Source organism: Arthrobacter sp. UYEF21 (assembly GCF_040546085.1).
Taxonomy (GTDB): domain Bacteria; phylum Actinomycetota; class Actinomycetes; order Actinomycetales; family Micrococcaceae; genus Arthrobacter.
Genome location: NZ_JBEPNF010000003.1, coordinates 170,456 through 226,612, shown reverse-complemented (window position 1 = coordinate 226,612; position 56,157 = coordinate 170,456). Strand labels below are relative to the sequence as shown.

At 64.8% G+C, this 56,157-nt stretch carries 54 protein-coding genes, 4 pseudogenes and 1 riboswitch (1 of these 59 running past the window's edge); of the genes and pseudogenes, 30 read left to right on the top strand and 28 right to left on the bottom strand.

Annotated elements, in window-relative coordinates; translation table 11 throughout:
• The 11 genes and pseudogenes from ABIB27_RS05835 to ABIB27_RS05785 form a co-directional block, all read right to left on the bottom strand.
• Positions 1-1,073, bottom strand: the 5' portion of a protein-coding gene (locus tag ABIB27_RS05835) for an adenosine deaminase (protein WP_354215096.1). Its footprint begins 85 nt before the window's first position; 1,073 of the gene's 1,158 nt are visible here — the first part of the coding sequence; its start codon is at positions 1,071-1,073; its stop codon lies beyond the left edge, outside the window.
• Positions 1,074-1,112: 39 nt separating this feature from the next.
• Positions 1,113-1,835 (bottom strand): DedA family protein, encoded by a 723-nt coding sequence (locus ABIB27_RS05830; protein WP_354215095.1) that lies wholly within the window; start codon positions 1,833-1,835, stop codon positions 1,113-1,115.
• 83 nt (positions 1,836-1,918) lie between these two features.
• Positions 1,919-2,569: a DedA family protein gene (locus tag ABIB27_RS05825; RefSeq protein ID WP_354253665.1), complete on the bottom strand. Its 651-nt coding sequence runs from the start codon at positions 2,567-2,569 to the stop codon at positions 1,919-1,921.
• Between the two features lie 5 nt (positions 2,570-2,574).
• Positions 2,575-3,888 carry a thymidine phosphorylase gene (locus ABIB27_RS05820; protein ID WP_354253664.1) on the bottom strand — a complete coding sequence of 438 codons (1,314 nt, stop codon included), beginning with the start codon at positions 3,886-3,888 and terminating at the stop codon, positions 2,575-2,577.
• Entirely contained in the window at positions 3,872-4,288 is a 417-nt protein-coding gene (locus tag ABIB27_RS05815) for a cytidine deaminase (RefSeq protein WP_354215092.1), read from the bottom strand. Before ABIB27_RS05815 ends, ABIB27_RS05820 begins: the two co-directional genes overlap by 17 nt.
• Positions 4,289-4,293: 5 nt before the next feature.
• Positions 4,294-5,460: pseudogene (locus ABIB27_RS05810) on the bottom strand (ABC transporter permease).
• A 237-nt stretch (positions 5,461-5,697) separates the two neighbouring features.
• A complete protein-coding gene (locus tag ABIB27_RS05805) occupies positions 5,698-6,720 on the bottom strand; it encodes an NADP-dependent oxidoreductase (protein ID WP_354253663.1) in 1,023 nt (340 codons plus the stop codon).
• On the bottom strand, positions 6,717-7,148 hold the full coding sequence (locus ABIB27_RS05800; protein WP_354215090.1) for an organic hydroperoxide resistance protein: 432 nt from the start codon (positions 7,146-7,148) through the stop codon (positions 6,717-6,719). Before ABIB27_RS05800 ends, ABIB27_RS05805 begins: the two co-directional genes overlap by 4 nt.
• 45 nt (positions 7,149-7,193) lie before the next feature.
• Positions 7,194-7,628 carry a MarR family winged helix-turn-helix transcriptional regulator gene (locus tag ABIB27_RS05795; protein WP_354215089.1) on the bottom strand — a complete coding sequence of 145 codons (435 nt, stop codon included), beginning with the start codon at positions 7,626-7,628 and terminating at the stop codon, positions 7,194-7,196.
• A 135-nt stretch (positions 7,629-7,763) separates the two neighbouring features.
• Positions 7,764-8,963 carry an amidohydrolase gene (locus ABIB27_RS05790; protein ID WP_354215088.1) on the bottom strand — a complete coding sequence of 400 codons (1,200 nt, stop codon included), beginning with the start codon at positions 8,961-8,963 and terminating at the stop codon, positions 7,764-7,766.
• An 88-nt stretch (positions 8,964-9,051) separates the two neighbouring features.
• Positions 9,052-10,185 carry a mannose-1-phosphate guanylyltransferase gene (locus tag ABIB27_RS05785; RefSeq protein ID WP_354215087.1) on the bottom strand — a complete coding sequence of 378 codons (1,134 nt, stop codon included), beginning with the start codon at positions 10,183-10,185 and terminating at the stop codon, positions 9,052-9,054.
• A gap of 255 nt (positions 10,186-10,440) precedes the next feature.
• Between ABIB27_RS05785 and sdhC the strand changes: the two genes are divergently transcribed.
• The 5 genes from sdhC to ABIB27_RS05760 all read left to right on the top strand — a co-directional run bounded on the left by sdhC (position 10,441) and on the right by ABIB27_RS05760 (position 14,872).
• Positions 10,441-10,821, top strand: coding sequence for a succinate dehydrogenase, cytochrome b556 subunit (gene sdhC, locus ABIB27_RS05780; RefSeq protein ID WP_354215086.1), 381 nt, complete (start codon positions 10,441-10,443; stop codon positions 10,819-10,821).
• 3 nt (positions 10,822-10,824) lie between these two features.
• The gene (locus ABIB27_RS05775; RefSeq protein WP_354215085.1) at positions 10,825-11,301 is read left to right on the top strand and encodes a succinate dehydrogenase hydrophobic membrane anchor subunit; all 477 of its coding nucleotides are present in this window, start codon (positions 10,825-10,827) and stop codon (positions 11,299-11,301) included.
• 106 nt (positions 11,302-11,407) lie between these two features.
• On the top strand, positions 11,408-13,216 hold the full coding sequence (gene sdhA / locus ABIB27_RS05770; protein WP_354215084.1) for a succinate dehydrogenase flavoprotein subunit: 1,809 nt from the start codon (positions 11,408-11,410) through the stop codon (positions 13,214-13,216).
• 1 nt (position 13,217) lies between these two features.
• Positions 13,218-14,000 (top strand): succinate dehydrogenase iron-sulfur subunit, encoded by a 783-nt coding sequence (locus tag ABIB27_RS05765; RefSeq protein ID WP_354215083.1) that lies wholly within the window; start codon positions 13,218-13,220, stop codon positions 13,998-14,000.
• 101 nt (positions 14,001-14,101) lie between these two features.
• Positions 14,102-14,872, top strand: coding sequence for an alpha/beta hydrolase family protein (locus ABIB27_RS05760; RefSeq protein WP_354215082.1), 771 nt, complete (start codon positions 14,102-14,104; stop codon positions 14,870-14,872).
• On the opposite strand, the gene ABIB27_RS05755 is transcribed toward ABIB27_RS05760, so the two are convergent.
• The 7 genes from ABIB27_RS05755 to glyA all read right to left on the bottom strand — a co-directional run bounded on the left by ABIB27_RS05755 (position 14,829) and on the right by glyA (position 21,344).
• Positions 14,829-15,878, bottom strand: coding sequence for a YihY/virulence factor BrkB family protein (locus ABIB27_RS05755; protein ID WP_354215344.1), 1,050 nt, complete (start codon positions 15,876-15,878; stop codon positions 14,829-14,831). The two genes, ABIB27_RS05760 and ABIB27_RS05755, sit on opposite strands and share 44 nt — an antisense overlap.
• 37 nt (positions 15,879-15,915) lie before the next feature.
• A complete protein-coding gene (locus ABIB27_RS05750; protein WP_354215081.1) occupies positions 15,916-16,527 on the bottom strand; it encodes a 2'-5' RNA ligase family protein in 612 nt (203 codons plus the stop codon).
• Positions 16,528-16,531: 4 nt separating this feature from the next.
• On the bottom strand, positions 16,532-17,572 hold the full coding sequence (trpS, locus tag ABIB27_RS05745; protein WP_354215080.1) for a tryptophan--tRNA ligase: 1,041 nt from the start codon (positions 17,570-17,572) through the stop codon (positions 16,532-16,534).
• Positions 17,573-17,590: 18 nt separating this feature from the next.
• Positions 17,591-18,424, bottom strand: coding sequence for an exodeoxyribonuclease III (locus tag ABIB27_RS05740; RefSeq protein WP_354215079.1), 834 nt, complete (start codon positions 18,422-18,424; stop codon positions 17,591-17,593).
• Positions 18,425-18,434: 10 nt separating this feature from the next.
• Complete coding sequence (locus tag ABIB27_RS05735; protein ID WP_354215078.1) at positions 18,435-18,998, bottom strand: hypothetical protein; 564 nt, start codon at positions 18,996-18,998, stop codon at positions 18,435-18,437.
• A 135-nt stretch (positions 18,999-19,133) separates the two neighbouring features.
• Entirely contained in the window at positions 19,134-20,036 is a 903-nt protein-coding gene (locus ABIB27_RS05730; RefSeq protein ID WP_354215077.1) for a bifunctional methylenetetrahydrofolate dehydrogenase/methenyltetrahydrofolate cyclohydrolase, read from the bottom strand.
• 3 nt (positions 20,037-20,039) lie between these two features.
• On the bottom strand, positions 20,040-21,344 hold the full coding sequence (glyA, locus tag ABIB27_RS05725) for a serine hydroxymethyltransferase (protein WP_354215076.1): 1,305 nt from the start codon (positions 21,342-21,344) through the stop codon (positions 20,040-20,042).
• Positions 21,345-21,491: 147 nt separating this feature from the next.
• A riboswitch (ZMP/ZTP riboswitch) is annotated at positions 21,492-21,577 on the bottom strand.
• 42 nt (positions 21,578-21,619) lie between these two features.
• On the opposite strand from glyA, the gene purU reads away from it, so the two are divergent.
• From purU to ABIB27_RS05655, 14 genes and pseudogenes are all read left to right on the top strand, one after another.
• The gene (purU, locus tag ABIB27_RS05720) at positions 21,620-22,480 is read left to right on the top strand and encodes a formyltetrahydrofolate deformylase (protein WP_354215075.1); all 861 of its coding nucleotides are present in this window, start codon (positions 21,620-21,622) and stop codon (positions 22,478-22,480) included.
• A gap of 33 nt (positions 22,481-22,513) precedes the next feature.
• Complete coding sequence (locus ABIB27_RS05715) at positions 22,514-22,939, top strand: class I SAM-dependent methyltransferase (RefSeq protein WP_354215074.1); 426 nt, start codon at positions 22,514-22,516, stop codon at positions 22,937-22,939.
• 42 nt (positions 22,940-22,981) lie between these two features.
• Entirely contained in the window at positions 22,982-23,500 is a 519-nt protein-coding gene (locus ABIB27_RS05710; RefSeq protein ID WP_354215073.1) for a gamma carbonic anhydrase family protein, read from the top strand.
• A 98-nt stretch (positions 23,501-23,598) separates the two neighbouring features.
• The gene (locus ABIB27_RS05705; RefSeq protein ID WP_354215072.1) at positions 23,599-24,789 is read left to right on the top strand and encodes an ROK family transcriptional regulator; all 1,191 of its coding nucleotides are present in this window, start codon (positions 23,599-23,601) and stop codon (positions 24,787-24,789) included.
• Between the two features lie 132 nt (positions 24,790-24,921).
• On the top strand, positions 24,922-26,478 hold the full coding sequence (gene mmsA, locus ABIB27_RS05700; RefSeq protein ID WP_354215071.1) for a multiple monosaccharide ABC transporter ATP-binding protein: 1,557 nt from the start codon (positions 24,922-24,924) through the stop codon (positions 26,476-26,478).
• Between the two features lie 46 nt (positions 26,479-26,524).
• The gene (mmsB, locus tag ABIB27_RS05695) at positions 26,525-27,808 is read left to right on the top strand and encodes a multiple monosaccharide ABC transporter permease (protein ID WP_354215070.1); all 1,284 of its coding nucleotides are present in this window, start codon (positions 26,525-26,527) and stop codon (positions 27,806-27,808) included.
• A gap of 49 nt (positions 27,809-27,857) precedes the next feature.
• A complete protein-coding gene (locus ABIB27_RS05690; protein ID WP_354215069.1) occupies positions 27,858-28,958 on the top strand; it encodes a substrate-binding domain-containing protein in 1,101 nt (366 codons plus the stop codon).
• A gap of 132 nt (positions 28,959-29,090) precedes the next feature.
• A pseudogene (locus tag ABIB27_RS05685) lies at positions 29,091-29,539 on the top strand (ABC transporter permease); the annotation flags it as partial.
• A 15-nt stretch (positions 29,540-29,554) separates the two neighbouring features.
• Positions 29,555-30,031, top strand: a pseudogene (locus ABIB27_RS05680) (ABC transporter ATP-binding protein); the annotation flags it as partial.
• Positions 30,032-30,133: 102 nt separating this feature from the next.
• Positions 30,134-31,204: a Gfo/Idh/MocA family protein gene (locus ABIB27_RS05675; protein ID WP_354215068.1), complete on the top strand. Its 1,071-nt coding sequence runs from the start codon at positions 30,134-30,136 to the stop codon at positions 31,202-31,204.
• A gap of 125 nt (positions 31,205-31,329) precedes the next feature.
• Positions 31,330-32,250, top strand: coding sequence for a hypothetical protein (locus ABIB27_RS05670; RefSeq protein WP_354215067.1), 921 nt, complete (start codon positions 31,330-31,332; stop codon positions 32,248-32,250).
• A gap of 87 nt (positions 32,251-32,337) precedes the next feature.
• Positions 32,338-33,198: a hypothetical protein gene (locus ABIB27_RS05665; protein ID WP_354253662.1), complete on the top strand. Its 861-nt coding sequence runs from the start codon at positions 32,338-32,340 to the stop codon at positions 33,196-33,198.
• A 269-nt stretch (positions 33,199-33,467) separates the two neighbouring features.
• Positions 33,468-34,673, top strand: coding sequence for a serine/threonine-protein kinase (locus ABIB27_RS05660; protein WP_354215065.1), 1,206 nt, complete (start codon positions 33,468-33,470; stop codon positions 34,671-34,673).
• The gene (locus ABIB27_RS05655) at positions 34,670-35,167 is read left to right on the top strand and encodes a hypothetical protein (protein ID WP_354215064.1); all 498 of its coding nucleotides are present in this window, start codon (positions 34,670-34,672) and stop codon (positions 35,165-35,167) included. The genes ABIB27_RS05660 and ABIB27_RS05655 overlap by 4 nt, the downstream gene beginning before the upstream one ends.
• A 65-nt stretch (positions 35,168-35,232) precedes the next feature.
• Here ABIB27_RS05655 and ABIB27_RS05650 read toward each other — a convergent pair.
• The 3 genes and pseudogenes from ABIB27_RS05650 to ABIB27_RS05640 all read right to left on the bottom strand — a co-directional run.
• Positions 35,233-35,680 (bottom strand): annotated as a pseudogene (locus tag ABIB27_RS05650) (catalase HPII); the annotation flags it as partial.
• Positions 35,681-35,849: 169 nt separating this feature from the next.
• Positions 35,850-38,069, bottom strand: coding sequence for an NADP-dependent isocitrate dehydrogenase (locus tag ABIB27_RS05645; protein ID WP_354215063.1), 2,220 nt, complete (start codon positions 38,067-38,069; stop codon positions 35,850-35,852).
• 228 nt (positions 38,070-38,297) lie between these two features.
• Positions 38,298-38,525: a hypothetical protein gene (locus tag ABIB27_RS05640; RefSeq protein ID WP_354215062.1), complete on the bottom strand. Its 228-nt coding sequence runs from the start codon at positions 38,523-38,525 to the stop codon at positions 38,298-38,300.
• Positions 38,526-38,732: 207 nt separating this feature from the next.
• Here ABIB27_RS05640 and ABIB27_RS05635 point away from each other — a divergent pair, with 207 nt between their 5' ends.
• Entirely contained in the window at positions 38,733-39,707 is a 975-nt protein-coding gene (locus tag ABIB27_RS05635) for a trypsin-like serine peptidase (RefSeq protein ID WP_354215061.1), read from the top strand.
• Between the two features lie 13 nt (positions 39,708-39,720).
• The gene (locus ABIB27_RS05630; protein ID WP_354215060.1) at positions 39,721-39,909 is read left to right on the top strand and encodes a hypothetical protein; all 189 of its coding nucleotides are present in this window, start codon (positions 39,721-39,723) and stop codon (positions 39,907-39,909) included.
• Positions 39,910-39,977: 68 nt separating this feature from the next.
• On the opposite strand, the gene purH is transcribed toward ABIB27_RS05630, so the two are convergent.
• Positions 39,978-41,675 (bottom strand): bifunctional phosphoribosylaminoimidazolecarboxamide formyltransferase/IMP cyclohydrolase, encoded by a 1,698-nt coding sequence (purH, locus tag ABIB27_RS05625; RefSeq protein WP_354215059.1) that lies wholly within the window; start codon positions 41,673-41,675, stop codon positions 39,978-39,980.
• A gap of 174 nt (positions 41,676-41,849) precedes the next feature.
• On the opposite strand from purH, the gene ABIB27_RS05620 reads away from it, so the two are divergent.
• Positions 41,850-43,202, top strand: a complete 1,353-nt coding sequence (locus tag ABIB27_RS05620) for an MFS transporter (RefSeq protein WP_354215058.1) — start codon at positions 41,850-41,852, stop codon at positions 43,200-43,202.
• 81 nt (positions 43,203-43,283) lie between these two features.
• Here the strand turns inward: ABIB27_RS05620 and ABIB27_RS05615 are convergent, their stop codons facing one another.
• Together ABIB27_RS05615 and purN are read right to left on the bottom strand one after the other, a co-directional pair.
• Positions 43,284-43,919 (bottom strand): putative endonuclease domain-containing protein, encoded by a 636-nt coding sequence (locus tag ABIB27_RS05615; protein ID WP_354215057.1) that lies wholly within the window; start codon positions 43,917-43,919, stop codon positions 43,284-43,286.
• 419 nt (positions 43,920-44,338) lie between these two features.
• Complete coding sequence (gene purN, locus ABIB27_RS05610) at positions 44,339-44,917, bottom strand: phosphoribosylglycinamide formyltransferase (protein ID WP_354215056.1); 579 nt, start codon at positions 44,915-44,917, stop codon at positions 44,339-44,341.
• 39 nt (positions 44,918-44,956) lie between these two features.
• Here purN and ABIB27_RS05605 point away from each other — a divergent pair, with 39 nt between their 5' ends.
• Positions 44,957-45,400 carry a hypothetical protein gene (locus tag ABIB27_RS05605; RefSeq protein WP_354253661.1) on the top strand — a complete coding sequence of 148 codons (444 nt, stop codon included), beginning with the start codon at positions 44,957-44,959 and terminating at the stop codon, positions 45,398-45,400.
• A gap of 15 nt (positions 45,401-45,415) precedes the next feature.
• Here ABIB27_RS05605 and ABIB27_RS05600 read toward each other — a convergent pair whose 3' ends face one another.
• Together ABIB27_RS05600 and ABIB27_RS05595 are read right to left on the bottom strand one after the other, a co-directional pair.
• The gene (locus ABIB27_RS05600; RefSeq protein WP_354215054.1) at positions 45,416-45,895 is read right to left on the bottom strand and encodes a hypothetical protein; all 480 of its coding nucleotides are present in this window, start codon (positions 45,893-45,895) and stop codon (positions 45,416-45,418) included.
• Positions 45,896-46,050: 155 nt separating this feature from the next.
• Positions 46,051-47,361: a cell division protein PerM gene (locus ABIB27_RS05595; protein ID WP_354215343.1), complete on the bottom strand. Its 1,311-nt coding sequence runs from the start codon at positions 47,359-47,361 to the stop codon at positions 46,051-46,053.
• Between the two features lie 410 nt (positions 47,362-47,771).
• Between ABIB27_RS05595 and ABIB27_RS05590 the strand changes: the two genes are divergently transcribed.
• From ABIB27_RS05590 to ABIB27_RS05565, 6 genes are all read left to right on the top strand, one after another.
• Positions 47,772-48,233, top strand: coding sequence for a DUF4383 domain-containing protein (locus ABIB27_RS05590; RefSeq protein WP_354215053.1), 462 nt, complete (start codon positions 47,772-47,774; stop codon positions 48,231-48,233).
• Positions 48,234-48,402: 169 nt separating this feature from the next.
• Positions 48,403-49,260, top strand: a complete 858-nt coding sequence (locus ABIB27_RS05585; RefSeq protein WP_354253660.1) for an HNH endonuclease — start codon at positions 48,403-48,405, stop codon at positions 49,258-49,260.
• Between the two features lie 89 nt (positions 49,261-49,349).
• Positions 49,350-50,819, top strand: coding sequence for a flotillin family protein (locus tag ABIB27_RS05580; RefSeq protein ID WP_354215051.1), 1,470 nt, complete (start codon positions 49,350-49,352; stop codon positions 50,817-50,819).
• A 27-nt stretch (positions 50,820-50,846) separates the two neighbouring features.
• The gene (locus ABIB27_RS05575; RefSeq protein WP_354215050.1) at positions 50,847-51,095 is read left to right on the top strand and encodes an NfeD C-terminal domain-containing protein; all 249 of its coding nucleotides are present in this window, start codon (positions 50,847-50,849) and stop codon (positions 51,093-51,095) included.
• 89 nt (positions 51,096-51,184) lie between these two features.
• Positions 51,185-52,408 (top strand): glycosyltransferase family 4 protein, encoded by a 1,224-nt coding sequence (locus ABIB27_RS05570; RefSeq protein WP_354215049.1) that lies wholly within the window; start codon positions 51,185-51,187, stop codon positions 52,406-52,408.
• Entirely contained in the window at positions 52,405-53,844 is a 1,440-nt protein-coding gene (locus ABIB27_RS05565) for a UDP-glucose dehydrogenase family protein (protein WP_354215048.1), read from the top strand. The genes ABIB27_RS05570 and ABIB27_RS05565 overlap by 4 nt, the downstream gene beginning before the upstream one ends.
• A 109-nt stretch (positions 53,845-53,953) precedes the next feature.
• Here ABIB27_RS05565 and ABIB27_RS05560 read toward each other — a convergent pair whose 3' ends face one another.
• Positions 53,954-54,424, bottom strand: coding sequence for a hypothetical protein (locus ABIB27_RS05560; RefSeq protein WP_354215047.1), 471 nt, complete (start codon positions 54,422-54,424; stop codon positions 53,954-53,956).
• 222 nt (positions 54,425-54,646) lie between these two features.
• Here ABIB27_RS05560 and ABIB27_RS05555 point away from each other — a divergent pair, with 222 nt between their 5' ends.
• Positions 54,647-55,198, top strand: coding sequence for a dihydrofolate reductase family protein (locus ABIB27_RS05555; protein ID WP_354253659.1), 552 nt, complete (start codon positions 54,647-54,649; stop codon positions 55,196-55,198).
• Positions 55,199-55,254: 56 nt separating this feature from the next.
• Here ABIB27_RS05555 and ABIB27_RS05550 read toward each other — a convergent pair whose 3' ends face one another.
• Positions 55,255-56,073, bottom strand: a complete 819-nt coding sequence (locus tag ABIB27_RS05550) for an SDR family NAD(P)-dependent oxidoreductase (protein WP_354253658.1) — start codon at positions 56,071-56,073, stop codon at positions 55,255-55,257.
• Between the last annotated feature and the right edge of the window lie 84 nt (positions 56,074-56,157).

The window sequence follows — 56,157 nt, the reverse complement described above, 5'->3', positions numbered from 1 at the left end:
TTCAGCGTGAGCTCCAGCAGGTCATCAAGGTCGTAGTCGAACGTTTCGACCAGCAGCTCGAACTCGTCCGTCAGGGTCACACCGCTCATCAGCCGGTTGTCCGTGTTGATGGTGACGTTGAAGCCCAGCTGGTAGAGCATGTCCAGCGGGTGGCTTTGGATGCCCTCGCCGAACCCGGCGATCGCGCCGGTCTGGAGGTTGGACGAGGGGCAGATCTCCAACGCGATGCCGCGGTCGCGGATCCAGCTGGAGAGATCGCCCAGGGTGACCAGGCCGATGCTGTCGTCCCCGTCTTCGGTGCCTTCGCTGTTGTCGTCGTCATCGTCGAACTCCACCAGGATGTCCTCAGCGATCCGGACGCCGTGGCCCAGGCGGAGCGCCCGGCCATCCACCAGGGCGGACTGGATGCTTTCCAGGCCGGCGGCTTCACCGGCATGCACGGTTGCCGGGAAGTTGTGCTGGGCCAGATAGGTGAAGGCGTCCTTGAAGCGGGACGGCAGGAAGCCGTCTTCGGCGCCGGCGATGTCAAAGCCCACAGCGCCCTTGTTGCGGTGGCGGACGGCCAACTCGGCAATCTCCTGGCCGCGGTCGGCGTGGCGCATGGCGGTGATCAGCTGGCCTACCTGAATTTCGCGGCCGCCTTCGGCCACGGCCTCGACGCCGGCGTCGAGGCCTTCCTGCACGGCCTCGACGGCTTCGTCAAGGGAGAGGCCCTTCTGCAGGTGCTGCTCCGGTGCCCAGCGCACTTCGCCGTACACCACGCCGTCGTCCGCGAGGTCCTCCACGAATTCCTTGGCGACCCGGAACAGGCCTTCCTTGGTCTGCATGACGGCAACGGTGTGGTCGAAGGTCTCCAGGTAGCGGACCAGCGACCCGGAGTCGGCCGATTCGCGGAACCATTGGCCCAGGGCCACAGGATCGGTGGAAGGGAGCGTGTGGCCAACGGCCTCGGCCAGTTCGATGATGGTCGACGGGCGGAGACCACCGTCCAGGTGGTCGTGAAGCGAAACCTTCGGCAGGCTCTTCAGGTCGAAATCGATGGCAGGGGCAGCGTCAACAATAGGCTCAGTCACGTTCCAACCTTAGGGTCGGCAGGCAGCTTATGCCAGCCGCTACTTTCCGTGCTCCTCCGCAGGGGCGGGTGCCAGCGGGGGGGAAGCTGCCGTGTGGATGGGCAGCGCGCCCTCCGCGCCGCCGTCGAGCCATTCGTCCACAACCTCGCCGTCCCTGCGGGCCAGGTGCTTGTGCCACCACCGCAGGATGTGGTCGAGCAGGATGCCCAGTACCATTGCGACGACCACGGCGATGCCCGCGCTCAGCAGCGGGTTGTGGTGGAGCCAGGGGAAGGAACTGGCCAGCGCGCCGATGCCAATGGAGTACCCAACCCAGGTGAGGCAGGCGAAAGCGTCCAGCAGGAAGAAACGGCGGTGCGCAAAACCTGTGCTGCCGGCCACGTAGTTGACCGCCACCCGGCCCCATGGGATGTAACGCGCGGTGAAAATCAGGACGGCGCCACGCTTTTCGAGTTCATACCGCGCCCAGCCGAAAGCCTTCTGGACCTTGGGCCGGCGCATCCATTTCCACCGCTCAAGGCCGATCTTCCGGCCCAGCATAAAGGCCATGTTGTCACCGGCGATGGCACCGATGAGGGCCGTCGCAGCCAGGATCCAAAGGTTGGGTTCACCGCTGTGCCGGGAAAACGCTGCGAGCGCGACGATAAGGGTTTCGCTGGGGACCACCATGGCGAAGCCGTCAATGAAGAAAAACAGGAGCAGGACGGGGTAGATCCACCATTGGCCCGCTGCATGGAGCACGGCCTCATTAATAAACTCCACGCGGGTGTTGCTCCTAGACGAAATGCTGCAGCCGGAAGTGACGTTAATCGCCCTTCAGTGTCCCATGGCCGGGAGACCGTCCGCTACGCCCGTGGACCTGAATCCTTAGGCGCCGGGTCCTTCAGCCGCTCGACCACCGGAACCTTCCCCCGGATGCGGTTGATGACCAGGTCCACGAGGATACCCAGGCCCACCGCGCAGACGATGGCAATGACCGCGCCGAGTAGATGGTTGTTTTCAAACCACTGCCCAAAGAACAGGCCGATGCCTACTGAGTACGCGGCCCAGAGGGCTGCGGAGAGCACCGTCATGCCAACGAAGCGGAGGTGCGGATAGTGAGTCACACCAGCGGTGAGGTTCACGGCAACTCTGCCGATGGGGATGAAGCGCGCCACGAGGATCAGCGATGCCGGACGCTTCCTCAGTTCCTGCCCGGCCCAACGGAACGCCCTCTGCATGCGGGGCCCCCGCATCCAGTTCCAGCGGGTGGTCCCCACCCGGCGTCCGATGAGGTACGCAATGTTGTCCCCTGTAAGCGCTCCCAGACCCGCGACGGACATCAGCAACCATGGATTGGGAACGTCCGCAGTGGCGGCCACTGCGGCCAGGCCAACCACCACGGATTCGCTGGGGATCGGCGGGAAAAACCCGTCAATGAGGCAGCAGGCCCATACCAGGAGCAGCACCCACGGCTGCCCGGCGGCAGCGAGGATGAAATCATTGATGGCCTGCATTCTCCCTATGCTATTCGGTCAATGATGAGCTGCTGTGCCGGGCGTGCCCCTTCCGGCGCAATCGTCACCGCGTGCTCCAGTGATTCCTTGGCGCGGGCGAATTTCTCCGGGGTGTCCGTGAGTAATGTCATCAGCGGTTCACCGGCGCGGACCACAGCGCCAGGCTTCGCGTGCAGGCGGATGCCGGCACCCGCCTGCACGGCGTCTTCCTTGCGGGCGCGGCCTGCCCCAAGGCGCCACGCGGCGACGCCGACGGCCAGGGCATCAAGCTCCACCAGGACACCGTCGGCCGGCGCGAGGATGACTGCGGATTCCTTGGCCACCGGAAGCTTGGCCCGCGGATCGCCGCCCTGCGCCTCGATCATCCGGTTCCACACGTCCATGGCCCGGCCATCCTGCAGCGCGGCGTGGGGATCGGCGTCGTGGACGCCGGCGCACGCCAGCATCTCTTCGGCCAGCCGGACCGTCAACTCCACCACATCTTCCGGGCCGCCGCCGGCCAGGACCTCCAGGGACTCCTCCACTTCGATCGCGTTTCCCGCCGTCAGGCCCAGCGGCGTGCTCATGTTGGTCAGCAGCGCCACGGTATTGACTCCCGCGTCCTTGCCCAGCGCCACCATGGTTTCCGCCAGTTCGCGTGCCCGGGCCTCGTCCTTCATGAACGCTCCGCTGCCAACCTTAACGTCGAGAACCAGCGAGCCCGTGCCCTCCGCAATTTTCTTGCTCATGATCGAGGAGGCGATGAGCGGTATTGCCTCCACGGTGCCGGTGACGTCGCGCAGGGCGTAAAGCTTTTTGTCGGCCGGTGCCAGTCCGGCCCCGGCAGCGCAGATCACCGCCCCGACGCCCTGAAGCTGCGCCATCATTTCGTCATTACTCAGGTCCGCACGCCAGCCCGGAATCGACTCCAGCTTGTCCAGGGTGCCGCCGGTGTGGCCAAGTCCGCGGCCCGACAGTTGCGGCACCGCCACGCCGAACACCGCCACCAAGGGCGCTAGCGGAAGGGTGATTTTGTCCCCCACTCCCCCGGTGGAATGCTTGTCGCTGGTAGCCTTCACGCCGCCGTCGGGACGCCGAAGGCCGCTGAAGTCCATCCGCTCCCCCGAAGCGATCATGGCTGCGGTCCAGCGGGAAATCTCCGCCCGGTCCATGCCGTTGAGCAGGATGGCCATGTTCAGCGCGGCCATCTGCTCCTCCGCAATGGCGCCGCGGGTATAAGCGTCTATGGTCCAGTCGATCTGCTCCGGGCTGAGGACTCCACGGTCCCGCTTGGTACGGATGATGTCGACGGCGTCGAACGCTTCAGTTGCCTGTGTCACCGGAGTCCTCCAGATGTTGGGGACCAAATGCGTCGGGCAGCACCTGGTCCATCGTTTTGATCCCTTGGGTGGTCATGAGCTCCATGTCCGGAGCCCGGAACTCGTACAGCAGTTGCCGGCAGCGGCCACAGGGCATCAGGATATTGCCGGCAGAATCCACGCAGTAGAACGCCCGCAGCAGCCCGCCGCCGGTCATGTGCAGGTTCCCCACCAGGGCGCATTCGGCACAGAGGGTCAGCCCGTAGCTGGCATTTTCCACATTGCAGCCGCTGACCAGCCGGCCATCGACGGTGAGGGCAGCAGCCCCCACCGGGAACTTCGAATACGGGACATAGGCCTTCTTCATGGCCTCGACGGCGGCAGCCTCCAGGGCCCGCCAGTTAACACCGTTTTCTACCACCGCCGTCAACCCTTGACGTACGGTATGCCGCTGGCAGCGGGTGGCCGGGACTTGCCCACGAGCCCCGCGACGGCGAGCACCGTCACCAGGTACGGCAGCAGGGCCATGAACTGGCTCGGCACCGGGGTTCCGATGATGGTCACGATGCTCTGGAGGTTGTCCGCGAAGCCGAACAGCAGGGCCGCAAAGAACGCCCCGGTGGGGTTCCACCGGCCGAAGATCAGGGCGGCCAGGGCGATGAAGCCTCGGCCGCCGGAAATCTCCTTGGTGAAGCTGTCAATGGCCACGAGGGTGAAGAACGATCCGCCGATGCCGGCGATGGCGCCGCCCTGGGTGACATTCCAGAAGCGGGTGGCGTTGACCTTGATGCCCATGGTGTCGGCAGCTTGGGGGTGCTCACCCACGGCACGCACGCGCAGGCCCCATTTCGTCTTGAACAGCCCCACCCACACCACGATGACGGCGACATACATCAAATAACCCACCACCGACTGCTTGAACAGGATGGGGCCCAGGATCGGAATTCCGGAGAGGACAGGAATCTCAACGATGCCCAGGCCGGGCGGCGAGTTGAACTTGGCCTTGTTTTCCTGCATGAGGGTGCTGAACAGGAAGCCGGTCACGCCGGATACCAGGACGTTGAGCACCACACCGACGATGATCTGGTTGACCAGGTATTTGATACTGAACACGGCCAGGACCATGGAAACCGCGGCGCCGGCCACCGCTGCCGCGAGCAGGCCGACGAATGGATTCTGGGTGATGCTGGCCACGATGGCGGCGGTGAAGGCGCCCCCATGGAGTTGGCCTTCGATGGCGATGTTGACCACCCCGACGCGTTCGCACAGCACCCCGGACAGCGAGCCGAACACCAGGGGTACGGCCAGCGTGACCGAACCGGCGATGAGGCCGGCCAGCGAAATGCTCGGCGTCCTGGCTCCGCCAACCACCCAAGTCAGGAAGGCGGCCACAAACAGTACGGTGAAGGTGATGGTCAGCCAGGCTGGGGTTGGCCGGTTCCTGGTCTTCAGGTACACGGAATAAGCCGCCATGCCAAGCATCAGGACCGAGAGGACCATGCCGCCGACCATTGCGGGTACCTCCAACGCAGGAAGCTGGAAGAAGTCCTCGCCGGTGGAAATTCAAAACTTGGCCGTCTGGGAGCCGCCCATAAGACCAAAGAAAATGAAGGCAACGATTCCCAGCGCAGGGTGGCGCTACGACTCGAATTCAATGAGTGTCCGTTTCTACGCTGAAATTCTGTTTTCACTGAGGGCTTCGCAGCACTGCGCCGGAGCGCACTGATACACCAACATTAGTGGCATACAGCACATCGGCTACCACATCCCCTTCGGATCCCGATGATTGCTGAGAATTTGTTACCAACGAGTAGGTGATGGGCCGCGCGTCTAGAGGCGCACCAGCATCTTGCCGGTGTTCGCGCCGTCGAGCAGGTCCATGAAGGCCTGGGGTGCATTCTCGAGCCCGTCCACCACCGTCTCGTCATACCGGACCGAACCATCCGCAAGCCAGGCCGACATCTTCTCGAAAAATTCCGCACGGTGCTGGCGCTGTCCTCCCACCAGGAAGCCGCGGAGGGTGAGCTGCTTGCCGATGGCGAGCGCGAGGTTACGCGGAGCCGGCGTGGCATCGGTCGAGTTGTACTGTGCGATGGCCCCGCACATCGCCACGTGGCCGCCAATGTTGAGCTCAGCCAGGGCCGCTTCCAGGTGGTCGCCACCCACGTTGTCGAAGTAAACGTCAATCCCCTTGCCGACGGTCGCCGCCTTGAGCTGGTCACGGACTGGTGCGTCGCGGTAATTAAAGGCGGCGTCAAAGCCCAGCTCGAGGAGCCGCGCCACTTTTCCGGGTGTTCCGGCGCTGCCGATTACGCGTGAAGCGCCCATGGCTTTGGCAATCTGGCCCACCAGGGAACCCACGGCGCCGGCGGCGGCTGAAACGAACACAACATCACCGGGCTTGAATTCGGCGACCTTGAGCAGTCCGGAATAGGCCGTCAGGCCGGTCATGCCCAGCGCGCCCAGGAACGCCGACGCCGGGGCGAGGTCTGTGCGGGCAACAGAGGTTGCGTTGGCATCCAGCATCGCATGTTCCCGCCAGCCCAGCTGATGGACGACGACGTCCCCCACCTTCCGCCCTTCGGCCCTGGACGCGATCACCTCACCAACGGCGCCGCCGTCGAGCGCTGCATCCAGAGCGAAGGGCGCTGAGTAGGACTTGACGTCATTCATGCGTCCGCGCATGTAGGGGTCAACTGAGATATAGAGGTTGCGGACCAGGATCTGACCGTCCCGAAGCTCCGGCAGGGGTGACTCGGCCAGGCGGAAGTTTTCGGGGACAGGACGCCCTGCCGGACGTGAAACCAGCTGGATTTCCCGGGTGAAGGCAGGCAGTGCGGTGGTTGCGCTCATGCGGCAAACTCCATGATCTTGATGTCAACGGTGATGTTCCCGCGGGTGGCGTTGGAGTAGGGGCAGATCTGGTGCGCTTTGGCCACCAGGGACTCGGCCGTGGCGAGATCCAGGGCCGGAACTGCGATCTCCAGCTCAGCGGCGAGGCCATAGCCCACGCCTTCGTCCATGGCGCCAAAGTGGATTTTGGCTGCAACGGCAGAGTCCGTCAGGTCTGCGCGCTCCTTGCGCCCCACAAGGCGGAGCGCCGAATGGAAGCAGGCCGCGTAGCCGGCGGCGAAAAGCTGCTCCGGGTTGGTGCCCTGGCCGTCGCCGCCCAGCTCAACGGGGCTGGCCAGGCTGACAGCCAGCTTCCCGTCGTTGGTGCGTGCGTTGCCGTCGCGGCCTTCGCCGGAAGCCAGTGCCTCGGCAGTATAGAGAGTCTTCATGTGTGGTCCGTCCTGTTGGATGTGATACCGGAAAATCTTGGGGGCTCAGTGCGAGCGGTGAAGGGCTTGGGTGAGCCGTTCCAGGGTGGCACGAAGCTGTTCGAGCTCATCGGGGGACAGCCCGGCAGCGTCCGCGAGGTGCCGGGGAATTCCGCTTGCCTTGGCGCTTAGGGCGCGTCCGCCCGGCGTCAGGTGGACAGCAACACGGCGCTCGTCTTCCCCGGACCGGCGGCGCTCGAGGAATCCCATGGCTTCCAGGCGCTTGAGCAACGGCGACAGCGTGCCGGAGTCCAGGCCCAGCTCCTCGCCAAGCTCCTTGACTCCCTTCGGCTCCGACTCCCACAGGACCAGCATCACCAGGTACTGCGGGTACGTCAGGCCGAGGTCTTCGAGCACGGGGCGGTAGACCGCTGTTGCAGCGCGGGAGGCGGAATACAGGGCAAAACACACCTGGCGGTCAAGACGGGGAGCTTCAGTCACAGCTTTCACAGTAGCGCACAATTCAATTGTGCACAACTTAAGTGGGCCTAGATCGGCGCTGTTAAACCCAATGGACACCCGAGGCTCCAGGAGGAGTCCTCAGGTGTCCATTCAGGCCCTGCAGAATGCAGCTGGTCAGAGGTCCCGGATGGTCCGGAGGGCTGCTGCGGTCAGGACCTGGATACCAAGGCCCAGGGCGCGCTCGTCCAGGATGTAGTCACCACGGTGCAGGTCGTATTCTTCGCCGCCAGGGGTTTTGGTACCAAGCCGCATCATGGCTCCGGGACGTTCCGCCAGGAACCAGGCGAAGTCCTCACCGCCCATGGACTGCGGCGTGAGCGTGACCGCGCTCTCACCGATCTCGGCCCGGGCCGCGGCTTCGATCAGCGCTGTCTCGTGTTCGGAGTTGACCACCGGCGGCACTCCCCTGGTGTGTTCCAGGTGCACGTCCACGCCATACGGCGCGGCCACCTGCTGCACCACCTCATCCAGCAGTTCGCCGGCGTCGTGCCAGGCGTCCCGGTCCAGGCACCGCATGGTGCCGGCCATGTAACCGGTACCGGGGATGGCGTTGGGGGCGGAGCCGGCGCTGATCTGGCCCCACACCACGGACACCCCGCTCCGGACATCCACCCTGCGCGACAGCACGGCCGGAACGTTGACGGCGATCTGCGCCAGGGCGAACACCAGGTCCTCGGTGAGGTGCGGACGGGAGGTGTGGCCGCCACGGCCGCCTAGCTCGATTTTGATCGTGTCCGACGCGGACGTAATGGCGCCTATGCGCGTACCGATGCGTCCGACGTCGATCCTGGGGTCACAGTGCAGCGCAAAAATGCGCGGCACGCCTTCCAGTACGCCCTGTTCGATGCAGGAAAGCGCGCCGCCGGGCATGGTCTCCTCGGCGGGCTGGAAGATGATCCGGACCGTGCCGCCGAGCGGGGCGTCCTGGTGCATGGCCTGCAGGACCAGGGCGATCCCAAGCATGGTGGCGGTGTGGACGTCGTGGCCGCAGGCGTGCGTCACGCCATGGTTCCTCGAGGCAAACGGCAGCCCGGTTTCCTCGATGATCGGCAGGGCGTCAATGTCGCCGCGCAATGCCGTGGCGATCGGTCCTTCGCCAATGTCCACGGTCAGGCCGGTGCCCTCAAGCCGCCGCGGCGCCAGCCCGGCAGCTTCGAGGCGTTCCACGAGCTTGTCCGTCGTGCGGAATTCCTTGAAGGACAGCTCGGGATGTGCGTGAAGATCCCTGCGGAATTCGATCAGTTCCGGAAGGAGCGGCTCCAGCCACGGCCGCACTAATGCGGTGGGCTCGGCTTCAGTAGTGTAATTACGCACTCATTTACTCTAGCGATCGTCCACGGAATAGCGTCATCGGGGCGGGAGAGTTACAGCCCGCGCCGCGCACGTACTCTCCCGACCAGGGTCAAAGAACGTCAGTGTCACCACTGGCCTTGAGCGCATCAACCGCGCCTTTGACCCGCTGGGCGTGTTCCTTGGTGGTCACCAACAGGGCATCGCCCGTATCGACAATCACCACGTCCTTGATGCCGATCAGCGCAATCACGCGCTTTGTATCGGAAACCACCACACCGCTGGCATTTTCGGTGAAAACACGCGCACCCTCACCGATGACCGTGACGTCGTCGACTTCCCGCGCACTGTTGAGCCTGCCCACCGAAGCGAAATCCCCGACGTCGTCCCAACGGAAAGTGCCCGGCACAACGGCAACGTCGCCCGCGGCTGCGGCAGGTTCGGCCACGGCATAATCGATGGCGATCTTGGGCAGCGTTGGCCAGACGCGGGCCGTGACGGCATCACGTTCAGGAGTGTCCCAGGCCTGGGCGATCTCCTGCAGGCCCTTGAACAGCTCCGGCTGGTTGGCCTCAAGGTGCTTGAGCATCAGGGCCACCGGCGCCACGAACATGCCGGCATTCCAGACGTACTCGCCGCTGTCCACATACTGCTGGGCGACTTCCTCGTCCGGTTTCTCCACGAACTCCACCACGGCCTGTGCACTGGGGGCACCTTCAATGTGAAGTTCCTGGCCCGCCCGGATGTAGCCGAAGCCGGTGGACGGGTGGGTCGGCTTGATGCCAATGGTTACGATCTTGCCGGCCGCCGCCGTGTGGATGGCTTCGCGGACCGCTTCCTGGAACATGCTGTCCGGGCTGATCACTTGGTCGGCGGCGAAGGAACCCATGATGGTGTCCGGGTCCCGCTCGTGCAGGATGGCGGCAGCCAGGCCAATCGCGGCGCCGGAATCTTTAGGCTCGCTTTCCAGGACCAGATCGGAGTCCTGGATCTCAGGCAACTGCCGGCACACGGCAGCGCGGTGCGCAGTGCCGGTAACCACCAGCACGCGCCGGCCTGCGAGGGGCTCCAGGCGGTCGTAGGTGGCACGCAGCAAAGTGCTGCCGGACCCCGTGAGGTCGTGAAGGAACTTGGGAGCTGCTGCACGTGACAGGGGCCAGAGGCGGGTCCCCACTCCGCCTGCCGGAATCACCGCGATAAAGCGGTCAAGGGGTGAAGCCGGGCTTGTCACTTTGTCTGTACTCATCAGGGCCTACTTTAGCCGACAGGGCGCGGACTCCCGGTTGGGGGCGGCTCCGGACCCCTCCACGGCCGGCATCTTGTGGTCTTCGTCTCAATTAAAAGCAAAATCGGGGCATTGGGGGGTCACCAAGGAGTTCCTGAATTGAATAAGCTGTGAGCGAAGCCTAGATTTAGGATCGAGCTACGAGTGCTCTCGCAGCAGGCGTTCCCCCCGCGTGGATCTCATGCCAGCGCCGCTGTGTTGCAGGGAGGTTTATCAGTGCCGACAAAACCAGCTGGCACCTTGTACCGCGGCCGTGAAGGCATGTGGTCCTGGGTAGGACACCGAATTACCGGTGTAGTGATCTTTTTCTTCTTGTTGGTCCATGTCCTTGACACCTCATTGGTGCGTGTATCCCCAGAGGCCTACACGGCAGTCATCGGTGCCTACAAGAACCCCCTTATGGCCCTGGGTGAAACGGGCCTGGTTGCCGCGATTGTTTTCCATGCCTTTAACGGCCTGCGGATCATCGCGGTGGACTTCTGGAGGAAGGGCGCCAAGTACCAGCGCCAGATGCTGTGGACTGTCCTGGCCCTGTGGGTAGTTGTGATGGTCGGCTTCTCCATCCGCCACCTTTCCCTCGCTCTTGGAGGTCACTAAGCCATGACTGCAACGATTGAAAACCCACGCAGTGGGAAAAACAGCAGTGGGAAGATTTCACCCCAGTACCGCCGCACCGGCAGCAGCAGGGGCAACTTCGAGATGCTGGCGTGGCTGTTTATGCGCCTGTCCGGCATTGTGCTGGTAATCCTCATCTTCGGCCACCTCTTTGTGAACCTCATGGTGGGTGAGGGCATCCATGCCATCGACTTCGGTTTCGTGGCCGGCAAGTGGGCTGACCCGTTCTGGCAGATTTGGGACCTGGCCATGCTGTGGCTTGCAATGCTGCACGGCACCAACGGCGTCCGCACCATAATCAACGACTACGCCGAGAAGGATTCCGCCCGTCTCTGGCTCAAGATCGTGCTCTACGCGGCCACTACCGTCATCATCGTCCTGGGCACCATGGTGATCTTCACTTTCAACCCGTGCCCCATCGTTGACGGTGTCCAGCTGCCCGGCGGCTTCTGCCCCGCGTAGCCCACCTTTACACCGTTGAACACGGTGAGCCGCGGGCTGAGTTTTGCGGTGCAGGCAACGCCTGTCCTTTGTTTTATTGCGAATTTTGAGAGAAAGAGCGCCAAGTATGCAGGTCCATAAGTACGACGTCGTCATCGTCGGTGCCGGTGGCGCTGGCATGCGCGCCGCGATCGAGTCCGGTCAGCGCGCGCGCACAGCAGTACTGACCAAGCTCTACCCCACCCGCTCGCACACCGGTGCGGCGCAGGGTGGCATGTGTGCGGCCCTTGCCAACGTCGAGGAAGACAACTGGGAATGGCACACCTTCGACACCGTCAAGGGCGGCGACTACCTGGTTGACCAGGACGCAGCGGAGGTCATGGCGAAGGAAGCCATCGACGCCGTGCTGGACCTTGAGAAGATGGGCCTGCCGTTCAACCGCACGCCTGAAGGCCGTATTGACCAGCGCCGCTTCGGTGGCCACACCCGCGACCACGGCAAGGCACCGGTCCGCCGCGCCTGCTACGCCGCCGACCGCACCGGCCACATGATCCTGCAGACGCTCTACCAAAACTGCGTCAAGCACAACGTGGAGTTTTACAACGAGTACTACGTCCTGGACCTGCTGACGGTCGAGGAAGACGCCGTCCGCGAAGACGGTACGCCCTACAAGCAGAAGCGTGTTGCCGGTGTGGTCTCCTACGACCTCGCCTCCGGTGAACTGCACGTCTTCCAGGCCAAGTCCGTGGTGTTCGCTTCCGGCGGCGCAGGGAAGGTCTTCAAGACCACCTCCAACGCCCACACCCTCACCGGCGACGGCATGGGCATCGCGTTCCGCCGCGGCATCCCGCTGGAGGACATGGAGTTCTTCCAGTTCCACCCGACAGGCCTGGCCGGCCTGGGCATCCTGCTCTCCGAGGCAGCACGCGGTGAGGGCGCTATCCTGCGCAACTCCGAGGGGGAGCGCTTCATGGAGCGCTACGCCCCCACCATCAAGGACCTCGCACCCCGCGACATCGTGGCCCGCTCCATGGCCAACGAGGTCCGCGAAGGCCGCGGCTGTGGCCCGAACAAGGATTACGTCCTCCTGGACCTGACCCACCTGGAACCGGCGCACATCGACGCCAAACTGCCGGACATCACCGAATTCGCCCGCACCTACCTTGGCGTGGAGCCCTACACGGAGCCGGTGCCCGTATTCCCGACGGCGCACTATGCCATGGGCGGCATCCCCACCAACATCAGCGCCGAGGTCCTGCAGGACAACGACACCGTGATTCCGGGCCTCTACGCCGCCGGTGAGGTTGCCTGCGTGTCCGTCCACGGCTCCAACCGCCTGGGCACCAACTCGCTGCTGGACATCAACGTGTTCGGCAAGCGCGCCGGCATTGCAGCGGCCGAGTACTCCAAGACCGCCGACTTCGTGGACCTCCCCGAAGACCCGGAGGCCTACACCATCGACCTGCTGAACATTGCCCGCAACGGCAGCGGCAACGAGAAGGTGGCCCTCATCCGCAAGGATCTGCAGGACACCATGGACGCCAACATGCAGGTGTTCCGCACCGCCGACACGCTGAACCAGGTTCTGCGGGACATTGAGTCCTTCGACGCCCGGTACAAGAACATCAGCGTCCAGGACAAGGGCAAGCGCTTCAACCTTGACCTGCTCGAGGCCGTTGAACTCGGCTTCCTGCTGGAACTCGCCAAGGTCATGACCGTGGCGGCCCTGCACCGTGAGGAATCCCGCGGCGGACACTTCCGTGAGGACTTCCCGGACCGCAACGACGAGAAATTCATGAAGCACTCCATGGCGTACAAGGACGACCACGCCCCGGCCGACGGCACCGCGGGGACCGCGGAAACAACAGCCGGCATCCGTCTGGGCACCAAACCGGTTGTCTTTACCCGCTACGAGCCGATGGTGAGGAAGTACTAAGATGACCGCCGAACTTGCTGAGCCAGCCTCCAAGATCGAACTGCCCGCCGGCGTCGGAGGCGGCGGGGACATCCCATCGTTCGATGTCACCCTTCGCGTGCGCCGCTACAACCCCGAGGTGTCCGAGGACGCCACGTGGGATGACTTCAAAGTGACCATGTACGGCACTGACCGCGTGCTGGATGCCCTGCACAAGGTCAAGTGGGAGATCGACGGCAGCGTTTCCTTCCGCCGCTCCTGCGCCCACGGCGTCTGCGGATCCGATGCCATGCGCATCAACGGCCGCAACCGCCTTGCCTGCAAGACCCTGCTGAAGGACCTGGACACCACCAAACCCATCACGGTCGAACCGATCAAGGGCCTGCCGGTGGAGAAGGACCTGATCGTGGACATGGAGCCGTTCTTCCAGTCCTTCCGCGAAGTCATGCCGTTCCTGATCAACAAGGGCCACGAGCCCACCAAGGAGCGCCTGCAGTCCGTCGAGGACCGCGAGCGGTTCGACGACACCACCAAGTGCATCCTCTGCGCCGCGTGCACCTCGTCCTGCCCCGTGTTCTGGACCGACGGCCAGTACTTCGGACCGGCGGCAATCGTCAACGCACACCGCTTCATCTTCGATTCCCGTGATGACGCCGGCGACATGCGCCTGGAGATCCTGAACGACAAGGAAGGTGTGTGGCGCTGCCGCACCACCTTCAACTGCTCCGAGGCATGCCCCCGCGGCATCCAGGTGACCCAGGCAATTGCCGAGGTCAAGCAGGCAATCCTGTCCCGCAAGATCTGATTTCGCTCGCTATGAAGCAATGCGGGGTCACTTCCTGCCCATTCCACTCGTGGAATTGGGCAGGAAGTGACCCCGCATTGCGTTAAACGAAAGCAGCACCAGTGTCCCGTTCCGAAAAGGTCAGTTTTGAAGGCTCCACCGGCGAAGTACTCTCCGGCATCATTGATGTGCCGGAAGGTCCCGTGCGGGGCTGGGGTGTGTTTTCGCACGGCTTCACCCTGGGCAAGGACAGCCCCGCGGCGTCGCGGATGTGCAAGGCCCTGGCCGATACGGGGATCGGCATGCTGCGCTTCGACAACCTCGGGCTGGGCGAGTCGGCGGGCCATTGGTCCGAGGGCTCGTTCAGCCACAAGGTGGCGGACACCGTAAAAGCGGCCGAGTTTATGCGCGCCGAGGGCAAGGCGATTTCATTGCTGGTGGGGCACTCCTTCGGCGGCGCCGCCGTGCTGTCCGCGGCACGGCAGATCCCCGAGCTCGACGCCGTCGCTACCGTAGGTGCACCGTTCTCACCGAAGCACGTGGCGCACGTGTTCGACGCGGCGCTGGACAAGATCCTCAGCGAAGGCAGCGCCGAAGTGGATCTTGGCGGGAAACACGTGGAAATCAGGAAACACTTTGTGGAGGACCTGGAGAACGCGGACCTCACGGACTGCATCCGGCAGCTGCACAAGCCGCTGATGGTGCTGCACTCCCCCACGGACAACACGGTGGGCATCGAGAACGCCAGCTCAATCTTCCAGACGGCACGCCACCCGCGGAACTTCGTGTCCCTTGAAGGCAGCGACCACCTGCTGACCGGCAAGGGCCAGGCAACCCGCGCCGCCCGGATTATTTCTGCCTGGGCCGACCAATACCTCGACGCCGGGCGCTAGCCCCCGCGCCGCCGTCGCGCTCTACGGGCGTCTTGCCGGGCTGGATGTGCCGGGAGCCCGCCAGCGTCTTTTCGTGGCCGGCCGGGGCGCTCTTGAGGTCCTCTTCGCGGATGGCTGACCAGGCGGCTGAGACCAGGTAGACCTGGCTAAGCAGGTTGAACCAGATCAGCAGCCCGATGATGATAGCGAAGGGCGCCAGGATGGGGTTCCTGCCCGCGCCCGCGAGCAGTTCGGTACTAAACACCTGCAGGATCGTGGTGCCGACGGCCGCGAGGATGGTTCCCTCCAACAGGGGCCGCCGCGACAGCTTGAGCCCGCCAGCCAGACGGAACATCACCACGGCGGTCACCCAGCTCAGGACCAAGGGCACGCCGATCTTGATGAGGGTGGTGAGCGGCCCGGCGACGGCAGGGTCCAGCCGCAGGAAATCACTCACCCAGCCGGCCGCGGTGCCGAACACCAGGGACGCTCCAGCGCTGATGACCAGGGCCACGCCCAGAAGCAACAGGGTGCCGGCATCGCGCAGCTTCAGCAGGACGGGGTTACTCTTCAGCGGCGGGAGTACCATGACGCCGCGGAGGCCGTCGCGGAGGCCGGCGATCCAGCCCAGGGACGTAACGATTGTGACCACGGCCGCTATCACCGCCGTCCAGCCCAGGCCGTCCGGGTTCAGCAGGTCCTTGGGATCCACCAGTCCCGCACCGCCGTTCACTTTCAGCAGGCCCGGCGCGCTTTGCGCCACGCTGCTGATGATGGTGTCCAGCAGGGCAGGCTGGCCCCGCAGCGCCAGGCCGGCAATGGAAAACCCCGTAGCCAGCAGACCCGTGATGGAGAAGAACATTCTGAACCCCATGCCGGCACTCATGAGCGGGCCGTGCTGAAGGTTGTAGTGCTGCCACGCGCGCATGGGCCGGAAGGCGTTAAGCCGGGCGAGCAGCCACTGCACCATGGCCAGCAGACTGGCCACCGGGCCGCCGTCGGACCTTCTCGCCTTGCCCCAGTCCATCCGTTTCTGGACGACGGCAAGCTCCAGGCGCGCCCGCTCAGTGGGGAGCGGTGGCTCCGTTTGCGCCGGCATCCGCTGCTGTTTCGGTGCCACCGGTCCCGCCGTCGTCGTCAGTTTCAGTCCCAAAGTCCAACTCTTCCCGTAGCTGCCAAATGCCGTCAGCATCATGCTCGTAGAGTCCCATGCTAACCACAGGGAAGGTGGCTTTGTAGTTTTCGAGCACCGTTTCGGCCTCGTCGAGGCTCTCCGGGGCAACGTCGTGGGCGATGGTGACGTGGGGGTGGTAGGAGAACGGCAGCTCTCGTTCGAGCGGGCCGGCTTGGAGTTTCTCATGCAGGTCCACACACGCGTCGAAGCCCTCTTCGACGTTGATGTAGACCACCGGAGACACGGGCCGGAACGTGCCGGTGCCTGCAATGGTCACCGTAAACGGGGCCTGGCTGCGCGCCACCTCTTGGACGTGGGCGCGTGTGGCTTCCCAGTCATCTGTCGGGGTGGTGGTGACCAGCGTGATGTGGGCAGGTACCACCCCCGCCATCGGGTCCCCGAACGAAGCCCGCCACCGCTGCAGTTCCTCGGCGATGGCAGAAGGGAATCCCAGAATGACGCCGACGCTCACTCCTTCGCTGACAGTGCTGGCGGCAGGCATCGCGCTAGCGGACTCCGGCCAGGCTCAGCGACGGCAGGAAACCCAACCGCTCGTAGACCTGGCTGAGGGTCACCGAGGCAATTTCGCGGGCGCGCTCGGCACCCCGGGCCAGGAGCCGGTCGAGTTCGGCGGGGTCCGCCATTAGCTCGTTGGTGCGGTTCCGCAGCGGGGTGATGAAGTCCACCACTACCTCGGCAAGGTCCACCTTCAGGTGGCCGTACATCCTACCCTGGTATTCGGCCTCAAGGTCCGCCACCGATTTGCCCGTGAGGGAGGAGTAGATGGTCAGCAGGTTGGAGATGCCGGGCTTTTCGTCGCGATCAAAACGGATCTCGGTGCCGGCGTCGGTCATGGCCGACTTGATCCGCTTGGCCGCGAACTTGGGGTCTTCCAGAAGCTGGATGGAGCCGTTGGGGGATTCCCCGGTCTTCGACATTTTGGCGGTGGGGTTCTGCAGGTCGTAGATCTTGGCGCTGGCCTTGAGGATGGTGGCCTCCGGCACGGTGAACGTCTCGCCGAACCGGGTGTTGAACCGCTGCGCGAGGTTCCTGGTCAGTTCCAGGTGCTGGCGCTGGTCCTCCCCCACCGGCACAAGGTCCGTCTGGTAGAGCAGGATGTCGGCGGCCATGAGCGTCGGATAGGCGAAGAGGCCAAGCGTGGCGGCGTCCGCGCCGGCCTTCTGGCTCTTGTCTTTGAACTGCGTCATGCGGGAGGCCTCGCCAAACCCCGTGATGCAGTTCAGGGCCCATGCCAGTTGCGCGTGTTCCGGTACGTGGGACTGGACGAAGAAGATGCTCTTGTCTGGATCAATGCCGGCGGCGATGTACTGGGCGGCTACCACACGGGTGCGGTTGGTGAGCTCTGCCGGATCGAAGTCCACGGTGATGGCGTGCAGATCGGGGATGAAGAACACCGCATCGTAGGCGGACTGCATGTCCACCCAGTTGCGGACTGCCCCGATGTAGTTGCCCAGGTGCAGGGAATCGGCTGTGGGCTTGGCGCCGGACAGGACCCGTTTGCGGCCAAGTGAAGTTGAGCTGGTCATTCGTGGGAACCTTAAGGATTAGAGCCGGTAGTCCACTACCAGCGGGGCATGGTCAGAGAAGCGCGTGTCCCACGAGGGCGCCCGGTCCACCACTGCCGAGAAGGCTGCTGCGGCGAGGTCCGGGGTGGCCAGATGGTAGTCAATACGCCAGCCGGTGTCGTTGTCGAAGGCCTGGCCTCGCTGTGACCACCAGGTGTACGGGCCGTCAATGTCTCCCGCCAGGCCACGGTGGACATCCTTCCAACCAATGTCCTCGCCGAAGAAGCGGTCAAAGTAGGCGCGTTCGTCGGGCAGGAAGCCAGCCTTCTTGACGTTGCCCTTCCAGTTCCTGATGTCGCGCTCGCTATGGCCCACGTTGAGGTCGCCCACCACCAGTGCGTGATCGCTGTGCTTGGTGAGCTCGGGAAGCCGGGTGCTCATGACGTCCAGGAACCGGTATTTGTCCACCTGCTTGGGAGTTCCCACCTCGCCGGAGTGCACATAGGCGCTCGCGACAGTCAGCTGCACCGGGTTGCCCGCGGCGTCGGTCAGCCTGAAATCGGCTTCCACCCAGCGGCCGGCGGTGGCGAAGTAGTCGTCGCCGATACCGTTGCGGGTGTCCAGCGGTTCTTCGCGGGATGCAATGGCGACGCCTGCACGGCCCTTGGCCTCGGCTTCGGCGTGCAGGATGTGCCAGCCGTCGCCGAGGAGCTGGCGGACGATGGCGTCAGGTGCGCGGACCTCCTGGAGGCAGAGGATGTCCACCTCGCGCGGCTCCAGCCATGCCGCCATCCCGTTCTTGAAGGCAGCCCGGAGGCCGTTGACGTTGACTGATGCGATGCGAAGGTGATCCTTCGTAGATGCCGAACTCACCCGCACCACTCTAGTCGATGATGGTTCCGCGGACCGGGTCCCCGGCGCCGCCGGCGGAGCGGATCATATCCCGGGCATTGGTTGCGGTGATCTCGATGGTCTCCAGCGCCCGCCGGATCGTCTCCTGGTCCGCTGCCTCGCCCTTTGCCCGCTCCTGCTCCACCACCCGGATCTGCACCTGCACAATCTTGAAGGAGTGGTCCAGCTTGAGGTCCCGGACTTCGTCCGCTTCGGTCCGCTCGGACACCACCCGGGTGCCGCCATGGTCAGCAGAGGCCGACGACGGGGCACGTCCGGCTGCGCTGTTGAAGGCGTTCTGGGCTTGGGTCAGCTTGGCGCCGGCCTTTTTGGCGGCTTTCTGGATGCTGAACACCACGAAGGAGGCCAGTGCGAGCCAGAACGCGGCGATGACTGCCACGACCCAGCCCACGACGTCGTTCTGGTTGGCGGCGAAAATCACGGCAACCACGAAGGCGATGATAAAGACCATCATCCCCGGCCCGCTGATCCGCAGCATGGAGAAGCCGCCCTTGGACCGACCGGACGGAGATTGAGGGTTACCCAGAGATTGCATGGGTCCATTGTCTCAAACGCCGCCGCGCCCTTTGGCACCTTCCACCCCCGGCGAACAGTCCGCCCTTAACTGACGACGGCGGCGCCGCACCTTTGCAAATAAGGTGCGGCGCCGCCCGTCGTATGCTTTGTGCAGTTAGGCGATTCCCGCCTGGCGTTCCGCGGCTTCAACCACGTTAGTCATCAGCAGTGCCACGGTCATGGGACCCACGCCTCCGGGGTTCGGCGAAATCCAGCCGGCGACCCCTGCCGCGGCGGGATCGATGTCGCCATGGACTCTGCTCTTACCCGTCTCGGGGTCGGTTTCACGGGTGACGCCGACATCGAGCAGGGCAGCGCCAGGCTTCACGTCCGCAGCCTTGACGATGTGTTTGACGCCCGCAGCGCCCACAATGACGTCAGCCTGCCGCAGCAGCTCCGGGAGGTTTTTGGTCCCGGTGTGGGTCAGCGTCACGGTGGCGTTGACGTCCCGCCGCGTTAGCAGCAGGCCAATGGAGCGGCCGATCGTGACGCCACGGCCTACCACCACAACGTGCTTGCCGGCGAGGCTGTAGCCGTTGCGCTCCAGCAGCTCGATGACGCCGCGGGGCGTGCACGGCAACGGGGTGGTGATTTCCTTGTTGACGTTGAGCACCAGCCGGCCGAGGTTGGTCGGGTGCAGGCCGTCGGCATCCTTGGCGGGGTCGATCCGCTCCAGGATGGCGTCGGTGTCCAGGTGCTTTGGCAACGGCAGCTGCACGATGTAGCCGTGGCAGGCCGGATCATCGTTAAGTTCGTCAATGAGATCCTCAACGTCAGCCTGGGAGGCGTCCGCCGGAAGCTCCCGCTGAATCGAGTTCATCCCGATCTGCACAGACTGCTTGTGCTTCATGGAGACGTACAGCTGCGAGGCGGGGTCAGCGCCCACGAGCACAGTGGCGATGCCAGGAGTGACGCCCTTGGCCTTTAGTGCGGCCACGCGTTCGGTCAGCTCGGCCTTGATGGCAGCGGCGGTAGCCTTGCCGTCAAGGATTTGTGCAGTGCCGGTTTCAGTGCTCATGGATCACCACTGCTCGTGCTGCGGGTAAAGCGGGAAATCGGCGGCGAGTTTGTCCACGCGGGACTGCAGTGCCTCGATATCGACGCTGCCGGACGTGCCCTTTACGAGGGCGGTGGCGATGATCTCGGCAACCTCCGTGAACTCGGCGGCGCCGAAGCCGCGGGTGGCCAGGGCGGGCGTGCCGATGCGCAGCCCGGAGGTGACCATCGGCGGGCGGGGGTCGAACGGGACGGCGTTGCGGTTGACCGTGATGCCCACGGAGTGCAGGAGGTCTTCGGCCTGCTGGCCGTCCAGCTGCGAGTTGCGCAGGTCCACCAGGACCAGGTGCACATCGGTGCCGCCGGTGAGGACGGCGACGCCGGCTTCGGCGACGTCGGCCTGGTTCAGGCGGTCGGCGATAATCTTGGCGCCTTCCAGGACGCGCTCCTGGCGCTCCTTGAACTCCTGGGTACCGGCAATCTTGAACGCCACGGCCTTGGCGGCGATGACGTGCATGAGCGGTCCGCCCTGCTGGCCGGGGAACACGTTGGAGTTGATCTTCTTGGCCCACTCCTGCTTGGCCAGGATCACACCGGAGCGGGGGCCAGCGAGGGTCTTGTGCACGGTGGAAGTCACGACGTCGGAGTGCGGCACCGGGCTCGGGTGCAGGCCTGCCGCAACCAGGCCGGCGAAGTGTGCCATGTCAGTCCACAGGAGCGCGCCCACTTCATCGGCGATGGAGCGGAAGGCGGCGAAGTCCAGCTGGCGCGGGTACGCGGACCAGCCGGCGATGATGACCTGGGGCTTCTCGGCGATGGCGTGCTCGCGCAGCTTGTCCATGTCCACGCGGAAGCTGTCCTGCTCCACCTGGTAGGCAGCCACACTGTAGAGCTTGCCGGAGAAGTTGAGCTTCATGCCGTGGGTCAAGTGGCCGCCGTGGGCCAGGGACAGGCCCAGGATCTTGTCGCCCGGGGTGATCATGGCGGATAGTGCGGCGGCGTTCGCCTGCGCACCGGAGTGCGGCTGGACGTTGGCGTACTCGGCGCCGAACAGTGCCTTGACGCGGTCGATGGCGAGCTGCTCCGCGACATCCACGTATTCGCAGCCACCGTAATAGCGGCGGCCCGGGTAGCCTTCGGCGTACTTGTTGGTTAGGACGGAGCCTTGGGCTTCCATAACGGCGCGCGGGGCGAAGTTTTCGGAGGCGATCATTTCCAGAGTGCCGCGCTGGCGGCCAAGTTCCTGGCTGAGGACTGCTGCGATTTCGGGATCAAGCTCGGCCAGCGACTGGTTGCTGACAGCGGCTGTTGTGGTGGCGGTAGTAGTCACGAAAAACTCCTGGCTAGGGATACGGGCAATGCTAAGGTCAGGCTACCGGCTGGCGCGCCCCACTGCCCCTTGATGACAGGGCGTGAAAGTGCGCGGGAATGAGGGCTGTTTCCCGTCAGGGTTGCAGCACTTGTCCGGCAAGACATGACCCTCGGCCCAGGCGTACGATCCGTGGTCTTCGTGATTGCCGCTCCCTGGTGGTTAGCCACCCAACGCCAGTTGCGACTCCCCAAGACTACCAATAACCGCCGTGCCGCGCGGGTAGGCTGGTACGCGTGAGTGATGAGCAGCTGAAGCAAGCGTATGTACTAACACTGTCCTGCCCGGACCGCCCCGGAATCGTCCACGCCGTGGCCGGCGCCCTGTTGGTGGCCGGCTGTAATATTTTGGACTCACAGCAGTACGGCAGCCCTGCTACCGGCAACTTCTTCATGCGCGTGGAAGCCACGACGGCGGCCTCCCGGGCCGAGCTCCAAGCCGCCCTTGAGCCGGTGGCAAAGGCCTTCGGCATGCAGTGGAGCCTGAACGCCGTAGGCCAGAAGGTCCGCACCCTGCTGATGGCCAGCACGTCAGCCCACTGCCTTAACGACATTCTCTTCCAACAGCGTTCCGGCACCCTGCCCATCGAGATTCCCGCCATCGTCTCCAACCACAGGGACCTCGCCGGGCTCGCGGAGTTCTACGGAATCCCGTTCCACCACATCCCTGTCACGCCGGACACCAAGGCCCAGGCCGAGGACAAACTGCGCGCCCTGATAGCCGAGCACGATATTGAACTCACCGTGCTGGCCCGGTACATGCAGATCATTTCCGATGACCTCTGCGCCGAACTCACCGGGAAGGCCATCAACATCCACCACTCGTTCCTGCCGTCCTTCAAAGGCGCCAAGCCGTACCACCAGGCCCACGCCCGCGGCGTGAAGCTGATCGGGGCCACCGCCCACTACGTCACGGGCGCCCTGGATGAGGGCCCCATCATTGAGCAGGAAGTCATCCGGGTGGACCACGCCCGGACCCCGGAACAGTTTGTGCAGATGGGCCGCGACGTCGAGGGCCGAACCTTGGCGCAGGCCGTCCAGTGGCACGCCGAGCACCGTGTCCTGCTGGACGGCAACCGGACCGTGGTCTTCAACTAGCAGCCGCCACCGGACCGGCCTTGGCTTAACGACATGGAGCATCCGGAAGAACCCGGAAGGGCGGCGCAGCGTGAACGGTTCATCAGCCTGCTCAAGGCCGAACACCGCCACTCTGTTCTGGAGGTGGGTGCCGGGCTGGGGCTGGACGGCCTGCAGTTTGTCCGGGCAGGCATCCATTACACGGGTGTGGACCCCTCGGAGGGGCACGTCCACCTGGCGCGGGCGAAGGGCTTGGACGTCTCAGTTGCCAGCGCGGAGCACCTGCCGTTTCCGGACGGCGCGTTCCCCGCTGTGTGGGCCGTGAGTACTCTGCTGTACAGCACTGCCGCCGACATCGACGGCGTCCTGCGCGAACTGGTGCGCGTCACGGCACCCAACGCGCCCATCGCTGTAGGGCTTGTGTCGGATAAGGGCGAGGAGCAGTTCCTGATCCTCCGCGCCCCGCCCTCCCCCAACTAATATGTAGTTGGGCCAGGGAACCGATGTCCTAGGCTAGGGCGTATGGCTCCTCTTCACACTTTTGCCGGCCACGCGCCGGCCGTCCACGACTCCGCCTTCATCGCCCCTACTGCCTCGATCATTGGCAACGCAGCCCTCGCCGAAAACTCGAGCGCCTTCTATGGGGTGTCCGTCCGGGCTGACACCGCGGCCATCATCGTGGGCCCGGGCAGCAACCTCCAGGACAATGTGGTGCTGCACGGGGATCCGGGTTTCCCCTGCACCGTCGGCGCCGGGGTGAGCGTGGGGCACGCGGCCGTCGTCCATGGATGCACAGTGGAGGACGACTGCCTGATCGGCATGGGCGCCACCATCCTGAACGGCGCGGTGATCGGCACCGGCTCGCTTGTGGCGGCCGGCGCCGTAGTTTTGGAGGGCACAGTTGTGCCGCCCCGCTCGCTGGTGGCTGGCGTCCCGGCGAAGGTCCGGCGGAAACTCACTGACGAGGAGTTCGACGGCGTGAAGCAGAATGCCGCACGCTACGTGGAACTGGCCCGTACCCACCGTGAGCTGCCCGGGTAGTTTCAATCCCCGCAGTTTCCTCGAGGCACCCCCGGTGCAGCCATCCAGTTGCGTTAACTTCTTGACTGCAACCATCCACGTAAGGCAATCTTCTTTTCATGTCCGCCACACCGCGCTCGACGAAGAGCAAACCCAAGAATCCGGGATCGCAGTCTGCCCTCAGGCAACTGAACCAGCAGCGGATCATCGAGACGCTCATGAGCGGCCCGTCCACCCAGGCCGAGCTTGCGCGGCAGACCGGGCTGTCAACGGCCACGGTCTCCAATATCGTCAAAATCATGCAGGATGCGGGCCTGGCGTCGACCGAACCCATTACCAGTTCCGGCCGCCGGGCACTCAACGTCCGGCTCAACAGCAACGGTGCGGTGGCCGTCGGAATCGACTTCGGCCGGCGCCATCTCCGCGTGGTCCTGGCATCCCTGAGCTATCACGTGATCGCGGAAGAATCTGTACTCCTGCCTCTCGGCCACCAATCCGAGGAAGGCATCCAGGCCGCGGTACTGCTGCTGGAGAAGCTGCTGCGGGAAAACGGGGTTGACCGCAGCGCCGTAGTAGGTGCCGGCGTCGGAATCCCCGGACCCATCGACCGCCGGACCGGCACCGTTGCACAGGGCGCAATCCTCCCGGAATGGGTGGGCATCAACATCCTCCAGCATATGGAAGACCGCCTGAAAATCCCCGTATTCGTTGACAACGACGCCAACCTCGGCGCCTGGTCCGAGGTCACCTGGGGGCCCCATACCGGCGTCGGCAACCTCATGTTCCTCAAGATCGGATCGGGCATCGGCGCGGGCCTGATTCTTAACGGCGCACCCTACTACGGGGCCGTTGGCATCACTGGCGAAATCGGCCACGCCACCATCCACGAGCATGGCCTGGTGTGCCGGTGCGGGAACCGTGGCTGCCTGGAAACCATCGCCTCCACCACCACCATGATCGAACTGCTCAGCCGCGGGGAGGACCCGCCCCGGTCCCCTGCCGACATCGTACGGAAGGCCCGGGCGCGCGACTCCGCTACGCTGCGGGTGGTGGACGATGCGGGCCAGGCCGTAGGGCGCGCCCTGGGGAATGTGGCCAACCTGATCAACCCCGAGGTGATCGTGGTTGGCGGCCCGCTCGCGGGGCTGGGTGACCTCCTGCTTGATCCCATCAGGCGAGGACTTGTTCGCCATGCCGTGCCAGTTGTCGGGGAGACCACCGCCCTGACGATGTCCTCGCTTGGGGACCGCGCAGAAGCCTTGGGCGCCGCCGCCCTGGTGTTCCAGCACGCAGGCATCCGGCGCATGTAAATCATTTCGTTATCCCGCAATTGCGTTCAAGACTTGACGACAACCGGTGTGATCCAGTTTACTTTTTCATCAGACGACCCTGCGCTTTGCGGGGGCGGACAACGAAGTCATGCATTGGAGGCGTAAGGGCACATGTCGTCCCACACCACGCACACTGACCCCGTCATTCTGGAGATGCGCTCCATTACCAAGGAATTTCCCGGCGTCAAAGCACTGTCCGAAGTAAGCCTCCGGGTCAAGGCAGGCGAGATCCACGCGATCTGCGGCGAAAATGGCGCCGGCAAGTCCACGCTGATGAAAGTGCTCTCGGGTGTCTACCCGTATGGCAGCTATGACGGCGACATTGTGTACCAGAACGAGGTCCAGCAGTTCCGGGACATCCGTGCCAGCGAGCAGGCCGGCATTGTGATCATTCACCAGGAACTGGCACTGGTCCCCGAGCTGTCCATCATGGAGAACATCTTCCTGGGTAACGAACCCACAAAGCGCGGTGTGATCGACTGGGCCGAGGCGCGGCTGCGTTCTTTGGACCTGCTGGCGCGTGTGGGCCTCGGCGATGACCCCGCCACCCCTATCAAGGAAATCGGCGTCGGCAAGCAGCAACTGGTGGAAATCGCCAAGGCCCTGAACAAGTCTGTGAAGATCCTCATTCTGGACGAGCCCACCGCCGCGTTGAACGAATCGGACTCCCAACATCTGCTGGATCTGATGCTGGGCCTGAAGGCGAAGGCCATCACCTCGATCATCATTTCGCACAAGCTGAACGAGATCGAGCAGATCGCGGATTCCATCACCATCATCCGGGATGGCAAGTCGATCGAAACCCTGGACGTCAAGGCCGACGGCGTCGACGAGGACCGCATCATCAAGGGCATGGTGGGCCGCGCGCTGGAATCCCGCTTCCCGGACCACACCCCCAAGATCGGGGAGGTGTTTTTCCAGGTCAAGGACTGGAATGTAGCGCACCCGCAGATCCAGGACCGGATGGTCTGTAAAAACTCGAACTTCTTTGTACGGCGGGGGGAGATTGTGGGCTTCGCCGGGCTGATGGGGGCAGGCCGCACCGAACTGGCCCGCTCCGTCTTCGGCCGGTCTTACGGCCATTTCGTCTCAGGCAACGTCTATGTGGACGGTAAAGAAGTGACCCTCAAGAGCGTTCACCAGGCCATCGACGCTGGACTCGGCTACGTGACGGAGGACCGGAAGTCACTGGGACTGAACCTCCTCGACGACATCAAGACCACCACCGTCTCGGCCAACCTCGAGAAGATCAGCAAACGCAGCGTGGTGGACACCAACAAGGAGTTCGAGGTGGCTGAGCAGTACCGGCAGTCCCTGCGGACGAAGGCGCCGTCGGTGCTGGAGGGGGTAGCCAAGCTCTCCGGCGGGAACCAGCAGAAGGTGGTCCTGGCCAAATGGATGTTCACGGACCCGGAACTGCTGATCCTGGACGAACCCACCCGGGGCATCGACGTCGGAGCCAAGTACGAGATCTACGGCATCATCCAGCAGCTTGCCAACCAGGGTAAGGGCGTCATTGTGATTTCCTCCGAGCTGCCTGAACTGTTGGGTCTCTCGGACCGCATCTACACCATCTTCGAGGGCGCCATCACGGGCGTACTCAACAAGGAGGACGCGAGCCAGGAAAGCCTGATGAAGCTCATGACCTCCGCCCGAAAAGCCGCCTAATCCTCTGGAGCCTTCCAGAACCTTCCAGATACGAGGACCGAAAACAATGAACGCGCTAAAGAAACTCTTCGGTGGCGACACCCGCCAGTTCGGGATGATCTTTGCCCTGGTGGCTCTGATACTCCTCTTCCAGTGGCTCACAGGCGGCATCACCCTCACCCCGGGCAACGTCATCAACCTCTTCAACGGCAACTCCTACATCCTCATCCTCGCCATCGGCATGGTGCTGGTCATCATCGCCGGGCACATCGACCTGTCTGTCGGCTCGGTCGCGGCCTTCGTGGGCATGGTGGTGGCCATCGCCATGCGGGACTGGGACCTCCCGTGGTTCCTGGCAATCCTGCTCGGGCTGGGCCTCGGCGCCCTGATCGGAGCATGGCAGGGCATGTGGACAGCGTACGTGGGAATACCGGCCTTCATCGTGACCCTGGCGGGCATGCTGATCTTCCGCGGTGCGCAGCAGTTCGTTGGCCAGTCCAACTCGATACCAGTCCCGAGGGAATTCCAGTACATCGGTGCCGGCTACCTCCCTGAAATTGGGCCCAACACCGGATTCAACAACCTCACGCTGCTTCTGGGGCTCGCGGGCGTTGCGTTCGTGATCTTCAGCGAAGTCCGACGCCGCCGCACCGCCAAGGCCCTGGGGGCCGAGGTCGCAGAAACCTGGGTGAGCGTACTGAAGCTCGTGCTGATCTGCGGCGCCATCCTCTACGCCACCTACCTGTTCGCCACCGGGCGCCCGGGCACCTCTTTCCCTATTCCAGGCCTCATCCTCGCTGTTCTGGTTCTGATCTACGGCTTCATCTCCTCCAAGACTGTTGTGGGACGCCACATCTACGCAGTGGGCGGCAACCGCCACGCGGCCGAGCTCTCCGGTGTGAAGTCCAAGAAGATCAACTTCCTGGTCATGATGAACATGTCCATCATCGCCGGACTGGCCGGGATGATCTTCGTGGCCCGCTCAACCTCCGCAGGACCGTCGGACGGCACGGGCTGGGAACTGGACGCCATCGCCGCTGTCTTCATCGGTGGTGCGGCTGTGACCGGCGGCGTAGGCACCGTCATCGGATCCATCGTCGGTGGCCTGGTGATGGCCGTCCTCAACAACGGCTTGCAGCTGCTCAGCGTGGGCGCCGACTGGCAGTCCATGATCAAGGGCCTGGTGCTGCTGGTGGCCGTGGCCATCGATGTGTACAACAAATCGCAGGGGCGGGCGTCGATCATCGGACTGATGATGAAGAACTTCAACCGCCCGTCCGGCGGACCCGGCACACCGCTCCAGCCGGATGAGGTCACCTCCACCAGAGAAACCATTTCCAGGGAAGCCTGAGCACTTCAAGCTTCCTGACCCCCTACCCCAAAAGAAAGTGGATAAAGAAATGCGAATGTTTGGAAAAGCAGGAAAGGCAGCAACGGTAGCTGCGATCGCAGCACTGGCGCTGACGGGCTGCGGACGCTCCGAACCCGGCACTTCAGGCGGCTCAAGTGGGGGAACCGGCGGCTTCGCGCAGGACTCCGCCATCGGCGTCGCGCTGCCCAAGAAGACCAGTGAAAACTGGGTCCTGGCGGAGAAGCTGTTCAACGACGGACTCAGCAGCGCCGGTTTCAAGCCGACAGTCCAGTTCGCAAACAACGGTGTGGCAGAACAGCAGAACCAGATCAGCGCCATGATTTCCAAGGGCGCCAAGGTGATCGTTGTGGGCGCCCTTGACGGCTCCCAGCTGGGCACCCAGCTGCAGCAGGCGAAGGATGCCGGCGCCACCATCATCGCCTATGACCGCCTCCTGCTGAACACCGCGAACGTGGACTACTACGTGGCCTACGACAACTTCAAAGTCGGCGAGCTCCAGGGCCAGGCACTGTTGGACGGCATGAAGGCCAAGAAGCCGAACGGTCCGTACAACATTGAACTCCTGGCTGGTTCCCCGGATGATGCCAACGCCAAGGTCTTCTTCGACGGCGCCATGAAGGTCCTCAAGCCCAAGATCGACGACGGCACGCTGAAGGTTCTCTCCGGCCAGACCACGTTCGAGAAAGCTGTCACCCAGGACTGGAAGGCTGAAAACGCTCAGCGGCGCATGGACAACCTGCTGACCGGTTCGTACGGCACCGCGTCGCTGGACGGCGTCCTGTCCCCCAACGACACGCTGGCCCGCGCTGTCATCACGTCCGTCAAGTCCCAAGGCAAGCCGCTTCCCGTCATCACCGGCCAGGACTCCGAAGAAGAATCGGTTAAGTCCATCCTCGCCGGCGAGCAGTACTCCACCATCAACAAGGACACCCGCAAGCTCGTGGAGCACGCGATTGTCATGGTCAAGGACCTCCAGGCAGGCAAGACCCCTGAGATTAATGACGACAAGTCCTACAACAACGGCGTGAAGACAGTGCCCGCCTTCCTCCTGCCGCCGGTCATCGTGACCGCAGCGAACGTGAAGACGGCCTACGTGGATGATCCGGTCCTCGGCCCGATCACCAAGTAACTCGGCACCAAGTAACTCTGCAGCAAGTAACTCTGCACCAAGTAACTCTGCACCAAGTAACTCTGCAGCACCGGGCCCCGGCCCGCCGGCAACGGCGGACCGGGGCCTTCTGCTGTCCCCCGCCCAAACCCTCTCTCAAACCAGGCCGTTGGGGCGAAAGTCCAGGAGCTGAACGCTTCGGTCGAAACCGTCCTGACAGTGAACCCCGCCGGCGGCCAGCGCTTCGAATGCGGCGGCGAGCCGCTGACTGCCGAGCAGGCCGCAACCGCAGCCGCCGTCCCCAACGTCAGCGCCGTCGTCGGGACCAGTTCCCTCCGGCTGCGCCACGACGCCGAAGTGGCGGCGCACGCAGCCGCCCAGGCAGCCGGCACGCAGTTCGGCCCCGGCGGCCAGGGCACTCCCCAAGGCGGCCCCGGCGGTGCATCCGCCGCAAGCCTGACCACCAGCCTCACCTCTGCCCTTGATGCCGGCACGCTGGGTGGCCCGAACCAGACCGCCAACGGCACCACAGGGTCCACCCCGGCGCAGCCCGCCGGCTCGCTCCCATCACCGCCACAGGAACCGGCGGCGAAGTGGACAGTGTACCGGCAAGGCCCAAGCTCTCCCAGTACCGGCGCCGGGACATCGGCTTTGTGTTCCAGCAGTTCAATCTGATCCCGAACCTTTCGGCGGTGGCCAACGTGATGCTACCCATGGAGTTCGCCGGCGTCCGCAAGGCCGAGCGGCTGCAGCGGGCCACCGACCTGCTGGAGCAGGTCCAGCTGGATCGGGAGAAGCAGGTGCAGCGAGTCAACCGGCTATCCGGCGGCGAGCAGCAGCGGGTGGCGATTGCCCGCGCGCTGGCCAACGAACCCAAGCTGATCCTGGCGGACGAGCCCACCGGCAACCTGGACGAGCAGACCGGGGACCACATCATCGAACTGCTCAGCGCGCTCAGCCGTAACCACAACACCACCATCCTCGTGGTCACGCACGACAGGGCGCCGGCCAACAAGACGGACCGCCGTTTTAGACTCCAGCAAGGCAGGCTGACCGAAGAACCGGTCCGGTCCCACGCGGTGGCGTCCGCCTGAGACTCGCAGCAGCGTCCGGGTGCGGCCTTCCCGCCCGGACGCTCTCTCACTTTTTGCAGGTTTACCGGCACGCTCCCGCACCCGGGTGAGAGGATGGGCACCATGAGCGCGCTAATTGCCACTCCGTGGTTGTCCAGCCAGCCCGATCAGGATCCCCGGTCCGCTACCGGGAAACCGTTGCGCTGGGGCGTTATTGCCACCGGCGGGATAGCCCGTTCGGTGTCGCAGGACCTGGCATTGCTTGCCGACGCCGAGCTTCACGCCGTCAGTTCCCGCGGACGGGACACCGCGGAAAGCTTCGCGGTTGCCTACGGTTTCGCACGGGCGTACTGGGACGACGACGCCGGATCCGGCTACGAGCGGTTGCTCGCCGATGACGCGGTGGACGTGGTCTATGTCGCCACGCCGCACGGGCAGCACCACCAGATGGTGCTCGCTGCGCTCAACGCCGGCAAGCACGTCCTGTGCGAAAAGGCGTTCACCATCAATGCCCGCGAGGCCAGCGCGCTGGCAGCAGTCGCCCGGGAACGGAACCTCTTCCTGATGGAGGCAGTCTGGAGCCGATTCCTGCCGGGCATGCAGCGGGCGTTCGAGATTGCAGCCTCCGGCGAGCTCGGTGACCTGCACTGGGTGACCGCTGACCTGGGCTTCCCCGCGCCTTATTCCCCCACGTCCAGGCTCTGGGCGAGGCAGGCCGGCGGGGGCGCTCTTCTGGATATCTCGGTCTACCCGCTGCTGTGGGCTTTGGGGACGCTGGGATTCCCGCAGACGGTCAGTGCTGCTGGCTTCGTCAACGAGGACGGCGTGGATGCCCAGAACGCTTTGACACTGGGCTACAACCATGGTGCCCAAGCCCAGATGACGTCGTCGCTCCTGGCGTTTGGCCCCCGGACCGCCACCGTGGCGGGAAGCCTGGGCTACCTGCAGAGCGTGGGATCAATCAACAATCCGCGGGAGCTGGTAATCCGCGTTGGACTGGACGGGTTCCGCAAGGAGGAGTTCGACGTCGTAGGCATTGGCTACACCTACGAGCTCCGCGAGGTGACACGCTGCATCCAGCAGGGCCTCACCGAAAGCCCGGTGATGCCGTTGGAGGATTCCATCAAAACTATGCGTCTCTTTGACGGGGTCCGCGGGCAGCTGGGGGTCAGCTACCCGAACGATGCCCACTGATGGGCCGGCCCACTAATTAGTAACATTGCTGGCTTTATTTTTCGATTTCCCTAGACGAGCGGCACAGAACGGTCCTAGGCTCTAGACATCGTCGGTCTCAACGGTACGTGCTGGGGGTGGTACGCATGGCAAAGGTTCGTTCGCCATGGCGTCTGCTCCGGCCGCTCCTCCTCGCAGGCGCGGTGACTGCGACTTGGCTGACACTTTCTTCTTCCGCCGCCACGGCCGACTCCTCCACGGACTCCGGTTCCCTGCTTGGCGGGGCCACGTCACCGGTCTCATCGGTTTCAGCTCCGCTGGCTGGGGCGGTCAACCCGCTTCTGGAAGCCAAGATGCCTGCTGTTCCGGCGGCTCCCCCGACGGGGCTCCTGCAGCCCGTGGTGGGCAACGTGGCCAACACAGCTGATCTTCTCGTTGCTTCGGTCCCCGTGGTGAAGAGCGTTGTCCCGGACGGAACGGTCTCCGGGGCGGCTGTTCTCGTCGCCGCCGCAACCGATGGCGCCCTAACGGGTCCGCTGGAAGCAGCAGTTCTTCCGCTCGTCGAAGCAGTCCCCATTCTGGAGCCCGTGGTGCAGCCCGTTGCCGGTCTGGTAACCGGCGCAACCCCGTTGCCGTCGGTACTGCCGGGCATTGTGGACCCATCGGTCGGTCTTCCCGATGTGGTGGCTCCTGAAATGGCAGCGCCAGAGACGTCGTCTGCAGTTCCAGCACCTGGCGTTCCGGACGATTTCGCAACTGTTGGCACGGCGATCGCTGCTTCCGGCCCGCTGGCCCTGGCCGTTACTGGCGCCGGAACACCAAGTGCATTCCTACTTCCGGCCGCTGCTGGCTCGCCCCTGGCTGAAGGCCCGTCGCCAGCGCCGGTGCCCGCGAGTCCCGGCTCGGGCGGCGGCAGCGGCTCGTCAGCGTCCGGTTCCTCGGGCACAGCCGCGTGGCTGAATGGCTTTGATCTCGAGCTGCCACTTTCGGGTACCTGTCTGATCCGCGGCGCATCTGAGCATGCCCCCTCACCGGTGTCATTCGACCCCGGTTCCTCTCCTGACTAGTTGAGCCCCTTCTGCCTTCTTCATGGCAGAAAACGGCCATCGGGTGGCTGAACTGCGCCCACATCAACTTGTCAGGAGACAACCATCATGCATTCCAACCTTCGCAGAGGGCTGTTTGGCACCCTCTTTGCCGGCGGCCTTCTAGCCTTCGGCGCCACCGCAGCCAGCGCTGCGGACACCACCAGCGGAACGGACCTAACGGCCACCGCACTAATCTCAGCGGCAACATCCGCAAACACGACGCCGTTTGGCCTGCTGGGGGACCCGACGCCGTCGAACACTGCGGATGTTGCCGCTGCAGTCGACGTGAACCTGGGCCTCGTCCGCACCAACGGACTCCCCGGCCCCGGCAACGGAACCACCGCCGACGTCGCAGCCCTAGTGGACGTCAACCTCGGCGGAACCACCGGACTCCCCGGCACCGGCACCACCGCCGACGTCGCAGCCCTAGTGGACGTCAACCTCGGCGGAACCACCGGCCGCCTCGGCGGAACTGATGGCGGCCTGGATGCCGGCGTTGATGTTGGTCTGGGCCTGGACATCGACGGCTCCGTGATCATAGGCGGATCCACCGAAAACCCGGGCACCTCTGAGCCCGGCACAACGGACCTCGGAACCACGGACCCGGGAACCACTGACCCGGAAACGGGCACGGCGGGCGGCACCGACACTCCGGGTACCGGCACGGACACGCTCGGCGCCAACGGGTCCGGCACGACTGATATCACCGTTCTTCCTGCAGGCACCACCACAGGCACCTCCACAGGTGCCACCACCGGCGTCGTCACAGCGGCAGGATTAGGGACAGGATTAGGGGCAGGTAGCGCAACAGCCCAGGGCGGTGCTGAAACGCTGGCCAAGACGGGCTTCGAAGCTTCCCTGGTCCCGCTCGCGTTGATCCTCCTGGTTGCCGGCGTGCTGATGTTCAGGCGGCGCCGGACTTCCTAGAGGGCTTTCAGCCGGGGAAATCTGGCACACCCGAACCCGTCGATTCACCAGCCCGTCGTTCGTGTTTCCAGTGGGCGGCCCGAAAGGAGGTGGGCTACCGCAGAGCCTTTTGACCAGCACTCATCCTTGTGACCGAGGGTCCGGCTGGGAAGGTCCGTACGACCTCCCAGCCGGGCCGTCGGTGTGCGCGAAACTAGCCCCGGGAGGGAGTACTGGCCGTTATGATTTAGGGAGAATAGTGCCGCAGCGCACCGGGGGAGGAACTGGTCATGGTGGCGGATACGCCTAGCTCCATCAAGAATGAAGTGGTCGGCGGGCGGTATCGGTTGGGTGAGGTCATTGGCCGGGGTGGCATGTCATCTGTCTACAGCGCCCACGACGAGAATCTGGGCCGCGATGTGGCCCTAAAACTCTTCGCTCCGCAACCCCCGGACGCAGCCGAGCTCAAACGCCAGGAAGCCGAAATCCAGCTCCTGGCCACACTCAACCACCCCAGCCTGGTCACCCTGTTCGACGCCGGCATCGATACCCGTATCCCGGACGAGCCACGGCCATTCCTTACCATGGAACTCGTGGAGGGCCAGGACCTGCGCAGCCGTATCAGGCACAGCCCCGTCCCCTTGGACGAGCTCGCGGTGATCGGCGCGGGCATTGCTGACGCGCTGGCCTACGTGCACGGCTTGGGCATCCTCCACCGCGACATCAAGCCTGGCAATATCCTCCTGGTGCAGATCCGGCCAGGTGAGCCACTGCGGCCCAAGCTGACGGACTTCGGCATCGCCAGGATTGCGGACTCAACGCGGCTGACCGCCACCGGGACCATGGTGGGCACGGCCGCGTATCTCAGCCCCGAGCAGGCCATGGGCTCTCCCCTGTCCCCCGCTTCGGACATCTACTCCTTTGGCCTTGTCCTTCTGGAGTGCATCAAGCAGACCATTGAGTACCCGGGAAACGCCGTTGAATCTGCCGTGGCAAGGCTGCACCGCGCTCCCGAAATTCCGTCCGATATCCCATCGGAATGGGCTGACCTCATCCGCTCCATGACGCTACTTGAGCCGACGGATCGCCCGGCCGCTGCCGACGTGGAAACCGTGCTCCGCCAAGCATTGGTCTCACCGGCGTCCACCCCGGGGGAACTCGAACCGGAAGCTACACGCGTGCTGCCGGCGATGCCGTTCAGGCCGCCGTCCATCCCCATCACCGAAGAATCGGAGCTGCCTGCCGAGGCAAGCCGGGACCAACGGGCTCCGGACGCGCTGCCAGACCGTCCAGCCTCGTTCCTGCAGCGACTCCGCCGCGGCAGACGGCGTTTCTGGCTCGCCACCGTTCTGGCACTGCTGGCAATTGCCGCAGCCGCAACGGCGCTGACCTTCGGCCTGGCAACGCAGCCAAAGCCCGACGTCGTCCCCTACCCCAGCGTTACCGGCGCCCTGGGTGACCATCTCCAAGAACTGCAGAAGAGCGTGAAGCCGTGACTCCCGAACCGAAGGACCGCTGGGGCCGCGGTGCATCTCGTCTCGGGTTCGTGGCGGCGGCAGCTGTCCTGCTCGCAGGCTCCCTGGCCGCGTGCGGTCCCGCGAATTCCGGCCTGCAGCACGACACCGCACAGCAACTCCAGCAGCGGGTTCTCGGCGTCAGTCAGGCCGCTGCGGGAAATGACCCCGCCGGTGCTTTGGCCGTCCTGGACGCGCTCGACGCCGACCTCGCGACAGCAACGGCCGACGGGAAAATTTCCGAGGACCGGCGTCGGACGATCATGACGGCAACTGCGGCCGTCCGTGCAGACCTCACTAAAGCAGTGGCGGCAGCCGTTGCCGCCACCAAGGAAGCCGAGGCCGCCGCCGCGGCACAGCAGCAGGCCGAAGCCGATGCGGCAGCGGCGGCCAATGCCGTTCCCGCACCGGCTGTCCCTGCACAGGGTGGGAAGAACGCTGGCGAAGGAAAAGGCAAGGGTACGAACAAGGACTGACACGCGGATGGGAGCGCCCACCCTGTTCCACGGCGGCGCTCCCCTCTTGTGGGCATCTTCGGGTTGGCTTCGGAAAGCAGCAGCACGACGCGCGGGTCCAGCGATCTCCCTGGCTCTGCTGCCTTGGCATCCCGGCCCGGTGCGGCGTCGGGGGCCGGCTTGGCTGAGCCGGCCACGAGCACCGCATCAAACTCTGTGGAGCGCGCCGTGAGGTATGTGCGCTGGATGGGGACGCCGCCGTCGTCCGCTTCCCCGCGGTATCCGCAAGCAGGGGCAATCACCAACGGAACGACGACCAGTGCATCCAGGGCGGCCCGCGCGGCATGGGCCTGCAGCGTCGAAGGATGCCGGATTCTTGCGCTGCTTGATGGAGGCCACCAGCTCCTCCGGAACGTCCACAAAGGCGCCCACATCTTCGCCGGCAAGGAAGGGGCAGCCGCCGTCCAGGGAATTGGGGTGGTACGGCGCCCCGCCTCCGTGCACTGCCTGCTGGTGCATGCCGAACCTCAGTATCCAACGGCAACGGCCGAATGCTAAGGGTACTTAGTACCATAAGGAGTTCATCCGGATCGCACAACCGCCGGACCATCAGTCAGACGCGTCTAAGGTCTTCCCCGGTTTCGAAAAAGAGGCGGCGCACCGGTTACCCGGAGCGCCGCCTCTACGCCGTCAGGCCTGCTGATTAGTTCAGGGTGGCGATGACCTTGTTCAGGGTGGCGGAAGGACGCATCACAGCCGAAGCCTTGGCCTCGTCCGGACGGTAGTAGCCGCCGATGTCCACCGGTGAGCCCTGGACCGCCGCGAGTTCGCCAACGATGGTCTCCTCGTTGGACGTCAGTTCGCCGGCCACAGCGGAGAACGCTGCAGCGAGCTCAGCGTCCTCGGTCTGCTTGGCCAGCTCCTCGGCCCAGTAGCGGGCCAGGAAGTAGTGGCTGCCGCGGTTGTCCAGCTCGCCTGCACGGCGGCTGGGGGACTTGTTTTCCAGCAGGAAAGTGCCTGTGGCCTTGTCGAGGGTGTCGGCAAGGACCTGGGCACGCGCGTTGTCCGTGGTGGCAGCCAGGTGCTCGAAGCTCACGGCCAGGGCAAGGAACTCACCCAGGCTGTCCCAGCGCAGGTGGTTTTCGTTCAGCAGCTGCTGGACGTGCTTGGGGGCCGATCCACCCGCGCCGGTCTCGAAGAGTCCGCCACCGTTCATCAGCGGAACCACGGAGAGCATCTTGGCGCTGGTGCCCAGTTCCAGGATGGGGAAGAGGTCCGTGAGATAGTCGCGGAGCACGTTGCCGGAGACGGAAATGGTGTCCTCGCCCTTGCGGATGCGCTCCAGGGTGAAGGCTGTTGCCTTCTCCGGGGACATGATCTGGATGTCCAGACCCTCGGAGTCGTGGTCCTTGAGGTATTCGTTGACTTTGGCGATGAGGTTGGCATCGTGGGCGCGGGTCTCATCCAGCCAGAAAACGGCGGGCGTCTTGGACGCACGGGCACGGGTAACGGCAAGCTTGACCCAGTCGCGGATGGGGGCGTCCTTGGTCTGGCAGGCACGCCAGATGTCACCGGCGGCAACTTCGTGTTCAACCAGCACCTTGCCGGAACCGTCCACGATCTGCACCGTTCCGGCTTCCTGGATCTCGAACGTCTTATCGTGGCTGCCGTATTCCTCAGCGGCCTGGGCCATGAGGCCCACGTTCGGAACTGTGCCCATGGTGGTGGGATCAAAGGCGCCGTTGGCCCGGCAGTCGTCCAGAACAACCTGGTAGATGCCGGCGTAGGAGCTGTCCGGGAGAACGGCCAGGGTGTCGGCCTCCTTGCCGCCCGGGCCCCACATGTGCCCGGAGGAACGGATCATCGCCGGCATGGAGGCGTCCACGATGATGTCGGACGGCACGTTGAGGCTGGTGATGCCCTTGTCCGAGTCCACCATGGCCAGTGCGGGGCCGTCTTCCAGGCCCTTCTGGATGAGCGCCTTGACGCCCTCACGGACGTCCTCCGGCAGATCCTCGAGGCCGTTCAGGATGGCGGCCAGGCCGTTGTTGGGGCTCAGTCCGGCGGCGGCAAGCTGCTTGCCGTAGGTCTCGAAGAGTTCGGAGAAGTAGGCCTTCACCACGTGGCCGAAGATGATGGGGTCAGAGACCTTCATCATGGTGGCCTTCAGGTGCGCGGAGAACAGCACGCCCTCTTCCCTGGCACGGACAACCTGGGCTGCCAGGAACTCGTCCAGCGCGGCGGCGCGCATCACGGTGCCGTCGATGACTTCACCGGCGAGAACCGGGAAGGCCTTCTTCAGGACCTTCACCGAGCCGTCTTCGCGGACCAACTGGATGGCGATGGTGCCGTCGGCCTCGATGACCACGGACTTTTCGTTCGAACGGAAGTCGTCAGCGCCCATGGTGGCAACGTTGGTTTTGGAATCCGCGGACCAGGCACCCATCGAGTGCGGGTTCTGGCGGGCGTAGTTCTTGACGGACAGCGGCGCGCGGCGGTCCGAGTTTCCTTCGCGCAGGACAGGGTTCACGGCGGAGCCCTTGATCTTGTCGTAGCGCGAGCGGACAGCCGTCTCCTCATCGGAGGACGGGTTGTCCGGGTAATCGGGCAGGTTGTAGCCCTGGCTCTGAAGCTCGGCGATGGCGGCCTTCAGCTGCGGGATGGATGCACTAATGTTCGGCAGCTTGATGATGTTGGCTTCCGGCGCCTTTGCCAGTTCACCCAGTTCAGCAAGGGCGTCGACGATCTGCTGCTCCGGGGTGAGGTAGTCACCGAACACGGAGATGATGCGGCCTGCGAGCGAAATGTCACGGGTCTCCACCTCCACACCTGCGGTCGAAGCAAAGGCTTCGATGATCGGCAAGAACGAATAAGTAGCCAGCATCGGCGCTTCGTCGGTGTGGGTATAGATAATCTTGGACATGCGCGGGCGTCTCCCTGTAGGTCGGCTGATTTTGGAAATTAGGTCTATTTCACCACGCCTAACTTACCCGAGTACTCGGGTTTGAGCCTTACCCGGGGAGGGCCGCACGCCCCGTATTACCGCCAGTTTGGGGGCACAGGGCGACGCACGACGGCGGCACGCACCGCAGTGCGGACGGTCGCCGTCGTGGATTCCAACCGGCAGCAGCCGGTGCAGATGGTGCGTCAGTCAGCGCCGTTTGTGGGGAATATCACTTGGCCAGAGCTGCACGTATTTGGGGTCCTGGCGGCGCAGTTCTTCGGTGGCGGTGAACGTGTGGACTGGGTCAACGTCGCGAAGCTGGAGGGCCGCGGTGAAGGCCTCCAGATCGGGGACTGCGACCTCCGCTCCCCCGTCGGCGGCGAAATGCCGGCCGTTGGTGGCGGATTTTTTGGCGGACTTCCAGAAAGCAATCACGATGGGCCCCAACTTCGTTCGTAGTCCGGAGCCCAGATCGGACGTGCCATTGATACGAGAAAACTACCCTTTGACCTCGACTTTTACCAGAGTGACTCGCGTATGCAGCGGAAATACTATTTACAAAAATGAGGTGCATCGATAGGTTCTATTGGTTACCCGGCGGACCTCTGGTGCCTCCGTTCAACCCGTTCAGACAGGACAATCATGACTCGTACCAGGTCCCTGGCCGCCAGCCTCCTCAGCTTCTCGGCTGCAGCCATGTTGGTGCTGTTTGGCGCCAGCACCGCAAATGCCGCGCCGGCGGCGTCGGACGAAACATCAACGCCTTCCGTGGCCAGCGCCAAGGTGGACAGCGCAGGTGCAGCCGAATTCTGGACCGCAGACCGCATGCGGGCCGCGATTCCCGGTGATGTCCTGGCCGGAAAGGCCCCCGGGCGGAGCGCCTCCTTCACCTCCTCCGACAATGTCGGAGTGGAGACCCGTAAGAACACCAAGGTCAAGGGCACCAAGGCCGACAACGGCAATGCCAAGCTCGCCAGCAAGGCGGCCGCGGTGTCCCATATCGGCAAAGTGTTCTTTACTATGGGCGCGGCCAACTATGTATGTTCGGGCAATGCCGTTACCTCACAGAACGAAAGCACGGTGGCCACGGCCGGCCACTGCGTCAGCGAAGGTGCGGGCGCGTTCGCTACCAACTTCACCTTTGTTCCCGCGTATGACAATGGCGCGGCACCCTACGGTAAGTGGACTGCCAACGACCTGTACACCACGCCCCAGTGGAAAGAGAAGGGCGACATCGCCTTTGACACCGGGTTTGCAGTGATGGACCCCCTTAATGGGCTGAACCTCACCGACGTCGTGGGGAGCTCCGAGGTGGCATTCAACGCCCACCGCGGCCTGCAGTACACCTCCTACGGCTACCCTGCCGCCAAACCCTTCAACGGCGAACAGCTTTGGAGCTGCGCAGGCACAGCCACCCCTGACACCACTCACCCGGAATTCGGCACCCAAGGTATCCCGTGCACCATGACCGGCGGCTCCTCCGGTGGCCCGTGGCTTCTCAACAACGGCGCGCAGAACTCCATCAACAGCTACGGCTACAACAACTCCGGCGTGATGTACGGCCCTTACTGGGGTGCCGAAATCCAGAGCGTCTACAACCTTGCCCAAGCAGCCTAGGAAGTCCTCCGAGGTGGAGTCCCCGCCTGGCCGGGAGCCGGGCAAGGACTCCGTCAGCCACCACGTCTCGGACCAGACGCACGAGGAGATCCTCGCGTACTGGACGCCGGAGCGGATGGCGGAAGCCAAGCCCCGGGAGCTCCGGCTCCCGCGTCCGCCCGCCACGCAGGAGGACGCGGACCCGGCACCCGATCCGTCCTAAAACACTGTTAACGCCCGACGGCGCCTCTCCCCTCAGCGGGGACAGGCGCCGTCGGGCGTTTCAGCCCTTTAGTGGAAGAAGTGGCGCGCACCCGTGAAGTACATGGTGATGCCGGCAGCGTTGGCCGCGGCGATGACTTCCTCGTCCCGGACGGAGCCGCCGGGCTGGACGACGGCGCGAACGCCGGCGTCGATCAGGATCTGCAGGCCGTCAGCGAACGGGAAGAACGCGTCGGACGCAGCCACGGCGCCGCGGGCGCGCTGGGGTGCACCTGCGGAATCAGCGTTGGAAGCTCCCCCGGGGGCATCGCCCCCACTAGCACTCCCGGAGTCCACCGTGACGCCCAGCGTGTTGGCCCGCTCTACGGCGAGGCGGCAGGAGTCCAGGCGGTTGACCTGGCCCATGCCGATGCCCACGGCAGCACCATCGGCGGCCAGCAGTATCGCGTTGGACTTGGCCGCGCGGCAGGCGGTCCAGGCGAATGCAAGATCCGCGAGGGTTGAGGCGTCCGCGGCTTCGCCGGCCGCGAGGGTCCAGTTGGCCGGGTTGTCGCCGTCGGCATCCACCTTGTCGGACATTTGCACCAGCACGCCACCGGAGACCTGGCGGATTTCGGACGGGTACCGGCCGTAGCCTTCGGGCAGGGCCAGCAGACGGATGTTCTTCTTCTTGGACAGGATTTCCACGGCTTCGGGTTCGAAGGACGGGGCGATGACCACCTCGGTGAAGATGCCCGCCACCGTGCGCGCCATGCCGGCGGTCACGGTGCTGTTGGCGGCGATGACGCCGCCAAATGCGGAAACGGGATCGCACGCGTGGGCCTTGGCATGGGCGTCGGCGATCGGGTCCTCGGCGTCGGCGGCACCCACGGCCACACCACAGGGGTTGGCGTGCTTGATGATGGCGACGGCGGGCTCGCTGAAGTCGAACGCGGCACGGAGGGCGGCGTCGGCGTCCACGAAATTGTTGTAGCTCATGGCCTTGCCATGGATCTGCTCAGCTTGGGCGATGCCGGCCGGAGCCGCCTTGTCCACGTAGAGTGCTGCCTGCTGGTGCGGGTTTTCGCCGTAGCGGAGCACCTCGGAACGTTCCAGCGAAAGGCCGGCATAGGCGGGCCAATCGATGATGCCGTCGCCGTCCTCATCGAGGAACTGGCTGGCCGTCCAGCTAGCCACTGCGGTGTCGTACGACGCCGTGTGAGCGAACGCTTTCGCTGCCAGGCGGCGTCGTGTCTTCAAATCGAAGCCGCCCTCGGCAGCCGCGGTGACCACCTCGCCGTAGAAGGTGGGGTCAACCACAATGGCGACGGCGGCGTGGTTCTTCGCTGCCGAGCGCACCATGGCGGGACCGCCGATGTCGATCTGCTCGACGACGTCGTCCTGCGCGGCACCGGACTTCACGGTCTCCACGAACGGGTATAGGTTCACCACCACGAGGTCGAACGTCTCGATCTCCATGCCGGCGAGGGTTTCCATGTGCGCGGGGACGCGGCGGTCTGCCAGGATGCCGCCGTGAACGCGGGGGTGCAGCGTCTTGACGCGGCCGTCCAGCATCTCCGGGGAGCCGGTAACTTCCTCAACTTCCTGGACCGGGATACCAGCCGCGGCGATCTTCTTGGCGGTGGAGCCGGTGGAGACGATCCTCACACCGGCTGCGTGCAGGCCCCTGGCGAGCTCCTCCAGACCGGTCTTGTCGTAAACCGAGATCAGGGCCCGGCGAATGGGAACACGGTCGATGGATACGCGGTCAGGCTGCGTGAAGCTCACTAAAAGTCTCCGTCTTATATCGCGGGCCAGTGCCGCGGGTGGTGGGGATAGGGCCAGTTTATCGCGTTGGGCCCCACCTGCGTTGCGGGGCCAGGTCTGCGGACCCCATCGCAGCGACGTAGAGCGGGCCGCCCGCAACTTTGCATGGCTCTAAGATTTAGGCAGGAGGCTGCGATGAATATTTACACCACTGTGCCCAGCGGCGAACAAGTGGTCCAGGAACTGCCCTGGCGATGGAAGGTCCAGGGGCGGATCTTTGTGATTGGCGGCCTCGGCTTTATGTTCGACGCCTGGGATGTCACGCTGAACGGCATCCTCATCCCACTGCTCTCCACGCACTGGGCTCTGGCTCCTGGCGAAGTCGCCTGGGTGGGGACGGCCAACCTGATCGGCATGGCCTTGGGCGCGTTTGTGTGGGGCACCGTTGCGGACACCATCGGGCGCAAGAAGGCATTCACGGCCACCTTGCTGATCTTCTCGCTGTTCACTGTGTTCGGCGCGTTCTCCCCCGACTTCGTCTGGTTCTGCGTGTTCCGCTTTATGGCTGGCTTCGGTTTGGGCGGCTGCATCCCGGTGGACTACGCCCTGGTGGGTGAGTTCACGCCCCGCAATCAGCGCGGAAAGGTACTGACCGCGATGGACGGCTGGTGGCCGGTGGGCGCTGCCCTGGCCGGCTTTGTGTCCGCTGCTCTGGTGGGCACTTTCGGCGACTGGCGGCTGACCATGCTGGTGATGGTGCTGCCGGCGCTTCTGGTGTTCTGGATCCGGCGCAGCGTGCCGGAGTCCCCGCTGTTCCTGATCCGCAAGGGCCGCCGGGAGGAAGCCGCCAAGGTCATTGACGATCTCGCGGCAGCCACCGGCGCCGAACCCCGCGCGTACAGCCTGCCCGATGCGCGGGACGTTCCGCGGCTGTCCGCCGGCAGCGCGTGGCATCAGCTCCGGCTGGTGTGGCAGTTCAACTGGAAGATCACGGCGACGGTTTGGGCCCTGTTCTTCAGCATCCTTATGGTCTACTACCTGTCCCTGACGTGGATGCCGCGGATCCTGATCGGTGCCGGTTTCGCCGAGTACAAGGCCTTTGTAACCACCGCGTCCATGGCGGCGGTGGGGCTGCTCGGCGTGATCGTGGCCGCGCTGTTGGTGGAGCGGGTGGGCCGTAAGTGGATCCTGGCCATCACCGGGCCGCTGTCCGCGCTGGCCCTGGTGATCGTGGCGTTTGTGGTGGATATCCCCACGGCAGCGGTGTTCTGGCTGCTGGTGTTCGGCTTTGTGGTGCAGGTGGCCATTCCCGTGCTCTACACCTACGTCTCGGAGCTGTATCCCACGGAGCTGCGTGGCACGGGCTTCGGCTGGGCCTCAACGTTTTCCCGCTTGGGAGCAGGCTTCGGACCGCTCATTTTCGCCAACTACTTCTGGCCGGAGTTCGGCCTGGCCACGTCCTTCGCCCTGGCCGGCGGGCTGGTGCTGGTGGCGGTCCTGTGGATGGCGTTCTTCTCCCCCGAAACCAGGCTGCGCCGCCTCGAGTAGGCACCCGCCCCAGCCCCTCCCCCACCCAACTGACTCGCACTTAACGTCGTGACAACGCGTTTTCACGACGTTAAGTGCGACCTACTTTGGCGTCCAGCCAGTGGCCACCAGGGCGGACCGGACCTTTGCGACGGCAGCGTGGCCGCCACCGCCCGTGTGCCGCTTTGAGATCCTCACAAGCAGCCAGCCAGCACGAGCGAAGTCCTCCTCGCGGGCTATATCCCGGACAATCTGCGCGGCATCGGAATGCACTTCACCTTCGTACTCCACGGCCACCTTGTGTTCGGGGTAGGCAAGGTCGGGTTGGCGCACGACGCCGGCACCCAGTTGAGTGCGCAAGTTCAGTTCCGGCTCAGGCAGCCCCTCCCGCTCAAGAACGAGCCGCAGCCTCGTTTCCGGAGCCGAATCCGATCCGACTCTGGCCTGCTCCAACGCCACGCGTGCCTTTCTAATCCCAGGTGTCCCCTTGTGCCGGTCAAGCATCTCCTCAAGGTCCGCCCGGGAGGCAAAGGCCTCGGATCTCGCCTCGAACTCGGGCCGGGGCATGCGCAGCAAGTAGTCGGCTGCAACCGTGAGCTCGTCGACGGACATTTTCCGTGCGCAATCGAGCCATGTCCGGGCCCTCGTCGTAATGAGGATCCCTTGATGGCTCGTAATTTCATCAACGAAGAACTGGCCCACGTGTCCGGTCACGCCGCGCCGGCGCGCAATTGCCATTGTGTCGGGCCGTGAGATGTGGATGGTGGGCAAGTCGGCGTCAGGATGGAAACCGGGGAACTCCCACAAGACGAACGCCGTCACATGAGATGCGGCGGAAAAGGGCGTAACCAGTGTGTAAGGCCGGATGTCGGCGCAACGATTCACGGTCTGCCCGGTCATTGGAACACGCAACCCGCGGGATGGGATGAGAAACCCCCGGTACCGCAGACGCCCGACCGTAACACCGGCGTCGGCCGCTTCCTTGACTGTGAACGGCATAAGGCTGAGCCCGGCGGGCAACGGCGGAGGCATTCGCATGCTCTATGGTTGCAAAATCCGCACGCTGGCACCGAGGTTATCCACAGGAGCGCGAACACCGGGCCATGTGACTCGCAGTTAAAGTCGTGAAACCCGGGTTTCACGACGTTAACTGCGAGCTAGTTGGGGGAGGGTTGGGCGGCGGCGAGGGCTGCGAGGGTCTGGACCAGGAGCCGGCGTTCCACGATCTTGATTCGCTCGTGCAGGCTTTCCTCGCTGTCCCCCGGCTCAACGGCGACGGCTTCCTGGGCGATGATGGGACCCGTGTCCACGCCGACGTCGGCCCAGTGCACCGTGCAGCCGGTGACCTTCACGCCGTAGGCCATCGCATCGCGGACGCCGTGGGCGCCTGGGAATGCGGGCAGCAGGGCGGGGTGAGTGTTGAGGTACTTGCCCTTGAACGCCGCAATGAAGCCGGCACTCACAATGCGCATGAAGCCGGAGGAGACCACCACGTCCGGGGCGTAGGAAGCCACTTTCGCGGTCAGCGCGGCGTCCCATTCGTCGCGCGTGGGGAACGAGTTGAAGTTCACCACGAACGTCTCCAGCCCGGCTTCGGCGGAACGCTCGACGCCGTAGGTTCCCTCGCGGTCGGCACCCACCGCGGCGATTTCCACGCCCAGCTCCCCTGATTTCGCGGCGTCGATGACTGCCTGGAGGTTGGAGCCGGTACCGGAAACGAGGACTACGATGCGCATGGGTCTAGCTTATGGGCACGCTCGCGTAGGCTGGAATCCATGAACCCCACCCCGGAACCAGCTGGCCAGCAGCGGACCAAACCGCAGCTCAGCGAGGCGGCCAAGACCTCGCTCAACAAGACCCGCAACCTGTTCCGGATCTTCATCCTCACCGTGCTGGGCGCCTTTTTCGTCTACCAGTTGGACGTCAGCTATCTCTGGCTCACCGGCATCCTGACCGCCGCGAGCTTTGCGCTGGGGATCCTCCTGCTGGTCCGGTCGGCCAAGCTCAAGGAGTCCAGGCTGGTCCTGTTCGGCACCATCTCGGGCCTGGTGCTTTCGCTGATCATGCTGCTGATCATCCTGGCGTCGGCACTGTTTTTTGACCAGGTGCAGGAGTTTCAGGCGTGCCAGCGGCAGGCACTGACGGATCATGCGCTATCCAGTTGCCGCGCCCAGCTGGAGCGTTCGTTGCCCGGAATGCCGAAGGCAGTCGCCCCGTAACGCGCAGGCAGTCCGCTACCGGTACCAGCCCACCGAGCGGTCATAACTGCACTCCAGCGCTCCAGTGCCGGGTTCCACGCCGCCGCCAGCTGGGAAGTAGATGGCCCCGAAATCGGCCCCCTCGGCCTCGATCCGTCCTTGCGCCCAGATCTGGGCCTGCTCAAGATCCTTTTCCGGGATGGATTCCCGGGTGGTGTGGTCCGCGCTGAGGTGGATGTCCAACTGGTACTCCCCCGGCCGGGACGTTCCGGCGTGACGGTCGGGGTCATGCTCATCGCGCCTGCTGATCAGAACCTGCGCGGAGGCATGAAGTATTGACGGCTTGCTGGCGGGAACGCCTTGTTGTTGCTGCTTGATCCGCAAACCCGACACGACGCTCTCGACAGTGTCCTCATCGGTGACCACGTAGGCTGATTCACTGACGTCAGAGTCCGAACCCCCGACGCTAACTAAGTGCTGGCCGAACTGCTCGGAGCTGGATTGGTTGGCGTTCATGCACCCTCCCTGAGGGTAAACGTGGCGGTTGCCGACCCCTGCAACACTAGCCCCATAACCGCCGGCGAAACGGGTATGCCCCGGAATGATTTTCCGCCGCAGAAAAGCGCGTCTTCAGACGGCGAAGGGGGACCGGCAAAACGCGCCCACAAGAACTAGCGGACCCGTTCCGCGTCCTCTTCCACCTGCTGCTGGCGTTCCAGCCAGGGTCCGGCTGCATACCCGGTTACGACGCCGATCCCCACTTCCGCGGCCACCCAGAGTCCCATCCACAAGGGGTCGGGTCCGATCTCGGTGAGGCGTCCCAGTCCGGCGGAGCCGCCGGCCAGCCACGCCAGTCCCGCAGCCAGCAGACCCGAGACCAGGCCAATCAGGACGCCCAGAACCAGGGTGGACGCGGTGGCCGTGAACCAGCGGGAGTGCACCTTGATGGACAGCCACTCGTCAAAGTGGTTCTCGCCTTCACGCAGGAACCACCAGCCCGCCAGGGACCCGGCGAGGACCGGGACCACCAGCGCCACGAACCCATAGTCCAGCGGACCCGACGGGATGGCGGCAAACACCGGGATGGCAGGCAGTGGACCGGCAGCGGTGCCCAGCGGACCCACCTGCGAGCCGATACCCATAGCAAAGCCGGATCCCGACACCCAGGACAGCGCGAAAACGGCGAGGTTGGGGAGGTAGCCCAGCTGCGCAAGGGTGAGCGCAGCACCCCCCACCGCGCCGGCGTCCAGCGCTTCATACACCGCGATGACCAAATTCCAGTGGACAAAGATGTCCACGGCCAGGAGCACACATGCGAGTGCCAAGGCGGACACCAGTGCCAGGACGCCGGCCTTCGCCGCGGACCCGAGGTAGGATCCGGCCCAGCGCGAGTGCTGGCTGGTGCGGGAGATCCAGTCCACAGCGTCGACGCCGATCAGCCGGCTCCACGAACCGGCCTCGCGGCGGGCGCCGATCACCATGCCCAGGGCGAAGGGGACCAGCGGGATCACCATGGCGTACCAGATGTTAATAACGACGTCGGGCGTGCGGCACACAAAGCCGGTTCCTGCACCGAACGCCGCGTAGACCACCCAGGAACCAAGCAACGCCTGCCAAAGCTGGTCGGTGTAAGAAGCGCGGGCCAGCCGCCGTCCCGCCCGCCACGCGAGCAGGAACGGGATCAGGGTGAGCCCCAGCGGAATCAAGGTGAGGGCGCCGGACCCCGAGACGGCCGCCGCCCCGGACCCGACCGCAGCCAACTCCAGCGGCACCCCGTGGATCAGGAGCCACGCCTGGCCGGCGAGGCGGGCCAGGCCGTCAACGGCGGTGTTCAGGAAACCGCCGGTCGCCCCGACAGCCACAATGGAGACAATCACCAGGAGCGCGGAAATGATGGCTGCCTGCGCTGTTTCGAGGGCTCCCTGCAGCCACAAGGGCATGGGAAGGCCACGGTCTCCGGTCTGATCAGCGCGCAGTTTCATCGTGTCCCATGTTGTCACGGCCGGGCCCGCCAGTCCGTCTGCGACAGGCTCATCCGGCCCAGGAGAAGGGATTCTCCAGGGTTCGTAGCCCGCCGTGCTGATCATGAACCCGTTTCCGGTGCGCAGGTGGGCACACACCATGGTCCCCGGCTCCCCCGAACACACCGTGTTGCCGATGCGCACCTTCTGCCGTCCGCGGTCCACGGCCCCGGGAACGTCGGCCCCGCCACGGACTCCGCTTCCATCGGCTGTGCGGGCGAGGATCGCGACGGTTTGCATAAGGGTCTTAGTCCAGCAGAAAGCCCCCGATTGTCGCTGGCAGACGTCCCCATCACGGCCCTGCCCGGCGCTTTTTCCACAGCTCCGCCGTAAAATTGGAATGTCCGCAATCAGTGGTTGGAGGCAGAAAAATGACTACCGCATCCCCACATGCTCACGGTGTTCACTTCGGGCGCGCAGACGTCCAGAATGCCGGCATGGGTGTAGGTATTCTCATGTTGGTGGTGGGTGTCCTGGGCTTTATCCCCGGCATCACCACCCGGTACAGCGAATTGATGTTCCTTGGGCCTGATTCCCATGCCATGTTCCTTGGCGTGTTCCAGGTGTCCATGCTGCTCAACATTGTGCAGCTGGCCATCGGTGCCACGGGCTGGGCGATGTCCCGGACCGAACACGGGGCGCGCAATTACCTCATGGGCGCCGGTGCGCTGTACATCATCCTCAGCATTTTCGGGCTCAGTGTCGGAGTTGCTTCGGCGGCCAATTTCCTGTCGCTGAACATGACAGACAACTGGACCCATCTGGTGCTCGGCGTAGTAATGATTGCTTGTGGCTGGCTGCTGTCCAGGATGAGGGCCAGCGACAGGATGTAGCCCGGAAATGACCAGCCGGGAAATAGGAGCCGCGAATGAGGTTAGATCCATAAAGTTCTGAATATTCGTCCTACTCGCCGGTGCAGTTGGCGCGGTTCCGCGAACAGCTGCACCGGCTTCCTTTTGCCTTCAGCCAGCCGCGGGTGCCTCCCGCTGGAACAATGGGCACATGAGCGCCATCATCCTGGGCTGGGACCCGGCCCGCTGGAACCAGTGGAACTACTCGGCAGTTGTTGAGCAGGTGGCCGTAACCGGTCTCCACCTGGAGCCGTGGACCGTGAACCGGAGTGTCGCCGCAGGCACTGATGCGTGGCTGCTCCTGCTGGGAGCCCACGGTCCGGGACTCATCGGCCATGGCGTCGTCCTCTCGGAACAGCCAGGGCCGTCAGCCAGCCAGGACACCACGAAAATCACTGTGCAGGTGGCGTTCGACGCGCTCCTGCCGCTGGGCGACCAAGTGTCCGCCGACGTTCTCCACGCGATGATCGGAAGCGTCCCTTGGGGCTCTTTAGAACAAGTGACGGAACTCGAACCCGGCGACGGGGCGCGCCTCCGCGACGTCTGGGCCGATTACGGCCCGGAACGGGGACCGGACCCCACTCTCCCGGCGCCTGGCACCTACCCCGATGACGCCGTCGCACGTCTCGCCGTAAACCGGTACGAACGCGACCCCGTGGCGCGGCGGGCCTGCATCGCGCATCGCGGCACCAATTGCGCGGCCTGCGGGTTCTCCTTCGAAATGGCCTACGGCGAGGTTGGCGCAGACTTCATCCACGTCCACCACGAGGTGCCGGCGTCCCAGCTTGGCAGCGGCTACCAGTTGGACCCGCTCACAGACTTGGTCCCGCTGTGCCCCAACTGCCATGCCATGGCGCACCACGGAGTCAGCTCACCCCGAAGCGAAGCCGAACTCAGGCAAATCATCGCCAACGCCGGGTACCTCCGCGGAACCACGGTGACCCCGGAAGAGCTTGAGGCGCAGCGGGTTGGATTCGAAGTTCTGGGCAACGAAAAATCCGCCCAATAATTGAGTCTGGCCACCAAAATGGCCCTCCCTCTGGACTCTTCGGCGGCGGCCAATCACACTGGCTACAAACCATGTGAAAGGACCTGGGCATGCCGGACCTGTCAGCCTTCTTCCCCCTGATTGCCGCCATAATTGGGGCCATCCTGGTGATCGGATTTATCTGGGTGGCCATCAAGCTGACGTGGAAAGTGGCCGAACCCAATGAGGCGCTGATCATCTCCGGCCTGACCCGCGGAACGCTGGAAACCCGGGCCGGAATGGACTTCAAGATTGTGACCGGCAAGGGCGCCCTGGTCCTGCCCGGCCTGCAGACGGTCCGCACCTTATCGCTCACCCTCAATGAAACTGAACTGAAAGTCTCCTGTGTGACTTCCCAGGGCATCCAGGTGGTGGTGGAAGGCGTGGTGATCTACAAAATCGGCGATGCCCCGCCGTTCATTGCGAATGCGGCGAGGCGTTTCCTGGGCCAGCAGCCGAAAATGGAAAGCCAGGTCTACAACGTCTTTGAGGGCCACCTCCGGTCCATCATCGGCAGCATGACCATGGAGGAAATCATCCGGGAACGGGACAAACTGGGTTCCCAGGTGCGCAGCGCCAGCGGCGTGGAGATGGAGAAGCTGGGCCTGGTGGTGGACTCCCTCCAGATCAAGGACCTGCAGGACCCCACGGGCTACATCCAGAACATCGCCAAGCCGCATATCGCCCAGGTGAAGATGGAAGCCCGCATCGCCGAAGCCACCCGGAACCGGGAGGCCGCGGAGAAGGAAGCGGAGGCAGCGGCGCTGATTGCGGATGCCCAGAGCGTCTCGGCCATCCGGCAGTCGGTGGCCCAGGCCAACGCGGAACGGGCCAAGGCCAACGCCGCGCAGGCCGGCCCGCTGGCAGACGCCACGGCGCGGCAGCAGGTGGTGGTGCAGGAAACCGAAGTGGCCAAGCTGGAAGCCGACCGGGAGGAACAGAAGCTCCAAACCACCGTCCGGAAACCCGCAGACGCGAAGGCCTACGCCAAGCGGACCGACGCTGAAGGCCAGAAAGCGGCAGACATCAGCGCCGCTGAGGCGCTGGCCCGGCGCACCGAGCTCGAAGCCCAGGCCAATGCCCGGCGGACGGAACTGCAGGCCCAGGCCAACGCCACGGCCGCAGCAGCCGCGGCCGGCGCCACCAAGGTCACCGGCGAGGCCGAAGCCGCGGCCACCCGGGCCCGCGGCGATGCTGCCGCGTCGGCCATCAAGGCCAAGGCCCTGGCGGAAGCGGACGGCATCAAGGCCCGGGCGGAGGCACTTGGAACCAACCAGGACGCTGTCATCTCCCAGCAGCTCGCCGAGACCATGCCGGCCATCATCGCCGCGGCCGCCGAGCCGTTCTCCCATGTGGGCCAGATGACGGTGCTGAACGGCGGTGACGGGGTCAACAAGATGCTCGGCGGGATCCTTGCGCAGGTGGGCGACTACCTCCCTTCCCTGGCGTCCGCGTTGGCGAAGGGCCGCGAGGGCCGCGAAGTCCGTGAGGCCAAGCGGCCACCCAAGGCTACCGAAACCCCCAAGGCTCCCGAGGCCTGAGCACCCCAGCGGAACTCAGGGACCATCATGCACCGAGACGTTGACCGGAGCCTGACCGGCAAAATCGGCCGGGTGACGGGGCGCATCGGCCCGGGCACCATCGGCGAAGTCATGCTGCCGTACCTGGGCGGCATCATGGCCTTCCATGCCCACCCGTTCGACAAAACGAGTACCTTCGCGGTGGGTGACGAAGTCCTGGTCATCTACCTTGAACCGCCGCAGACCGTGTACGTGGACGAGCTCCCGGATCTGCTGCGGCACGGCGCCGCCCAGTAGGGCTGCGCCCTCCCCGTGTTCACCCAACCTTTCCCTCGGCTCAACCCGTGCGACCCCGCGCCGTCAGTCCCGGCGGCCACCGTGGAGGGGTGAGGATCGCAATTGTTGCCGAATCATTCCTGCCGCTGATGAACGGTGTGACCCACTCCATCCTGCGGGTGCTTGAGCACCTGGAGGCCCAGGGTCACGACGTCCTGGTCATTGCCCCGTCCACCCATGCGGTGGCTGATGCCGTGGCCGAGTTTGCCGGGACTTCCGAAGTGGTTCACGGTGCGAAGGTGCACCGGGTTCCGGCGGTTCCGCTGGCGGGGTATACGAATGTGCGCGTGGCGATGGGCGGTGTGTATCGGGTCAAGCGAATCCTTGCCGATTATGCACCGGACGTGGTCCACCTCGCCTCGCCGTTTATCCTCGGCTGGCGGGCCGTGCAGGCCGCGCATCAGTTGCGTATCCCCACCGTAGCCATCTACCAGACCGAGGTGCCCAGCTACGCGGCCCGATATGGCGTGCCGTTCCTGGAGAACTGGGCGTGGAACCGGGTGGAGAACATCCACCTGCTGGCCACCCGGACCCTGGTGCCGTCCACGTTCGCGCTGAACCAGTTGCGCGGCCGCGGAATTCCGCGGGTGGGCATGTGGCGGCGCGGTGTGGATACCGCACGGTTTTCGCCGGAAAAGCGCGACGCCGGATGGCGGGCGTCCGTGGCCCCCGGCGGTGAGCGGATCATCGGCTACGTGGGCCGGCTGGCTGTCGAAAAGCAGGTGGAGGACCTCGCCGCCCTTTCCCGGGTCCCGAACAGCAAGCTCGTGATCGTTGGGGACGGCCCGCAGCGGGCAGCCCTGCAGGCCGCCCTGCCGGGCGCGGTGTTCACCGGCTTCCTCTGCGGCGAGGAGCTGGCGAAAGCTGTTGCTTCCTTCGACCTTTTTGTCCACCCAGGCGAGTTCGAGACGTTTTGCCAGACCATCCAGGAGGCCATGGCGTCGGGGGTCCCGGTGGTGGCCACGGGCCGCGGCGGCCCCCTGGACCTCGTGGAAAACTCCCGGACCGGCTGGCTGTACCAGCCCGGTGACCTGGCCGGTTTCCGGGCCCACGTGATGGACCTGATGGGCGACGACGCCAAGCGCCGCGCGTTCGCCACCGCCGCCCATGCGTCGGTCCAGGACCGCACGTGGCCGGCGCTGTGCGCCGAGCTTGTGGAGCAGTACCGCTCAGTCATCACCGGCGAACCGGCGCCCAAGCCCGTCCGTCCGGAGCCCAGCCCTGTCTTTCCGGCGGTTGGGCCTGTGGAAACCAAAAAAGGAGTGTCCCTGTGAAAATATCTGTGATCGGCTGCGGCTACCTTGGTGCTGTGCACGCCGCGACGCTGGCATCCATGGGCCACACGGTGGTGGGCATCGACGTGGACGCCGCCAAGGTGGACCAGCTGGGCCGCGGCCTCGCGCCCTTCTTCGAGCCCGGCCTGGACGAGCTGCTCCGCGACGGACGCACCACCGGCCGGCTCAAGTTCTCCAAGGACTTTGCCGCTGCCGCCGGCGCCCAGCTGCACTTCCTGTGCGTCGGGACGCCGCAGTCCAAAACGTCCGACGGTGCCGACCTCACCTACTTGGTGGCCGCCACGGAGGCGCTGCTCCCGCACCTGGCGAGGGGCGCCGTCGTCGTCGGTAAATCAACGGTGCCCGTAGGCACGGTGGACATGCTCCGCGGGCTCCTGGCGGGGCGGCCGGACGTGAAGGTGGGCTGGAATCCGGAGTTCCTGCGCCAGGGCACGGCCGTGAAGGACACGCTGGTGCCGGACCGGCTGGTGTACGGCGTCGAGGGCGGCCGGGCCGCCGCTTTCAATCCCCGGTCCGGTACGCCGTGCGGGGTGACGGCGGCCTTGGATGCTGTTTATGAGCCGCTGCTGAATGCCGGAATTCCGCGGCTGGTGTGCAACTTCGCCACGGCCGAGCTGATCAAGTCGGCCGCCAACGCGTACCTGGCCACCAAGGTCAGCTTCATCAACGCCATCTCCGAACTGTGCGAGGCGTCTGGGGCGGACGTGGCCGAGCTCAGCGAGGCGATGGGCATGGACCCGCGGATCGGCAACCGGTACATGCATGCCGGGCTGGGCTTCGGCGGCGGGTGCCTGCCCAAGGACATCCGCAGCCTTCGCAGCCAGGCCGCCGCGCTGGGTGTGGACCCGGTTAACGAGTGGATGGGCGTGGTGGACTCGATCAACGTCCGCCAGCGAACCCGGACCGTGTCCCTGGCTAAGGAACTGTGCGGCGAGGCGCTTCCGGGGCGCGCCATCACCATCCTCGGCGCTGCCTTCAAACCGGAGACGGATGACATCCGCGATTCCCCGGCCCTGGACGTGGCATCCCGGCTGGCAGCTGCCGGCGCGCACGTGACGGTGACTGATCCGAAGGCCGTCAACCATGTGTTGCTGCGCTACCCCCAGCTGCGGTTCGAGACGTCCACGTCGAGGGCTTTGGAGGGCGCCGACCTGGTGCTGCTGCTCACCGAATGGGACGAATACCGGCGCCTGAGCCCTGCCGTTGCGGGAGGACTCGTACGACGGCGGGTGGTGTTGGATGCGCGGAACGTGCTGGACGCTGCTGCGTGGCAGACAGAAGGTTGGGTGGTCCGCGGGCTGGGCGCCAACGCAGGCAGCGCCAGTCACGATGCCGACGTCGCAGGGGCCGGGCTGACCTGCCGGGCTGCCTGTTCTCGCACCGTGAACCGGCCTCCCGGTTCAAGCAGTCGCTGACGAACGCATCCCATGCGCTCCATGCGGTGGCAGCCCGCTCCGGACTCAGCTGAGCACGCGCTAGCAGAAACGTGGCGTTGCTGCCGGCACCCGAGGTGGCTACTTGAGGCTAGGCGGCGGTCCTGCGCTCGTTTGTCTGGCCCGGCTGCTTCTTGGCGGGCTGGTGCTGCGCGGCCGGACGGTACTGGACCGGCTGCGTCGGGACGGACTGCGTGCCTGCCTCTTGGGCGGGCTGCTGGTCGCTGGCCCGCTCATTGGTGAACTGCTCCTCCTGCGCAGCTTCGGCCGCGGCGTACTCATCCTGAGTTACTTCAGCCGGCGTCATCCCGGCGGGCGCGCACTCGCGGTTGCGGCGCCAGCGGCGTACCAGATCCACGGCGGCGACGATGCCTGCCAGCGGCGTCAGGACTGCCGCCCCATAGACAAACAGCATCCAGGTCAGTGTGGCCATGGGCGGCTGGTTGTTGTGCAGCAGGGAGAGCCCGCCGAACATGGCAATGGTCCAGAACAGCAGTACCGCCGTCAGTACCGCGGCCGCGGGAAAATACTGGTTGCTCGCGATTTTTTTCAGGGTTTCCATGCACTTCCTCCTGCCTGGCCGGGGAGCGGCGCGCAGCCGCATAGAGATAAGTATGCGGCTGCCGGAGCGTGGATTCGCGCAACACGCAGGCAGTGGTGATGAACATAACTGCAGGAGCCTGCGGTTGGCGGTCTTCCCCATCGGCTGACCGCGGAATAGCGTGGTCCTGTCCGGTGCATTCTGCCGGCCCAGTCCTGGAATCTGAATCCCTTGGAGGTCCCCATGCGCAAAGTCACGTCCGGTTTGTTCCACTCACTCGACGGCGTCGTGTCAGACCCTTTCCTGTGGCAATTCGACAGCTTCGACGACGAGCTGGGCAAGGCCATGACCGGCATGATGGAACGCGTGGACACCGTGGTGTTGGGACGCGTTAGCTACCAGGAGTGGGCGGGTTACTGGCCCACCGCGCCGCAGGACCAGGACTTCGCCGGCTTCATCAACCCGGTGGAGAAATGGGTCGCGTCCCGGACGCTGACAGAGCCGCTGGAGTGGCAGAATTCCCATCTCATCGAGGGCCCGCTGGAAGAGTTCGTCGCCGCCCTCAAACAGCGCGACGGCGGCGAAATCGCCGTGAACGGCAGCATCTCCGTGGTGCGCCAACTCCTGTTCGCCGGGCTGCTCGATGAGCTCACCCTGATCACCCACCCGGTGGTGGCCGGCAGCGGCCGGCACCTGTTCGAACCGAACGACCCCACCACCCGGCTCAGTCTGGAGGATCAGTACAAAACCGCCAAGGGCAACGTGGTCAGCACGTACACCCTCCGCGACAACTAGGCCCGGCCGGCCCAATTGCGTAACTTTTCGGGGCATTCCTGTTCACCCCGGCCGGCTCAGCGCGCCACGAGCGCCTCGCTGGCCTCCCACAAACCCTGCGCCAGCCCGGCGTCGTACGCCTGGGCGTTGGCCTTGGCCAGGGCACGTTTGGCGTAGTAGGCGCCGGAGATCCAGTCCGTGCCGGCCGTGCCGTTGATGAGCCACAGCAGGGTGTCGGCACCCTGGTCCGGGGTGAGCATGAAGCGGTTCAGCAGGGTCTTGTATGCGTGCCGCAAGGGGCTGGTGGACTCCGCCGCGAAGTTGGTGCGGACCACGCCCGGGTGGAACGCCGCCGTCGTAATTCCCTGCGCGCCGAAGCGGCGGTGCAGCTCGGACGTGAAGAGGATGTTGGCGAGTTTGGCGGTGCCATAGGCGCGGTTCGTGGAGTAGCTGTGCCCCGCGTTGAGGTCGAAGAGGTCCAGTCTGCCGAAGCCGTTGGCGGCGCTGGCGGTGTTGATGACCTTGGCGTTGCTGGCCGTGAGGACGTCCATGAGCTCGGTGGTGAGCAGGAACGGCGCCAGGTGGTTGATCTGGAACGTGGTTTCGTTGCCGTCCACCGTGAGCTGGTGCTTGCCCATGATGCCGCCGGCGTTGTTGGCGAGGACGTCGATCCGATCGTAGTCGTCCCGCAGCTGCGAGGCGAGGGTGCGGACTTCGGCGAGGTCTGCGAAGTCGGCCACGAAGTAGTCGGCGTTGAGCTCCTTGGCGAGGGCACGCGTCTTCCCCGCGGAACGGCCGACGACGACCACCCGGTCTCCTGCCTCGGCCAGAGTGCGTGCGGCTGCCGCGCCGATGCCGTCGCTGGCGCCGGTGATCACAATGGTGCGTTGGGTCAAGGGGTGTCCTTTGGTCGGTGGAGGGCCGCGCACCCGTTAGGCACACAGAGGCACAACGACGGCGGGCCGGCCGGTGTTCCCGCG

Bases quoted from the DNA above. Each gene is read 5' to 3' on its own strand.
- ABIB27_RS05825 (WP_354253665.1), bottom strand. From the start codon at position 2,569: ATGCAGGCCATCAATGATTTCATCCTCGCTGCCGCCGGGCAGCCGTGG.
- ABIB27_RS05805 (WP_354253663.1), bottom strand. From the start codon at position 6,720: ATGAGCGCAACCACCGCACTGCCTGCCTTCACCCGGGAAATCCAGCTG.
- ABIB27_RS05800 (WP_354215090.1), bottom strand. From the start codon at position 7,148: ATGAAGACTCTCTATACTGCCGAGGCACTGGCTTCCGGCGAAGGCCGC.
- ABIB27_RS05785 (WP_354215087.1), bottom strand. From the start codon at position 10,185: ATGAGTACAGACAAAGTGACAAGCCCGGCTTCACCCCTTGACCGCTTT.
- ABIB27_RS05775 (WP_354215085.1), top strand. From the start codon at position 10,825: ATGACTGCAACGATTGAAAACCCACGCAGTGGGAAAAACAGCAGTGGG.
- sdhA (WP_354215084.1), top strand. From the start codon at position 11,408: ATGCAGGTCCATAAGTACGACGTCGTCATCGTCGGTGCCGGTGGCGCT.
- ABIB27_RS05765 (WP_354215083.1), top strand. From the start codon at position 13,218: ATGACCGCCGAACTTGCTGAGCCAGCCTCCAAGATCGAACTGCCCGCC.
- ABIB27_RS05755 (WP_354215344.1), bottom strand. From the start codon at position 15,878: ATGGACTGGGGCAAGGCGAGAAGGTCCGACGGCGGCCCGGTGGCCAGT.
- ABIB27_RS05750 (WP_354215081.1), bottom strand. From the start codon at position 16,527: ATGCCTGCCGCCAGCACTGTCAGCGAAGGAGTGAGCGTCGGCGTCATT.
- trpS (WP_354215080.1), bottom strand. From the start codon at position 17,572: ATGACCAGCTCAACTTCACTTGGCCGCAAACGGGTCCTGTCCGGCGCC.
- ABIB27_RS05735 (WP_354215078.1), bottom strand. From the start codon at position 18,998: ATGCAATCTCTGGGTAACCCTCAATCTCCGTCCGGTCGGTCCAAGGGC.
- ABIB27_RS05730 (WP_354215077.1), bottom strand. From the start codon at position 20,036: ATGAGCACTGAAACCGGCACTGCACAAATCCTTGACGGCAAGGCTACC.
- ABIB27_RS05715 (WP_354215074.1), top strand. From the start codon at position 22,514: ATGGAGCATCCGGAAGAACCCGGAAGGGCGGCGCAGCGTGAACGGTTC.
- ABIB27_RS05710 (WP_354215073.1), top strand. From the start codon at position 22,982: ATGGCTCCTCTTCACACTTTTGCCGGCCACGCGCCGGCCGTCCACGAC.
- ABIB27_RS05705 (WP_354215072.1), top strand. From the start codon at position 23,599: ATGTCCGCCACACCGCGCTCGACGAAGAGCAAACCCAAGAATCCGGGA.
- mmsA (WP_354215071.1), top strand. From the start codon at position 24,922: ATGTCGTCCCACACCACGCACACTGACCCCGTCATTCTGGAGATGCGC.
- mmsB (WP_354215070.1), top strand. From the start codon at position 26,525: ATGAACGCGCTAAAGAAACTCTTCGGTGGCGACACCCGCCAGTTCGGG.
- ABIB27_RS05690 (WP_354215069.1), top strand. From the start codon at position 27,858: ATGCGAATGTTTGGAAAAGCAGGAAAGGCAGCAACGGTAGCTGCGATC.
- ABIB27_RS05675 (WP_354215068.1), top strand. From the start codon at position 30,134: ATGAGCGCGCTAATTGCCACTCCGTGGTTGTCCAGCCAGCCCGATCAG.
- ABIB27_RS05670 (WP_354215067.1), top strand. From the start codon at position 31,330: ATGGCAAAGGTTCGTTCGCCATGGCGTCTGCTCCGGCCGCTCCTCCTC.
- ABIB27_RS05665 (WP_354253662.1), top strand. From the start codon at position 32,338: ATGCATTCCAACCTTCGCAGAGGGCTGTTTGGCACCCTCTTTGCCGGC.
- ABIB27_RS05660 (WP_354215065.1), top strand. From the start codon at position 33,468: ATGGTGGCGGATACGCCTAGCTCCATCAAGAATGAAGTGGTCGGCGGG.
- ABIB27_RS05645 (WP_354215063.1), bottom strand. From the start codon at position 38,069: ATGTCCAAGATTATCTATACCCACACCGACGAAGCGCCGATGCTGGCT.
- ABIB27_RS05635 (WP_354215061.1), top strand. From the start codon at position 38,733: ATGACTCGTACCAGGTCCCTGGCCGCCAGCCTCCTCAGCTTCTCGGCT.
- ABIB27_RS05620 (WP_354215058.1), top strand. From the start codon at position 41,850: ATGAATATTTACACCACTGTGCCCAGCGGCGAACAAGTGGTCCAGGAA.
- ABIB27_RS05615 (WP_354215057.1), bottom strand. From the start codon at position 43,919: ATGGCAATTGCGCGCCGGCGCGGCGTGACCGGACACGTGGGCCAGTTC.
- purN (WP_354215056.1), bottom strand. From the start codon at position 44,917: ATGCGCATCGTAGTCCTCGTTTCCGGTACCGGCTCCAACCTCCAGGCA.
- ABIB27_RS05605 (WP_354253661.1), top strand. From the start codon at position 44,957: ATGAACCCCACCCCGGAACCAGCTGGCCAGCAGCGGACCAAACCGCAG.
- ABIB27_RS05600 (WP_354215054.1), bottom strand. From the start codon at position 45,895: ATGAACGCCAACCAATCCAGCTCCGAGCAGTTCGGCCAGCACTTAGTT.
- ABIB27_RS05595 (WP_354215343.1), bottom strand. From the start codon at position 47,361: ATGAAACTGCGCGCTGATCAGACCGGAGACCGTGGCCTTCCCATGCCC.
- ABIB27_RS05590 (WP_354215053.1), top strand. From the start codon at position 47,772: ATGACTACCGCATCCCCACATGCTCACGGTGTTCACTTCGGGCGCGCA.
- ABIB27_RS05585 (WP_354253660.1), top strand. From the start codon at position 48,403: ATGAGCGCCATCATCCTGGGCTGGGACCCGGCCCGCTGGAACCAGTGG.
- ABIB27_RS05580 (WP_354215051.1), top strand. From the start codon at position 49,350: ATGCCGGACCTGTCAGCCTTCTTCCCCCTGATTGCCGCCATAATTGGG.
- ABIB27_RS05575 (WP_354215050.1), top strand. From the start codon at position 50,847: ATGCACCGAGACGTTGACCGGAGCCTGACCGGCAAAATCGGCCGGGTG.
- ABIB27_RS05560 (WP_354215047.1), bottom strand. From the start codon at position 54,424: ATGGAAACCCTGAAAAAAATCGCGAGCAACCAGTATTTTCCCGCGGCC.
- ABIB27_RS05555 (WP_354253659.1), top strand. From the start codon at position 54,647: ATGCGCAAAGTCACGTCCGGTTTGTTCCACTCACTCGACGGCGTCGTG.